Here is a 57,671-nt window from a genome sequence, read left to right as displayed (position 1 = left end):
AATTCCCTATTTAGCGATTATCGCTAAACTAGCGCACTAAATGCTTAAGAGTTATCGCATTGGCGGTAAGTCACATTAACAAGGAGATTTTCTCATGGCACATAAAAAAGCTGCCGGTTCGACTCGTAACGGTCGTGATTCAAACCCAAAAATGCTCGGCGTAAAAATCTTTGGTGGCCAAGCTATCACAGCTGGTAACATCATCGTACGTCAACGTGGTACAGAGTTCCACGCAGGCGAAGGCGTTGGCATGGGTCGTGACCATACTTTATTTGCCCTAAATGACGGCGTTGTAAAGTTTGCGACCAAAGGTAAGTTCAACCGTCGTTATGTATCGGTTGAAAGCGCATAATTCATGGCCTGTAACGGCTTAGCAATGATGCGACGTCATTTTATTTATCTTTCATTTGTATAAAATGACGACAAAAAAGCTTCTACTGTCTGAGGGCAGTAGGGGCTTTTTTTATGCCAGTCATTTCTCACGAACGTTATTGAGCGTTTTGAGCTAATTGCTTTGAGCTAAGTGTTTTGTTGGGCGCTTTGTATCAGCCATTATCTGCCAGCTTACGAGTTTAAAAGACTGCTATGGTCTATTAGACAACCGGTTTGGAAGGAATCTAAAAAACTTGCCCAATCGCGCGCCATGGGGCAGTGCGTTTGGTCTATGATGTACAGTCGCCGCGCGTCAATCAGTTACAAGCGTGTATGGCAGCCGTAGTAAAGATTGCAAACGATGACTAGGCGTGTAATAAAAAAACTGGCACACTGTCTGCACTGTTTACTCACGTCGATTTTTTGGCGCGAGATAAGCATTTATTGAAAAAAACAATTTTAATGAAACATTTTATTTTTATGTGATTTGCATGTTGAGAGAGGAATGAGTATGACGTTATCTAGCAAACCAACCACTTTAACACAAAAACTAATGAGCAGTGCGTTGACAGGCGTGTTGATGACATCACTCGGCGTGGCTGCCCCTACGATGGCGATCAGCCAATCAGCAACCGCCGCCCCTGCGGACAATTTAATGGCCGCTAAGCGCTTAAATAAGCTTTTGGCAAACACCAAAAGTATGACCGCAAACTTTAGCCAAACCACCAAAGGCGCCAATAGCGGCACCTTCACAGGTACGATGAGCGTGCAGCGTCCCAATAATTTTCGCTGGGAAACCAAATCCCCATCGCAGCAGCTTATCGTGGCCAACGGCAACTCGATGTGGGTCTATGATAAAGACTTAGAGCAAGCGACCAAACAAAATGTCGATAGCCAAGTAGGCAACACGCCAGCGTTATTGCTGTCGGGTGATCCCAGTAAAATTGATAAAAACTTCAAAATCACCCAACCTTATGATAATAAAAACTACTACGTGCTTTATCCAAAAGCTGATAGTGCGAGCTTTAAGAGCCTATCGATGAGCTTTAGCGGCGGCAAGCCTGTGATGATGGTGCTCAATGACAGTTTGGGTCAGACTACTTCTATCAAGTTTAGCAATATCAAGCTAAACCCGAGTATTGGTAGTAGCCAGTTTAAATTCACCCCGCCAAAGGGTGTGGACGTCATCAATCAGTAAGTTTAGCCCTCACAACAAACGACTATGTATAAAAAAAGGACAAACCTTGCGCGGTTTGTCTTTTTTTATGGCAGCAAGACTCTAAGACATCGCTTGGATAGCTTCCATATCTGGCATAGGCGGCAGTTCATCCAAATGCGTCAGCCCAAATGCGTCCAAAAACTGCGGCGTGGTATGCAGCAGTGCAGGGCGCCCTAAGGTGTCTTTATAGCCTTCCTCGACGATCCAGCCTTTATCAAACAGTTGGCGCAAGATGTTACTCGATAGCGTCACGCCGCGGACATGCTCGATATCGCTACGGGTCACAGGCTGCTTATAGGCGATGACGCTTAGAGTCTCAAGCAGGGCTTGGCTTAGGCGCTCTTGACGCTGCGGAAACACACGCTGAATGAGCGCGCTATAGTCGTCAGAGATTTGTAGTCGATAACCACTGGCGGTCTTGTGCAGACTGAGCACGCCGCTGGCTAAGCGTAATTGTAACCGCTCTAGCGCTTGGGTCAGCTCTTCGACCGTTAACGACAGCTGTTTTTTTAAGACCGTCTCAGTAAGAGGTGTCTCTGATGCGTGCAACAGCACTTCGATATGCTTACTCATCGTCTCTAAATAATCGTCCGTCTGTGTTGGCGATTGGTGCTGGTTGTCTGTCATTGCATATATTCTCTACTAAAAACTATTAAGCCAGCCACTGTAGCGTTAGTTGTCCTATGTGGTCGTTTTCTGCAGCCCCTTTATCAGCATCAGTACCAGCATCGTTAGGACGGCTTTCTAAATCGGTATTTACAACGCCAACCAGCTGCCGTTTTATCAGCTCCAATACGGCAACGAAGCTGACCACCACGCCGATCTTACCTTGATTATTGTCCAGCAGCTCATAAAATGAGCGCGCGCCATCCGTGCTTAGCTGACGGCTGATGCTGGCGATGCGATCAGACAGCGGCACGGTATCGACTTTGATGGTGTGCATCTGATAATCAGGCTGCAACTGCATCTTAAACAAACTATCGATCAACAGATTTGGTGAATAGCTAGGTAATTCGGCGCTCATCACCTCGGTGCTGGGCATGCTGACCATCGCCAAAAACACATCGCGCTCAAGACGCACCAGATTGTCCAAGCGTTGACTGACCGCCTTGATCTGTGCGTATTCTTCAAGGCGCTCGATCAGCTCGGCCTTTGGGTCACGCTCATCACTTGGCACCTCAGGCGTGGGCAGCAGCAGTTCAGATTTGATCGCAATCAATGTGGATGCCATCAGTAAGTAGTCGCCCGCTAGCTCAAAATGCTCGGTATCTAGCTCACTGATATAAGCCAGATACTGCTCTGTGATAGGCAAGATGGGCATTTGCGTGAGATCGACGTTGTTTTTTTTGACCAGATACAATAAAAAATCAAGTGGCCCGGCAAATTGCTCAAGCCAAATGGCAAAGGCCCCAGGCGGCACATACAGATCATCGGGCAGATGTTGTACGGGCGTTTGATAGATACGTAGCGGTATTTGGCTGATAGCGGTGCTGTCTTTTTTGTCAGGCGTGCTAGCAGACAAAGCCGCTTTATCTAAAGCGGCTGATTGTTTGGTCGTTGAGGTTTGCATGTTTAGCACCTGTCCTGATGGCGACGTACTTTGCCACGTAAGGAGCTATTTAAGTTTGGCAAGTGGACGTATTCCAATAGCACGGCGGGCCTTGTCTAACTGTTTGCGGCTATGGCGACGCGCTTTGTTCGCCCCCATTTGCAGGATTTCTTCAAGCTCTTTGGGGTTGGCCATCAGCTCCTCATAACGCGCGCGAAATGGCGCAATCTCGCTATTTATTTTATCAAACAATACTTGCTTGGCATCACCCCAGCCGATACCAGCGGCATACTGTGCGCGCATATCCGCGATTTCTTCAGCAGTGGCAAAGGCTTTGTAAATCTCAAAAAGTGCTGAGTCATCAGGGTCTTTTGGCTCATCCGGCAATTGCGAGTTGGTGACGATTTTCATGATGGCTTTGTGCATTTGCTTTTCAGCGCTGACTTGCGGATTGGGCTCACCGAATAGAGGAATGGTGTTGCTATAGCTTTTGCTCATCTTACGACCATCAAGCCCTGTCAGCAGAGGGATGTCTTCATCAACGACCGCTGAGGGGAGGGTAAAGAGCGGTTTATAGCGATGGTTAAAGGTGCCAGCGATGTCACGCGCCATCTCGATGTGCTGTACTTGGTCACGGCCTACGGGGACGTGGGTGGCGTTGAACATTAAGATATCCGCCGCCATGAGCACAGGATAGCCAAACAGCCCCATGTTGATGCCTTGGTCTGGATCGACATCTGCCTTTTCCATATTAATATCGACCGCCGCTTTATAGGCATGGGCACGGTTCATCAGACCTTTGGCGCATGAGCAGTTCAAAATCCAAGCCAGCTCTGGTATCTCAGGCACATCCGACTGACGATAGAAAGTCACGCGCTCAGGGTCAAGACCACAAGCAATCCACGTCGCAGCAATGATTTTGGTTGACTCATGGATGACGGCAGGATCGTAGCAGCCGATGATGCCGTGGTAGTCAGCCAAAAAGAAAAACGCTTCATCGTCGCTATTTTGGATCGACTCAATCGCTGGACGAATGGCACCGACATAGTTACCTAAGTGCGGGATACCTGTTGGTTTGATGCCAGTGAGGATGCGTTTGTGTTCTTTATTAGGGGCGTCAGTTTGATTAGTCATGAAAAATCCGTGGTTGGTTTACTTTTTAATTTATTAGAGTGCTATTAGGGCGTGTCCTCAATTCAATCGATAGCCATCTAAATGGGCTAAAAACGGCTAAGTCTGGCCAAACGGTGTCAAATAGCTGACGAGTATCTTGATATTATCTGCGCTATTTTCCTTGCTTGGCGGCAATTTATCTCATTTTTATCGCCATTTTTAAAATGAGGACAGGCCCTAGTGTTTTTACTTAAGTAAAAGAGTGGTATTGACGTCAACGACTCAATTTGATGGCGCAAATTATAACAAATTTACCTACTGATTTGTTTGGGTATCAATGTCTACTTATAAATATCTGTACGACCATCAGGGCCGTTTTTGAAGCGGCGATGGAACCACATCCACTGAGTCGGATCAATACGAATCAGTCCTTCTAATATCTCATTGACACGTGTTGCATCAGCCACCTCGTCATTACTAGGATAGTTCTCCAGTGCTGGGGTAATGGTCAGGTGATAATGAGGACGTTTGCCTCGCGGTAGGTTATCAGGCGTTTGCCGATAGGTATGCAGTGCCATGAGGGCAGGTGGATGCTGTTTGTCACCCAGTTTTGCCATACGTCTGGCGGCGGTAATGGTGGCCGCTGGTACACCAAAAAACGGTGCCATCACCCCTTGTTTGAGGCCATAATCCTGATCGGGTGAGTACCAAATCACGTGTCCGGCTTTGATTGAGGAGACTAGGCTTCGCATATCGCGGCTAGAGATTTGCTTACCAAAGATAGTGGTGCGGCCGTTGTAGATAAACCAATCGAGCAATGGATTGTTTTGAGGTCGGTACATACAATCGACAGGGAAAAACTGCGCGCTTAGCAAGCCGCCCAAATCTAGCATGGTGTAATGAGCACCCAATAAAATCACAGGGCGGTTGTCGTTTTGCGCATTAACCAAATGCTGTAGCCCTGAGATTGAGACAGTACGAGTAAAGACATTGGAGCGAAACCAAGCACATAAAGTCTCAAACACACCGATGCCCTGATTGACAAACACTTGCTTTGCCATTAGCTCGCGCTCCGCTTCTGGCTTTTCTGGAAAAGCCAGCCTAAGGTTTATCAGCGTATCACGCCGACGCGAGCCTGCTACGGTATAAACCAAAATACCCAGCTTACGGCCCAACCAAAACTGCCAACGCAGCGGCAGATATATCATCGGTAATATAAAAAAGAATAATAGCCAAATGCCCCAGTATTTGGGCAACAAAAACTGCCATTCAAAAGGCTTTTTTTCTGCTTGTGCGGTGCGTTTGTGATTTTGTGTGATGGTCGGCGTACCGGCAGGGATGGCCGGTGATTTGCTGTTGTTTTTGGCCGTATGATTAGGCGACGCAGGGCGTGAGCCTGATACATCAGTCTTTGGGTGCTTGCTGGGATCGTATTGTTCTGGCGCTTTCATAATAAGGATGAGGTAATAAAAGTTACTATCATGATGGGGTAGTGCTGAATACTTTGCAAGGTGGTTTTTGCGTGTAGCAGGTTTTTGTAGAATAGTCTTAGAAAAACAGCCATAAAAAAACCTTATAAGCTGTGACCAGCTTATAAGGTTTTGCAAATCTACTCTTTGGCTTAATGCGAATAGGACTGTTTTGAGATAAAGCGGCCAATCGCAAAAAGATAAGAGATAGCTTTGATTAACGTTTTGAGAATTGTGGACGTTTACGTGCTTTACGTAGACCCAATTTCTTACGTTCGACTTGACGTGAGTCACGAGTAACAAAACCAGCTGATTTTAGAGCAGGCTTTAATGTTTCGTCAGCTTCGATCAATGCACGCGTGATGCCGTGACGGATTGCGCCCGCTTGACCACTGATACCACCGCCTGCAACGGTTACGTATAGATCGTATTCGTTAGCAGAGTCTAGTAACTCTAGTGGCTGACGAACGACCATGCGTGAAGTTTCACGGCTGAAGTATTCATCAAGTGGTTTACCGTTAACAACGATAGCACCAGTACCTTTCGCTAAAAAGACACGAGCAGTAGACGTCTTGCGGCGACCAGTTCCGTAATTGCGTTCCATAAGTGACTCCTTAGATGTCTAGTTCTTTAGGTTGCTGTGCAGTATGTGGATGTTCTTCCCCGGCATATAGCTTTAGCTTCTTAATCATCGCATAGCCAAGAGGACCTTTTGGAAGCATACCCTTAACAGCTTTGTATAGAACATCTTCAGGCTTATGTGCAATCAGCTTGGTGAAGTTGGTTTCTTTGATACCACCTGGGTAACCACTGTGACGATAGTACTTTTTATCTTGTGCTTTTTTACCCGTTACCGCGATTTTTTCTGCGTTGATGACAATGATAAAGTCACCAGTATCTACGTGCGGAGTATAAGAAGTTTTATGCTTGCCACGTAAGCGAGTAGCAATTTGAGTGGCTAAGCGACCAAGGGTTTTGCCGTCAGCATCTACGACATACCAGTCATGGGTCACTTCAGCTGGTTTTGCACTAAGTGTTTTCATGATAAAACCTTAAAATTAGAATTCGTTGAGAGTTTAGCTGGGAACGGGGCTCTCAAAAAACAGACTGCACATTATAAGCAGTAGCGCCTACGCTTGCAAGCTGCATTGGGGTTTATTTTTGCCTTTATGCATCAAACTGCAGCGTTTGGCCAGTTTTTAAGCGGTTTTAGACATTTTGTAGGTGTTGCGTGATTTTGCTAAAAGCGGGGAGGCAAAGAAAAGCGATTTGCTTATCACTCACTTTTTGCAAGCACGCTGCAATTATGACGGTGCCAGCCGATAAAGTCCAGCGACAACTTGGCCAACTTTGGTTTGTTTTAGACAATCAAAGCTGATGCTTGTTGGTTCTGTCTGCGCCGCGCAGGTCGTTGATTGGCTAAGGTGGTCGGCCAATTGCTGCAATTGATCCTCTAGTGCTTTGTCTGCCTCAAGATATAGCAGCGTGTCGCTTGTGATCAACGACTGCTCGATGAGCGTCGTCAAGATAGGCTGCCATAAGTCCTGCGCATACGGCGGATCGATAAAGACGATATCAAAGTGACGTTGCAATGTTTGAGTGTGCGTCAGGACGTGTTCGGCGGTACCTTGGATAATCTGATAACGATGAGTCTCTAAGCGTAGCTGCGTGGCGCTTTGCTCAAGTAAGCGGCATTGGGCAGGATTTGGCTCGATAAAAGTAGTGTGCGCGGCGCCGCGGGACAGTGCTTCAAACCCCAACACCCCACTGCCTGCACAGCTGTCGAGCACATAAGCGCCGTGTATATCAGCCAGTAACCAGTTGAATAATGTCTCGCGCAGGCGGTCGGGCGTCGGACGCAAGCCTTCGGCGTCGACGAATCGGACGATACGGCGCTTGTGTTCTCCACCGATGATGCGGACATCTCCGGCAGAGCTGCTCTTTGCCAGATGGCTGGTTTTGGGTGTGCGGTTTTTAGCGGCGCGTCTGCTTGAGGGTTTTTTTGTCATGGCTTGGGTTACCGTGTCTGGTCATGGTCTTTATTTTGCTTATTATTCCTATGCATCCTATTGTGCCGCTGCATTGGCAGTTTGCTCAGCTTGTGCTTTTTCTTCTTTATCACGCAGCGCATCACGCATGGCTTTGTCAAATGCTTTTTGACGTTTAATGGCTTTTAGTTCGTCTGCTGTCGGTGGCAAGATAGGGTCATCGTGCCGCTGCAGTACCCAATAATCAAAGAGCGCGCGGCCAATTGGGGCGGCAACGGTACTACCGCCGCCACCGTTTTCGACCAACACCGCCAGCGCGATTTGCGGGTCATCGACAGGGGCAAAGCCACTAAACCACGCGTGGTCCCAGTGGCGCTTATCGAGTGCAGACTTATCATAGCGTTTGCCTTGGGCGATGGACTTGACTTGTGCGGTACCCGTCTTGCCTGCGATGCGATATTTGGAGGTATAAATACGGCGTCCGGTACCGTTTTTTATCACGCTCTCCATCGCGTCATGCATGCGTAGCCAGTCTGAGGGCTTGCCATTGTAGTCGATTTTGCCATCCGGTTTGCTGATGATCTTTACATCCGCTGCGCCGTCGCTACTTTTGAGTAGATGCGGGGTGATATGTTGCCCTTTACTGGCCGTCATGGCGGTGGCGTTGGCTACCTGTAGCGGCGTCGCCAAAAAATACCCTTGACCGATACTGACTGAGATGGTTTCACCCGGTAGCCAGTCTTTATCATAAGTTTCTTTTTTCCACTTCGGTGATGGCATGATACCTGAACGCTCATGCGGCAAGTCAATACCCGTCTGCTCTCCAAAACCAAAGCGCACCATCCAGTCATGCAGGCGCTGAATGCCCATCTCATAGGCGAGTTTATAGTAATAAGTGTCCACCGACATCACCACCGATTTTTTGAGGTCGACTGAGCCATGACCACCGCGTTTCCAGTCACGAAAACGGTGACTGTCGCCTGGCAAGCTAAAATACCCTGGGTCATAGATAGAGGTCTCCCACTCCCGTAGGCCATAATGCAGCGCGCCCAAGCCTTCAAAGGGCTTGATGGTAGAGGCAGGGGGATACATGCCCTGCAGCGCACGGTTGTACAGCGGCTGATCTGGGTCATCACGCAGGTCGCCATAATCTTTAAAGGAGATACCAGAGATAAAGGGGTTGGGGTCGTAGCTTGGGTTACTTACAAACGCCAGTACGTCGCCTGTTTTGGGGTCAATAGCCACAATGGCACCGCGGCGGCCATCTAGTTGCTGCTGGGCGACTTTTTGTAGGCCATAATCTAAGCTCAAAGTGATGTCGTTGCCCGCGATCGGTGGTTTGGTGTCTAGTTGGCGGATGATATTGCCGTGTGCATCGGTCTCAACCGATTGATAGCCTGGCTGCCCTAAGAGGATATCTTCATAATAATCTTCGATACCGATTTTACCGATGAGGTCAGTGCCTGCATAACGATCCTTGTCGATACGCTTGGTTTCTTTGTCATTGATACGGCCAACATAGCCAATGACATGGGCAAATAGCTCATCATAAGGGTAGGAGCGGGTCAGCTTACTTCGAATCGTCACGCCCCGAAAAAACGGTTTACGCTCGCTAAACTGCGCCACCTGCGCTTCGGTTAGGTCAATCTTGATGGTGACTGGATCGTTTTTGGCTTTGTTCAGACGCGCCAAAATATCAGTGACGTCCGTCTCTGTCAGATCAAAAATAGGCGCCAGCAAGTTTAAGGTGCGCTCAGGGTTTTCGACCTCATCAGGGCTGAGCATCGCGGTAAAGACAGGTTGATTGTCGGCCAAGATAATGCCGTTGCGATCATAGATATAGCCGCGGCTCGGCGGCGCTGAGATCAGCTTGATACGGTTATTGTCCGCTTGCGTCGTATATTTATCATGTGCATAGACCTGCAGATAGCCATAACGCAGTATCAGACCACCCAAGCCTAGAAGTATAATAGCGCCAAAGATGATAATGCGATTGGTAAAAATACGATTGACCTGTTCGGTATTGGGAGTCAGCGGTTTATTCATAAAAATCAAAGCCCAAACGGTCAGCGAGTCAATAAAGCTGAGTCAGCAAAACATGGATAAAAAAAACAAGCAAACAAATAGACAGGTTTGCCAAAGCGCGGTAAGAATAAAGGATAATGCAAAGGGTTTCAATCACATAGATGGTCTTTGCTCAAAAAGATATCTTAGCAACTGACTGGCTGATATCTTATGTGGTTGGTGGACAAATTATAACAGAAGCCATGCACGGGCGCAGTACTCGTCAGCGGGTTTGTCACGATTATCTGCTATCAGGCGCTATCTGGCCGACCGCCATCATCAAGTCTATATAAAGTGAATATCAGTAGACACGACCTAAAGGGCGCGAATGTTATGTTGGATGGGCTTATCAGCGCTGGCAGTGGCTCACCGTTATTTGTCAGATGAGTCACAACTTGCGCGCTGCGACGTGTGCTAATAAATAGCAAGTATGCTAAAATCAGGCGATTTGTTTTATAGTCGTTATGATGGCCGCGCGTCTTTTTGCCGCGCTCGAAGTTTGCTAACGCTCATTTACTAGCACCGACAATCAACCTGTCAGGAACCAGATAAATCATGGACGTAACTTCATTGTGGCAGACAATCGCTGAGCATCCAGAGTTTTTTGCCATGCTAACCATTCCGCCGGTGACCGCTTTTGTCACTTGGGCACACGTGTGGATGGCGCTCAAAATGCTGTTTTATCCGATTAAATTTTGGGGTATTCGTATCCCAAACTTTCCGTTTTTTGGTTTGCCAGGTATTGGCTGGCAGGGTATCGTGCCGCGTAAAGCCGGTAAGATATCGGGTGTTATCGTCGATCAGACATTATCAAAGCTTGGGTCGCTTGATGAATTTTTTCAGGCGATGGAGCCTGAGCAGATGGCGGTCTTTATCACGGAGACGGTCGATAAAAACCTTGAGATGTTGATTGATGAGATTATGCTCGATCATTCGCCAGCCTTATGGGGTAATTTGCCATATGCTGTCAAGCGCCGCGTCTACGCCCAAGCGCACAAAGAGCTCCCAAGCATCATGCAGTCCTTGGTGACGGATTTGACGTACCATGTCGAAGATCTTGTCGATATGCGTCAGATGATTGTCAATAAAATGGAGAGTGATCGCCGCTTGATGGTCAATATGTTTTTGAAAGTTGGCCAAAAAGAGATAGATTTTATCTGGCATATCAGTGCTTTGATTGGGCTGGTCTTTGGTATTATCCAGATGTTTATCTTTTTGGTGGTGCCGCAGCATTGGACCGTGCCGTTTTTTGCGGCGATTTGGGGCTTTTTGACCAATTGGATTGCGATTTGGATGGTGTTTAATCCCGTTGAGCCGCGTTTTATACCTTATGTGAAGTTTTTTACAGTTCGGCGCCGCTTTCCGTTTATTCAGCCGCAAATGCCGCACATTGCCCAGTACCGTTTGCAGGGCGGTTTTATGAAGCGGCAAGAAGAGGTCTCTGAGGTGTTTGCTGAGATTGTGGTGCGAGACTTGGTGACGTTAGAAAACATCATGAATGAGATGATGTATGGCGCGCGCGCGCCGCAGACGCGTGACTTGATGAAGTCGCATTTGTATCAGGTGTTAGAGTCGCCTGTGATCAGTACCACATTGCGTGTCGGGCTGGGCCGCCGTGAGTATGGTCAGCTAAAAAACACCATTATTGATAAGTCAATCGTGGCCACGATGGTGCCGCTGCGTGATCCTGAGCTCAATGAGAGCCGTGCCAGTAAAATATTTGGGATGTTTCGCGATCGGATTCGGGCACTGACGCCAAATGAGTTTCAAAACCTGCTGCGTCCTGCCTTCAAAGAGGACGAGATGACGCTGATCATCCTTGGTGGTTTGACAGGGTTTTTGGCAGGCTGGCTGCATTTGGTCTTGGTGTTTTTTCCTTCAGTACAGTGATCTGTCATGGGCGCATCGCTGAGTATCAGTATAAATAGCAGATACGTTTTTTGTATCAATGATTCCCATTGATACATCAAGACAATAGTAGCGAGTTTTACAGCTTCTATAGCCATTAAAACCGCCATTTTTAACCGTAAACTATGACCGCATAAAGGACTATTTCGCGTTTGCCAGTGGCCAAAAGGCTATTGGCGAATCCTTAATTGTATCCAAGGTAAACAAGGTTAGACCGTATGTTAATCACAGAATTGGGTTATTTTGCCTTGCTGGCCGCCTTTATATTGGCGATTTTGCAGGTGGTATTACCAACCGTTGGCGTCATGCGCGATCACGTTGCTTGGCAGCGTCTCGCGCCCAGTCTCGCGTGGGCACAGTTTGCTGCCATGATTTTTTCATTTGTTGCATTGATGGCAGGCTTTTATTTCAATGACTTTAGTCTCGTCTATGTCACGCAGCACTCTAATACTTTGTTGCCTTGGTACTATAAACTCTCGGCGACATGGGGCGGACACGAAGGCTCACTCTTGTTGTGGATGACCATCATGGCCACGTGGTGCGCGCTGGTCTCCTATTTTAGCCGTGGCTTACCGTTGTCGATGCGCGCGCGGGTACTCGTGATATTGGCCGGTGTGCAGGTCATGATGCTGGCGATGCTGATTTTTACTTCGTCGCCATTTGATCGTACCTTGCCCAATCTGCCCGTAGATGGGGTAGATCTCAACCCACTTTTGCAGGATTTTGGGCTGATCATTCACCCACCGATGCTGTATATGGGCTATGTGGGCTTAGCGGTGCCATTTGCTTTTTGTATGGCGGCATTGTGGGAAGGGCGTTTGGATGCAGTATGGACACGTTGGTCGCGTCCATGGGCGCTAGCGGCTTGGGGGTTTTTGACCGTTGGTATCGCTCTTGGCTCTTGGTGGGCGTATTATGAGCTTGGCTGGGGCGGCTGGTGGTTTTGGGATCCTGTAGAAAACGCCTCACTCATGCCGTGGCTGGCTGGTACGGCTTTGCTGCATTCGCTGGCGGTGACCGAAAAACGTGGGGTCTTTAAGGCTTGGACGATCATGCTGGCTATTTTTGCCTTTGCGCTGAGCTTGCTTGGTACTTTTTTGGTGCGCTCAGGGGTGATTACCTCCGTGCACTCATTTGCTGCCGACCCCACGCGCGGGCTGGTGGTTTTGATGATTCTTGGTATCGTTGTGGGCGGCGGCCTGTTGATGTTTGCAGTGCGCGGTTGGCGCTTGACGGTTGAGAGTCAGTATCAGCTGATCTCACGAGAGTCGTTTTTGGTGATTAACAACGTTATTATTTTAATTGCTACCTTGGTGGTATTGCTGGGTACGCTATATCCGATTATCGCTGACTCCTTTAACTTCGGTCAGGTCTCTGTTGGCCCTCCGTACTTCAACGCGCTGTTTGTGCCACTGACGTGGCTGCTGCTCATCGCGATGGGTATGGGCTCAAACATTCGCTGGAAAAAAGACAGCCGTCCACTCTTGGGCGCTGGCATGGTGATTGCCGCAAGTAGTCTGGTACTGGCTGCGATTATCACCTACTTTACTAGCCCCTCTGCCATGCTCAATATTGGCGTGACATTGGCGATTAGTTTTTGGGTGTTGTTTTGGATGGTCGTTGATTTCAAGGATAAAACCAAAAACGCCCCGAGTCGCCTGCAGGGGCTGCGCCAGCTGCGTCTGAGCTATTGGGGGCAACAAACCGCGCATATTGGTGTCATCATTGCTGTCATTGGTGTGGCCTTTACCAGCACGCTCAGCATCGAGCGTGATGTGGCACTAGGGCCAAACGAGAGCGTCCATGTCCAAGGCTATGACTTTACGGTTAAGGACTTTCGCGAAGTCAAAGGCAGTAACTTTGATGCTACTCAAGCTGAAGTATTGGTCAGCAAAGATGGGCGCGATGTCACAACTTTGTATCCTGAAAAACGTAATTATATCATCAGTATGATGCCAATGACCGAAGCTGCCGTTGATGCTAGCCTCATGCGTGACGTCTATGTGGCGCTTGGTGAGCCTATCGCCGCTGACAGTAACGAATGGGCAATTCGTATCTATGTGAAGCCACTGATTCGCTGGATATGGCTAGGCGCAATCATCATGGCGTTAGGTGCGCTGCTCAGTATGCTTGATAAGCGTTATCGTTTTAATAAGGACAAGACACCTGCGCAAGTCGCTGCCAAAAAATCAGGCTTTGCCACGGTTGCCGACTTGGACACACCAGCACCAAAGAGAGGGGCGTAAACACATGAGCTCATCCAATCATTCCTCTGAAAATAGCACCCAAAAAACCTCTGTACAGGGGTCTAAAACTATGAACAAAAAGCAGCTAAAAGTATGGTTCTTGATTCCGCTGATTGTGTTTATCGGCTTACTCGTTATGCTGTATATGCGTCTGGGTAAGCCCACAGATATCGTGACCAATACGGCGCTTGAGCGTCCGGTGCCGCCTTTTGAGTTGCCATTATTGTCAGACACCAGCCGTATCATGACCAACGACAATTTGCCCGATCAGCCGTTTTTGCTCAACGTTTGGGGCTCTTGGTGTCCCACTTGTATCATCGAGCATCCTTTTTTGATGCAGCTAGAGGAGCGCGGTGTCAACTTGGTGGGTGTCAACTACAAAGACGATATCGGTGATGCGCTCAGCTATCTCAACCGCGGCGGCGATCCGTTTTCGATGTCTATTCAAGATTTATCTGGTCAGTTTGCTTTGGATTTGGGGTTGACCGGTGCGCCTGAGACCTTTGTGGTCGATGGGAAGGGTGTTATTCGCCAGCATATTATTGGGGAAGTAAACGAGAGTAATTGGCAAAGCCGTATCACCCCTTGTCTTATGGTGCTCAATGACGCCAATGATAAAAACATCAGCCCAGATCCAGCTCAGGTTGCGGAGGCATGTAAATGATGGCCAATCACTTATCTACCCTGATACTGAAGCTAGCCGGCGTTGTCCTAGCGTGCTTGCTCAGTAGCGTAAGTTACGCGGCGATAGAGGTATATGATTTTGACTCTACACAACAAGAAGCCCAATATCGAGGACTAATCGAAGAGCTGCGTTGCCCGAAATGTCAAAACCAAAACTTGGCCGGCTCTGATGCGCCGATCGCTCAAGATTTAAAGCAAAAAACCTACGATATGGTAAAAGACGGTCGTAGTGATGGTGAGATTCGCGCTTATATGCAAGAGCGCTACGGAGACTTTATCAGCTACAAGCCGCCTGTACGTCCATCGACATGGATTTTATGGTTTTTTCCGCCATTGCTACTGATCGTATTATTGATAGGGTGGTTTTGGCAAAGCCGTCGCCGCCAGCTGGTAGCGAGCGGTCAGAGTAGAGTGACGGTAGATAATACCGCCTCGGAGCTGACTGCCGCCGAAAAAGCCGAACTTGATCGTCTGCTATCGCGTGCCAATAGCACCGATAATGACGCTCATGACACCACAAGCCCCGAGGACAAAAAATGACCATATTTTCTACTGCTGGCTTATTTATTGCTCTAAGCTTACTGATTGCCTTACTCCTTGCTGTTATTGCCATCATGCCATGGCTGCGCGCCACGCGTACATCAGGCACTTCTGTGGACAACCAGCTACTAGATATCAACGTGGCGGTGTTTCGCGAGCGTCTGGCAGAGCTAAAAACAGACAAAGACAGTGGCACCATCGATGATGCTCACTACCAAAATCAAAAGCTCGAGCTTGAACGGCAACTATTGGATGCTCAGCGTGAAGTCACGCCGATGGTCACCCCTGGTATCAAAAGCCGCTTGATCCTCATGGTTTGGGTGCCTGTATTGGCTGCGCTGGCGTATCTGATGGTGGGTGACCGAACGCCTGTGTTTGAGCTGTGGACGGCCGAAGACAAGGTTGGAAAAGTCGCTGATGACTTGTTGACTGGCAAAATCGATCAGCCACCTGTATGGGCAATCGAAAACGGCCAGCAGCTTATCAGCGCGATGCAGACCAATGTCTATCGTCATGCTGATGACCCCAATCGCTGGATGCGTTTATCTGAGCTGTTTTTGTCATTAGAAGCGACAGACTCGGCGCTAGAGGCATTATCACGCGCTTATCGCTTATCGCCTGATAACGAGGAGATTGCGACGACCTATGCACAGATCAGCTTCTTTGCCAATAAAGGCCAACTAGACGCCACCAGTCGCCGCGTCTTGCAGGACGTGCTGGCCAAAAACCCAAGCCATGAAGGCGCGCAAATGCTGATGGCCATGGGTGAGGCGCGTAGTAATAACTTTGAGGAGGCGCAAGGCTGGATTAAACGTCTGCGGAGCAGTATCGCGGCCAAACCTGGCGACCATACAAAAGCCTTAGCCAGCCTAGATGAGCTCAGCGCCAATGTCAGCGCGCAGCAGCAGCAAGCCTCAGAAGGGGTAGAGGTAAGCATTAGAATCAGCGCCAGCCTGTTGCCACTTGTCAAGGCAGACGATGTACTTTTTGTGGCGATACGTGATGTCAATGGTGGGCCGCCATTTGCCGCCAAGCGCTTACCGATCAGCGTGATCAAACAAGGCGAGGCCACTATCAGTCTAAGCGATCTCGATGCGATGATGCCTGAGCGCACCTTACAATCGGCGCGTGCAGACAAGGTACAGCTGGCAGTGATCGCTCGTATCAGTCATAGCGGTACCGCGACGGCTGAGTCAGGCGACTTGTCTGGCAACCCTGTGGTCATTAGTGCCGATCAAAATCAGGTCAATGTTGAAATCAATCAACAAATTCCCTAGTATTTATAACGGTTGTTAGTAGCGACTACTACCTGCTCAGTAAGCGCGCTGTCGTCGTCACAGCAGCGCGCAACTGCATTATATGAACAGAGAAGTCATTACGACTTTTTACTGCAGATAGTGAAAATACTTGAGCTTTGTCAAGCCACAAGGTAAGGTAGCTTAGCAACCAACCAATCCCTAAGTATTTATTAGTCCCAAAATCCTACCTATTAAGGAGAGTTGTGTAATGATGCGTATTATTTTGCTAGGTCCACCAGGCGCCGGTAAAGGTACCCAAGCCCAGTTTATTTCTAAAGAGTATGATATTCCGCAGATCTCAACTGGCGATATGTTACGAGCAGCAATAAAAGAAGGCAGTGAGCTTGGCAAACAAGCCAAAGACATCATGAATGCTGGTGGTTTGGTATCTGACGACCTTATCATTAACCTAGTGAAAGAACGTATCGCCAAGCCTGACTGTGCCAATGGTTGTATCTTAGATGGTTTTCCACGTACGATTCCACAAGCGCAAGCGCTGGCTGATGCGGATGTTGAAATCGACCATGTCATCGAAATCAGTGTACCTGATGACGAAATCGTCAAGCGTTTGTCTGGGCGTCGCCAGCACCCAGGCTCAGGCCGTGTTTACCACGTTGATCACAATCCGCCAAAGGTCGAAGGTATCGATGATGTAACGGGTGAAGCGCTGATTCAGCGTGAGGACGATCAAGAATCAACCATTCGTGATCGCCTAGCGACGTATCATCAGCAAACCTCAGCGCTGGTAGATTTTTATCAAAACAAAGCGGCTGAAGGTGGTGATGCGCCGAACTACGATAAGTTTGAGGGCACGCAAGCGATTGATGATGTCAAACAACAAATCTTAACGGCGCTAAAGGGTTAATCTTGTTATAAGATAACCGATGCCGTGATTGAAAGCCCTGTTTCTTAGCAGGGTTTTTTTATGGCTGATACGCACTCATATAGCCTTGCCCGCACAACCCTGCCCACACACAACCATACTCATAAAAAAACCGCTTACCTATGACAAGTAAGCGGCTTTTAATACGCATTTTGCACAACAGCTTTCTGCTTTAGCAGCTTACTGCTTATGCATTACCTTGCGCATCAACTTGTGCTTGCTGCTGGCTTTGTGCGTAGGCTTGGTCAAAGTTCACAGGAGCGAGCAGTAACTGCGGGAAGCTACCACGTGTGACGATGTCGCTGATGACTTCGCGTGCATAGGGGAATAGCACATTTGGGCAATAAGCGCCTAGAATTTGACCGATTTGGTCTTCTGGAATGTCTTTTAATAAGAAAATACCCGCTTGATGCACCTCAGCGATAAATGCAGCTTCGCCTGCGTTTTTTGCAGTCACGCTGACGGTCAAGACGATTTGATAATGATCGTCGTCTAGCTTTTCTGCGTTGCTAGAGAGATTGATGTCAAGCTCTGGGTTCCACTCTTTGGTAAATACGCTCGCGCCTGGCACCTCAAGTGACATGTCTTTTACATAAATGCGCTCTAGTGCCAATTGTGGTTGTGCTTGTTCTTCAGCCATGATAATTCCTCTAAAATTAAATCAAATGATTGGGCAAGTTATGATTAAAAATACTATAACAAAAGCTTCGTCATAAAAGCCTTATGATAATAGTAGCCAAGATTGAATCAAAAAGACCAATCTCGCCGTTTTATCACAGGCATTGCATAACACCGTGTTTTATTTTGCCGCTGCTTATCATTACACAGCTGATGACAAACCGCAAAACAAGGTTGCAAAAAACTTGTAAATTAACTAGCCAATAGCTCGTCAAGCTTGCCTTGTTGGTTCAGTTGATTGAGCTCATCAAAACCGCCGACAAAGGTATCACCCACAAAAATCTGTGGCACGGTGCGATAGTTATTGGTCTTTTGCATCAATGCGCGGCGCTCTTCGCTCGTCATATCGTGCATACCGATTTCTTCATAATCGACGCCTTTGGTTTTTAGTAGTTGTTTGGCGTTAGAGCAGTACGGGCAGATAGGCGTGGTATAAACTTTGACAGATACAGTCATGATAAATCCTTATTGGTCAGTATGGTCGTCAGTAATGACTTTATTATAAAAAACTACGCATAAAAAATATGAATAAAAAGTGGAATGCTTAACAGACCCTAGTGATTATAAAAAATACGATAAAAAATCATGTGATAAAAATGATGATTATCAGTTACTCACAAGTAAACGTGCGAGGTATTGGGTCGGGCTTATTAGTACAGTGGGGATGTGTCAGGCAAATTCAAGCGGGATGGGCCAAAAAGGCGCTGCAGCGATATAACTATAATCGATTCTAAATAAAAAAGTCATGTGTTTATTAACCAGCAAGGCCGCTAAAATTTTACTTGCGTGCTGCGCTCCCAGAGGCTGCGCAACCTACGTTTAAAAATAGCATCCCAGTAGCGCTATATTCTTTTTAGAGTGCATCGACTATATACCACATAAAAAAAGACACCTAAATGCGGTGTCTTTTTGATGGTTACTGATACTAAATAATGCAGTACCAGCTATTTGTGCAATGACGGCTTGGCCTTGCCTTTGGTTTTTGACTTAGCATCTTTTAGGCCAACGAGTGGCATACCAGCTGCCTGCCAGCCGCCAATGCCACCTTCTAAGCGATAAACGTCATCTTTGCCAATCATTTGAATGGCTGCGCCTGCCTGTACGCCCATGTCGCAGATAATGACCACTGGCTGCTGGATGGCGCGGATTTCTTCTAGGCGATCTTTTAGCTCAGTAAAAGGTATGTTGCGGCTGCCTTGAATATAGCCGGTCAAAAATTTCTTTTTGGCGCGAATATCGATCAGCTGCGCGTTTTGCGAGTTCACCATCATACCAAGCGTGTTGGGCGATATTTTTCTACCACTACGTTTGTTTTCGATGGTAAAAAACAGTACAGCAAGTACGGCTAATATACCAAACAAAAACGGGTGGTTGCCCACAAATTCTAGCGCACGATCCAAACCATACCTCCAAAAAATAAGTGTTCTATTAAGCCGAGAAGATAGCTCAATGATTTTGAACAAGGCGCTATTATACCGATTAGGTCATCTATAGTAAATGTATGATGAGCAACCTACGTTTTAATAATGCTGATTTGATACATAGCGTTGTTAATAGGGCTTGGTATCAGCCTCTTCGCTCAAGGTCACCAGGTTTTCGACTCGGCGCTGTAGCACATCACCATCAGCTACCGCTTGCCATAGCGCACAGCCTTTGCTGTTATGAGTATGTTTGCAATCACGAAACTGACAGTCACCGGCAAGCGGCGCAAGCTCAATAAAGCCTGAAATAATATCATCAGGATCTAAATGCCAGATACCATATTCGCGAATGCCAGGCGTATCGACGATGCCGCCTTGGGTAAGATCGTCTGGATTAAACGGCAATAAGCGACTGGTGGTGGTGGTATGCTGGCCAAGTTTCGAGTTTTCGGAGATGACGTTGACCATTTGCCCTGACTCAGGCAACAGCGCATTGATAAGACTGCTTTTACCGACGCCAGATTGTCCAGCAAAAATCACCAGCTTTTTATCTATATGACGCTTGAGCTCATCAAGACCTGTTTGGGCGTCGCTAGCGGCGATGTTTTCAGGACAGTCAACCGACGTCAGTACGCTCTCGTAACCAAGAGCCGCGTATTGAGTCAAAAGCTCTCTGGTATCGACGCCGTCTTCTTGCGCGAGTAGGTCGGCTTTGTTCAATACCAATAGCGGCTTGACGCCCGCGTGATGACAGACCACCAAATAGCGATCGATCAGGGACGCCGCCGCCGCTGGTAGTGGCGCAAACACGATCGCCAAGATATCGATATTGGCAGCGACAGGTTTGATCTTATGATACCGATCTGGGCGTGAGACAAGAGAGGTACGCGGTTTGACCGACTCGATACGGCCAAAGCCGGTATTGGGGTCAGCTGTCCAGCGTACGTGGTCGCCTGCCGCCAGCATAGGCAGGTTAGTACGCACATGACAGCGCCATATATCGCCCAACTCCAGTGCTTGCCAAAATGGCTCAGGATCATCAGGCGCAATCTCTGGCTGCACCGGTAGCACCGCAGGCAAGCTGGTGATTTGTACCTCTAGCTGCTTGCCATAATGCGCCATGACCACGCCATCCATCAAACTGTCATCGAGGCTGTCTTGACTGTCGAGCTGCTGTTTGTCAATGCGACGAATCTGTTGTTTAGTCAGTTTGCGTTGCCGTATTAATGCCATGGTTTTGACCTATTATAAAAATATTGCTAAGTGTAGCGTGAAAATTTGCTAACATACAGCCTAAACCGTCCGTGGCAGATAGTGGTTTTGTAATATCAGGGCTGATTTGGCACTGTTAAATCCCAAGCCCTCATCTTGTCACCGTAGATAAAACGGCACTTTTTATATAACAACTTGCTCCAAACATTATTGACCATAGGATATTTTATGACTACCGGCGACCATCCCAATAAAATTAAGATCAAAAATCAAGGCAAAAAAGGGTTGGTATGGATTGACTTAGAGATGACCGGACTTGACACCTTAAACGATGAGATTATCGAGATTGCCACTGTCGTCACTGACGAAGATTTAAACGTCCTTGCAGAAGGGCCGGTGTTTGCGATTAAAGTATCCGATCAGATATTAAACAAAATGGATGACTGGAACACCAAGCAACATGGTCAGTCGGGTCTGATCGATCGGGTGCGCCGTAGTAAGGTGACGCTGGCAGAGGCTGAAGCGGAAACCATTAAGTTTTTGAATAAATGGGTCGATAGCGGTAAGTCGCCGATGTGCGGTAACTCGATCTGTCAAGATCGTCGCTTTTTGGCGCGGCAAATGCCAGAGCTGGAGCGGTTCTTTCATTATCGCAACCTTGACGTGTCATCGATTAAAGAGCTGTGCTTTCGCTGGCGCCCTGATATCTTAAAAAACTTTGAAAAGGGCGGCAGCCATCTCGCGTTAGATGATATCCGCGATTCTATTCGTGAGCTTAAGCATTATCGTCAGCACTTTTTTAAACTCATGCCTTAATAAGATTGATAAGTTAAGCTCGATAAGTAATGATCTTGCACTTAATAAGTGAATAGCCAATTATAAAGGGTCTGCTAAATAGTTAGCAGACCCTTTATCCTATTACATCATTTTATGACATCGTTTGGTTTGTAAAAAATAAGCTAGACCAGTGAGCTAAATTCAACCAATTCAAAGTTAGCTTTATTGCTATCTGAGTGTGCATTAGCGATCATCACACCAATCACTGCGCTGACGGTTGGTTTACGGGTATCTTTATTTAGCAGCCGCCAATCACCCAGCACGTAGCGTTTTTTATCTGTCGTTGCTTGATGGGTATCTGGGCGATGGGTATGACCATGTAGTAGCGCATCGCTATTAGCCACGGCTTGTATTACCGCCTCATCGTTGACATCCATAATATGAGCGGCCTTATTGGCGTTGTTGTGTTGGCTTTTTTGGCGCATTTTTTCCGCGATGGCCAAGCGTTTTTTTAAGGATTTATTGAGCAGATACCACTGGGTCAGACGGTTGCGCATGATTTTACGAAAAAACTGATATTTTTTATCATCGGTACAGAGCGCGTCGCCATGCTCGAGACGGTAGTGTTGCTGCCCGATGGTTAACATATGCGGCTCATCAATCAGCTCCCCGCCAAACAGGTTGCAAAACGGCTGACCTAGCAGAAAATCACGATTGCCATGCATCACCAATATCTCACAGCCATTGATGCGCAGTTGTTTTAATTTAGCGATAAGCGGGGTGAGCCAGTGGGTTTGGCGCGCGTCATCTGATAACGCCAAATAAGCGTCATCACCGATCCAGACTTCAAACCAATCGCCTAAGATAAACAAGCGTTTGAGGACGGGCAGGGCCAGACAGTCATCAAGTAGCGCCAAAAAAGCCTGCACTAAGGCAGGCTCCTCTGGCGATAAATGCAAATCGCTGATGAATACTTGCCGCACCTCATGTGGGCGGGTCGTTATCAGATGATTAAACGTTTGCATTTATCATAATCCTTGTCGTCTATTGTCAGACTATCAGTAACACTTACTTATCACGACCTACTGAGAAACGATGGTCGCAGAGTTGATAACGACAGGCTCTTTTGGCACATCAGCATGCATGCCGAAGCGACCGGTTGGTACGCCGCGCATTTTGTCGATGACATCCATACCGCTGGTGACTTTACCAAATACTGTATAACCCCAGCCTTGCATGTTTTTGCCAGAGTGGTTGAGGAAGTCATTGTCTTTGACATTGATAAAGAATTGGCTGGTCGCTGAATGCGGATCTTGCGTACGCGCCATGGCGATAGTGCCTTTGTCATTCTTTAGGCCATTGTCCGCTTCGTTTTCGATAGGAGCATTGGTTGATTTTTCATTCATCTCAGCGTCCATACCGCCGCCTTGAATCATAAAGCCATCGATGATGCGATGAAAAATCGTGCCGTCATAATGGCCAGATTTTACGTAGTTTAAGAAGTTTTCTACGGTTTTTGGTGCTTTTTCTTCGTTGAGTTCGATGACGATCGCACCCATATTGGTGTCTAGTTCTACTACTGGCGGCATGTCTACCATGTGATATTCCTTTTTTGATTGCAGCGCCTTAAATGACGCTGTCAAGTGGTGGTTAAAAGTGGGTGGTTAAAAAGTTATGGCTAGTCTAACGGCTTTTTTGTCGTCTGTCATGTATCAGGCTGTTAATGGCTTTGCAAAAGCTGATAGAATAACGCAACGTTATCTTTTATCAGTCTTTTTTAATTTATCATTTTTGAGCGTGGTAACACGCGCTGAATACTTGCGCTAGGAGCAATGAGTAATGAGTGAGCACTCAAGCAATAATGCACAAAAAAACGACTTTATTCGTAATATCATTCGTGATGATATTAAGGCGCAAAAATACCCCCAAATCGTAACGAGATTTCCCCCTGAACCAAACGGCTATTTGCACTTAGGTCATGTCAAATCAATCTGTCTAAACTTTGGTATTGCTGAGGAGTTTGGCGGGGTCTGTAATTTGCGTTTTGATGACACCAACCCAACGGCAGAAAAACAAGACTTCATCGACAATATCGAAAACGATGTCAAATGGCTTGGGTTTGAGTGGGCAGGCGAGGCGCATCATGCCTCAGGTTATTTTGATCAGCTCTATGCGTGGGCGGTGCAGCTTATTGAGCAGGGCGACGCTTATGTGGATTTGCAGTCGCCTGAACAAATCCGCGACAACCGTGGCTCATTTAATGAGGCAGGTACGCCATCACCGCAGCGTGATGCTAGTGTCGCAGAAAACTTAGCGCGCTTTAATGAGATGAAAGACGGCAAGTTTGCCGAAGGCGAAGCGGTGCTACGTGCCAAGATTGATATGGCCAGCCCAAACATGAACATGCGTGACCCTGTCATCTACCGCGTTATGCACCAAGCGCATCATCAAACCGGCGATAAATGGTGCATCTATCCGATGTATGACTTTGCCCATCCGCTCTCTGATGCGCTCGAAGGTATTACTCATTCGTTGTGTACACTGGAGTTTGAAGACCATCGTCCGTTTTATGATTGGACGGTAGAAAAAATCGGCTTTGAGGTGCCGCCGCATCAGTATGAGTTTAGTCGCTTAAATGTCGACCACACCATGACCAGTAAGCGCAAGCTCAAACAGTTGGTCGATGAAGGGGTGGTGAGCGGCTGGGATGACCCGCGTATGCCGACCATCGCAGGTATGCGCCGCCGTGGTTATACGCCAGAGGGTTTGCGCGATTTCTGTGAGCGCGTTGGCGTGACCAAAGTCGACAGCGTTGTTGATTTTCGTCTATTAGAATTTAGCATTCGTCAATCACTCGAGACGACGACCGCGCGCGGCATGGCGGTGCTTAAGCCGTTAAAAGTGACGATTACTAACTTTAGCGATGCGGTTAGCAGCTGGGAGTCACAAAAGGCTGATAGCGTCAATGCGCGCTGGGATGAAGACGCTCAGACTCTATGGCTCAAGCAGCCAAAACATCCCAACATCGATATGGGTGAGCGTGAGATTCCATTTACCGAAACCCTTTATATCGACCAAGGCGACTATGAGATTGAGCCGCCAGCCGGTTATAAGCGCCTGTCACCAGCAAAGCCAGAAATCCGCCTGCGTAACACCTATGTGCTGGCCGTGACTGAGCACATTACGGACGATGCTGGTAATGTGACTGAGCTAAAAGCGACGATTGATCCTGCGACATTGGGCAACAACCCTGAAGGCCGCAAAGTCAAAGGCGTGATTCATTGGGTATCAGCCAGCCTTGGCGTGCCTGCGACCGTGCGTATGTATGAGCAGTTATTTAGTGTCGAGGACCCAGGTAGTGCCAGTGATGTGCATCAAGTACTCAATCCCAATTCATTGACTGAGCTTGCAGCAGTGGTTGAGCCGTCACTTGCCAACGCAGATGCTGGCACGCGCTTTCAGTTTGAGCGTGAAGGTTACTTCATCGCCGATAGCGAAGAGCACACCAGTGACAAGCCGGTATTTAACCAAATCGTCAGCTTACGCGACAGTTATAAGCCAGCTTAATGCATAGCCTTTGAGCTTGCCCTTAGGGCTTAACGTCAAATTATTATGTCAAATCATTGTCCTTTTATACTGACCCATCTCTAGTGCGCTAGGGGTGGGTTTTTATGAATTTTGCTTGTGGGATACAGGCATGGTAGTTTAATGCGCTATGCTACCTATATACTGGTTTATTTAGTGATAAATGGAATAAGCGCATTACAATCCTTCACAAGACATTCATAACCAGTTTGGTACTATAAAGTGAGTTTTTATTGATGCACTAGACGGGATAAGCAAATGATCAAACCGTCTCGCACATTGCAATAATCGGTTTATAATAATAGGGCGCATAAGACAGTAAGATCGGCGCTCATCATTCATATAAATAAGGAATTTAGTATGGCACATTTACGTTTAGGCGACACCGCACCAAACTTTGATGCAACCACCACAGAGGGTGATATCAATTTTTATGATTGGGCGGGTGATAGCTGGGTGGTATTATTTTCGCATCCTGCCGACTATACGCCAGTTTGTACTACTGAGCTTGGCCGCACCGCTGCATTGGGCGGTGAGTTCCAAAAACGCAATGTCAAGCCGATTGCTTTGTCAGTGGACGGCTTAGAAGATCACAAAGGCTGGGTCAGCGACATCGAAGAGACACAAGGCGCTGCGGTGAAATTCCCTATCATTGCAGACTCTGATCGCACGGTTGCGGATTTGTATGACATGATTCACCCAAATGCTGATAACACCGCGACAGTTCGCAGCGTGTTTATCATTGATCCAAACAAAAAAGTACGTCTGACCCTGACCTATCCAGCCAGCTGTGGTCGTAACTTTGATGAGATCGTTCGGGTCATCGATGCGCTACAGTTGTCTGATGAATATAATGTTGCCACACCAGTCGATTGGAAAGATGGCGACGATGTGATCATCCCGCCAAGTGTCAAAAACGAAGACATCCCTGCCAACTATCCAAAAGGCCATACAGAAATTAAGCCCTATCTACGTACCACACCTGCCCCTAATAAATAAGTGGCAGTGAATGGCAAGTCGCATGATACAAAGTCTCACGACGTAAAGTTGTGAGGCTTTTTTTATATCTCAATCATCGTATTTATCTAGCTTTAGGCCTCTGCCGTGACAAAAGACAAGAAAGCTTTGCTATGGTGCGCTGAGTAAGCTATAACTATAATAAAGCGTCAGAATGTGAGCCAGATTTGAGTGGGTCGTAGCCACTCAATACGAATGCTCAGCAAGGCTCGTTACTCATTACAATAATGGCTGGCAGCGCTAAATCGTTATCTATCTATTTTACAAGGAGTTTATTATGAAAAAACTATACGTCACTCGTACTGCCCCAAACCCGCGTAAAGCTTTGATACTTTTGGCATCAAAAGGGATTGATGTCGATGACATGGATGACGTCGATGTGATAGATATCGACTTTGCAGCCAACGAGCAGATGTCGGCGGAATTTACCAAGATCAATCCGATGCAGACGGTACCGGTCTTGACCTTAGACGATGGGACGGTGCTCAACGACTCACAAGCGGTCTGTGAGTATCTAGACCGCGTCTATGGCGAGCGCTCTGTGATGGGAAATGATGTGGTACAGCGCGCGCAAGTTTGCGCCATGCGCCGGATCGCTGAGCTTGAAGTGTTGTACAACCTAATGCTGGCATTTCAGCACAGTCATCCTTCCAAGGCTCAGCGCGTCGAGCAGGTTCCTGAGTTTGTCCAGCCATCTATCGCCCGTGCCACCAAAGCCATGGGCTATTTTGAGAACGCTTTAGTAGGTCGCGACTATCTCGTGGGTGAGCAGTTAAGCTTTGCTGATATTGTGCTGTACTTGGGGTTAGATTTTGGCAAAATACTTAAAGTCGACCCAAGCAAGCAAGGTGAAAACCTAGCGCGCTTTTATCAAAAAATGAATGAGCAGTTTAGTATCAAAAATATGGCAAAAGCCAAGCCCGTAGATGGCAGTAAGTGATGAGAGATTGATAAGTAGTCGGCTGCTTACTTCTTAAGTGTATCCTTAACTAGGGCGTGTCCTCAATTCAATCGATAGTAATCTAAATGGGTTAAAAATGGCTAAATCTGGTCAAATGAGGACACGCCCTAGCTGCTCAATTAACCTTTCAACTGCTGACAGCTTGTATTCAATTAAAACAGCCTATCTCATGATTGGCTGTTTTTTTATGCAGTGTTAATAAGGCGTTATAATCAAGCCAAGATAGAAGCTGCAAGATAGTAACTCACGACTACTAGCACTAAAACATGGATTTGGGAACTGTTTTTAAAAGATGTAATAAAAATAAACATTTTATTACATAGTACAGTAGACACAGCGTTATAGTGAGCAATCTATCCTGAGCTTTTAGACGTTGCATAAGAAGCTTTGTAATAGAGCTTAAATGATATTTGACAGTTTTTTGGCCACATCTGTTTTATACAAAAAAAGAAACCAAGCTTACTAAGAGGTACGTTGTATGGTAAGTAAAACCGCCAAACCCGCTTCGAAATGGCTACTATTACCAAGCATGCTAGTAGCAAGCCTAGCGTTGGGCGCTTGTCAAAAATCCACTGCGCCTGCTGATGGCGACACGGTGGATCGTCATGAAGCGGCGGTAACCAGTGAAACAGATGGCGATACGCCAATAGACGAGATGAATGTAGAGAATACGGATACAGACGATGGCCGTGATGATAAGCTGACGGTAGAGCAAAAAATGATCGAAAACCTATCGCGCTATCGTTGGACGCTATCGGATATTCAGAATGCTGGCAGTGGGCCCTCAGTGTCTATGCTGGCTGATATCAAAGACCAAGTATCATTACTGTTTAATCAAAATCAAGGGCAAGACACTTTGAGCTATAGCGTTGGCTGCAATGCTATGAGCGCAGTTTATCAGCTGCAGGGTAATACGTTGACCACCGAAGAGAGCATGAGTACACAAATGCTTTGCCAAGATCTCAATGAGGCTGAAAATCGTCTGAACACATTGATGCAGGGTACGAGTGAGTTGAGCGTGACGACAGATGAGCGGCCCTTACTCACGCAAGTGACCAGCGATCAGGTGACGTTGACTTGGAAAGGGCGGCTGACCTCACAGGCGAAATATAATAGCAAAGGAAAAACCGTCTTTTGGGCCGTCAACGCCAAAAAAGCCCCTTGCACCGCTGAGGGGACGCAGCAGTGTTTGCAAGTCAAACCCATCACTTATGATGATCAAGGTATCAAGACCAGTGAAGGTAAATGGGCTGCGTTCACGGGCGAAATCGAAGGCTATCAGCATGACGGCAAGCATGATGAAGTGCTGCGTCTCCAGCGCTATCTGTTGGATACCGAAGACGCAGTATCAACAGGTGAAGAGTACGCTTATGTACTCGATGCTGTGATAGAAAGTAGTGTGGTAGAGTGAGGCTTTTACAGTAAGTTGGTTGGTCGTTTTGGCTATTTAAAACGAGGGCGAGATAGCCAAAATGATTTAAAAAAACACGCGTTCAAATGACGCGTGTTTTTTTATGTCTGATAACTTGTAGACAAATAGCTTGATGACCTAACGTAAATTGCCCAAGTCTTCTTCTGTTAGCCGCCAGCGGCCTTTTTTCTTAGAGCTGCCGCGCCCGCGCATGGCGCTGTTTAATATCAGTTTGTTCATCGAATGGCTGGAGTGAGCATGACAAATCGCACAAGCAAGGCCGTCGGCGGCATCTTGCTGTGGCACGACGTCTAACGATAGTATACGGCATACCATCTCCTGCACTTGCTCTTTGGCCGCTGCGCCATAGCCGCAAACCGCCTGCTTGATCTGACGAGCAGTGTACTCCGACACCTCTAAGTCTAGTGCTACCATCGCTGCGATGGCGGCACCGCGGGCTTGACCGAGCTTCAGCGCTGAGTCTGGGTTTTCGGCCATAAATACTTGTTCGATTGCCGTATGAATTGGCTCGTCAGTATATTTTAGATGGTGCTGAGTAATACGCGTCAACCCATTAAAAATACGCTTTAAGCGCTCAGGCATCTCCTTAGTCTCTGTGCGAATGGTGCCTGCATCGATATAGGTCAGTCTGTCGCCGGTTTGTTGCACGATGCCATAACCGGTCATACGCGAGCCTGGGTCAATCCCAATAATAATTGCCATAGTATTCCGTCTTACTTACATTTTGTTTTATATCTTAAAAATCCGCTATAAGTTTGATAGTATAGCAATCAATCCCCATATACATCATATGTTAGCCATCTTAATTTGTATGGCGCTTTATTTATTGGTTTTTATTTTATAGGACGACACTTTATGGGTCAGATCGTTGGTATCGCCATTGTTTGGTTTATTATTGAGATGCTGCTGTGGTATTTGCTTGCCCAGTTTATGAGTGGCTGGTGGGTATTTATGTGGTTTATCATCGCCGCTGTCATCGGTGTGTCACTGATGCGCAAAGGCATGGCGGCGCTCAACCCGATGGCGCAGCAGATGAAAGCAGGTGGCATGATGAATCCAGCGATGCGCCCGCAAGAGTCTACCATGCTAAAGAGTGTGGCAATGGCGGCAGCCGGTATTTTATTACTGATACCAGGGGTGCTCAGTGATTTACTAGCGTTATTGGTTGTGTTACCCCCTGTACAAAAAAAGCTGAAAGATGCGGCCAACAACTATGTCATGAACAACCAGCAAAAAATGATGGAAATGATGGCAAAACAAATGGGTGGACAGATGGGCGGTCAAAACCCATTTGGTGGCATGGGCGGCCAAAACCCGTTTGGCGGTGCAGGTGGTATGGGTGGTCAAAACCCCTTTGGTCAGCAGTCGCAAAATCCGTTTGGCGATGTCTTTAAACAGCATACTACCGTAGATGGTACGGCCAAAAGCGTGCCTAAAGATGTGAAAAAAATCACCAAGTCTGCCAATGATGAATCATAGTAAGTAGTAAAGCAGATAGCAAAAAGCCCCTTTCGTGCTGAGCGAAAGGGGCTTTTTGCTAGTCTTGATGGCTTATTTATCCTTTGTATTTTACAAGCGATAAAATAAAGAGAAGACCGAATAGAACAACCGAAGTGCCGCCGTAAGATGGTGACCCATGAACCGTGAAGTTCAGGGCGGATGCGTCACTACCTCTGCAGGTTTCCTGATACACCGCAAGCGGTGCAGGCATACACAATGAGGCAATAGGTACCACATCCTAGTAAAGCATTATCGGCTCAGGGAATAAACATCTACTAGCCAACACTTCAGAATAGTTTCATCTTAACCAATGAAAAGTGTGATTGCAAGTAGCAATTACAGATTGCTACGTAGTGAAAATTTGTCAGTTTTTCAGCAATTTTCAGATATGTGCTAATATAGAGGGCTTTCAACACCCTAAGACAGCATTATAGGCGTTCATTCACTTGAGGAGCGGTAATATATGACCACGAACCAGCAACCATCAGAGTCTATCGATGACAATCAGGCACCACTTAATGACAAAAACGGCGGACAAAATAAAAAAACACCGCATGTTTTGATGATATTGGACGGCTTTGGTCATCGTGAAGAAGATAAGGATAATGCCATTGCTGCGGCCAATATGCCAAACTTGGATAAAATCTATCAGCAATATCCACATGGCCTGATCTCTGCCTCTGGAGAAGATGTGGGCTTACCAGATGGTCAGTTTGGCAACTCAGAAGTGGGACATATGAACCTCGGCGCTGGCCGCGTCCTGTATCAGGACTCAACGCGTATCTCAAACGAGTTGGCTAACCGTGAGTTTTATAAAAATCAAGCGCTGGTCGATGCAGTAAAATCGGCAAACGACTTGGGTGGTAATGTGCATATCATGGGCTTGCTTTCTGATGGTGGGGTGCACTCGCATCAAGACCATATCGAAGCGATGTGTCACTCAGCGCTGGTACATGGTGCCAAAAACGTCTTTGTGCATTGTTTTTTAGATGGCCGCGATACGCCGCCTAAGTCTGCTGATAAATATATCGATCGCTTGCGTGATCATGTCGGTAAGCTCAACGCCCACTACGAAGGTGGCCGCGTACAGATTGCCAGTATCATCGGGCGTTATTATGCCATGGACCGTGACAATCGCTGGGAGCGCGTCCAAAAAGCCTATGAGCTGATCACTGAAGGCAAAGCTGATCGCTTGGCAACGCGTGCTGATGGTGCTGTACAAGCCGCTTACAAAGCGCGCGAGACGGATGAGTTTGTCAGTCCGACGACCGTGATTGGTCGTGATGAAGTGCCTTATACAGTTGAAGACAATGACGCGCTGATCTTTATGAACTTCCGCGCTGATCGTGCTCGCGAGCTTACCCAAGCGTTTGTGCTGCCAGATCATGAGTTTTCAGGATTTGCCCGTCAAAAGCAGCCAAAGCTGGCTGCCTTTGTCATGCTGACCAAATACTCTGATGTGCTGGCTGACAACCCGCACACCAGCATCGCTTATCATCCCACCTCATTGACCAACACTCTTGGCGAGTATTTGCAAAACATTGGCAAAACGCAGCTACGTATCGCCGAAACGGAAAAGTACGCTCATGTGACGTTTTTCTTTAGTGGTGGCCGCGAAGAGGAGTATGAAGGCGAGACCCGTATCCTAGTACCATCACCTGATGTGGCCACTTATGATCTGAAGCCTGAAATGAGCGCCCCTGAAGTGACGGATAAGCTGGTCGAGGCGATTGAGTCTGGCAAGTATGATGTGCTAGTGGTCAACTATGCCAATGGTGATATGGTCGGACACACGGGTATCTTTGATGCCGCGGTGCAAGCGGTAGAGGCGCTCGATGTCTGTATTGGCCGTCTTGAGACTGCTGTGCGCGCGGCTGGCGGCGATATGCTCATCACCGCTGATCATGGCAACTGTGAGCAAATGCAGGACTATGAAAGTGGGCAAGTGCATACTCAGCATACCACCGAGTTGGTACCGCTGATTTATATCGGCGAGCAAAAATTCACGGTGCGCAGTGGGGGTAAGCTCAGCGATATCGCTCCAACTATTTTGACCCTGATGAGTGTGGATACACCAGCTGAAATGACAGGTAAGAGCCTACTGGTTCCAGCGTCGTAAGTCTGCTTTATGATCATACGCCACCCTCATGAGTAGCGGCGTGTTGCTCATTGCGGTGAATGACGATACTGTGGCTATGCTGTGAGTTGTGCTGTAGCGGTAATATGGCTATGGTACGATAAGGACAGACAGACGTTGTACCGCCATATTATAAGGAGAGATCATGATTGTCTCTCCTTTTTTTTGCTATATTTTTAGGTATTTTTTTATTGTCACGACCGCAGTCTACTAATGACAGTTAACGATTCACATACTGAGGACTTGCAATACACTACTAGTCTTAGCTCTGCTCTTGATGCTATCTTATAAAGTCGCTATCACAGATATTTTTATAATAAAAATTACGATATTTTATGATTAACACGAGTATTTTATGCGTCCTATTTATGCCATACGCTCTTTTCTCATCAAAAAAATCAATCGCGATATCAGATGTGTACCTAGCACGCCTGCTGTATATAAGCCTGTCTTTATGGCAGCGCTGCTAGGGCTGGTCGGTGTCAATTTCTCTCAAGCGGCCGCGGCTCCCAGTCATCATTCGGCGCAGAAGCTGCAACTGATTGGCTTAAATACGGATGAGATAGACCCTGCAGAAGACAATCTATCAGATATCGCCGACATGCTAGAGGCAGCCGACGACATCGATGATTCGATAGATAGCGTTGCCGATGAAAGCGTGCTCAATGACGAGGCCGAGGTAATCGATACCGCGATACCGCCGGAGGTCGCGCATGTGTCATTGAATGCCATTTCTCCTGAGACGCTCAAGACCTTTGTCGCTGTGGTCGATTTGGTGCGCCGTGAGTATGTCGATGCGGTCAACGACGAGACGCTGTTTAATAATGCCATGAGCGGTATGTTGACCAAGCTCGATAGTCATGCTGAGTTTTTGGATGCTGAGGCTTATGAAAACCTGCGTGCCTTTACCGAAGGCGACGTAGGCGATGTCGGTATCAAGGTCAGCTATCAGCCACAAGAAGGCTACTGGGTCATCACAGAGGTCATCGATGATTCACCTGCTGACAAAAAAGGCATCGCAGTCGGCGATTATTTGCATCAGGTGGGTGAGTTTAAGCTTGATGAAAATCGCCAAACCAACGACGTTGAGCAACTGCTGACGGGTATCGCTGGCACGCAAGTAGATGTGGTGACTTCTAAAGCGGGTCGCCGTAAACACACTACTACTTTGCAGCGAAATAACAGCCATCCGCAAACCATTGAGATAGAGCTGGTCGATGGTATTGCGGTGGTTAGGCTACCAGCCTTTCAAAACGATAGTCGTGACAGGCTGCTTGAGGGCTTGATCAATCTAGACGCGCCGGTTTCAGGCATTTTGTTGGATCTACGTGACAATCCAGGCGGCGTGCTTACCTCGGCGGTGAATGTCGCCAGTCTGTTCATGAATGATACTGATGTGGTGCAGGTACAAGCGCGCCAAAACGACGAGCCGCGCGTGCTGTCAACGACAGGTGAGGCCATCCTTAAGCCTCTACCTATGGTGGTGCTACAAAATCGCTACTCGGCTTCGGCGGCCGAGGTGCTTGCCAGTAGCCTGCAGGCGCAGCAGCGCGCCACTATCATTGGGGAGGTCAGCTATGGTAAAGGATCGGTACAGTCGGTGATTCCGCTAAACGATGAGCAAGCGGTCAAACTGACGGTCGCCAACTATATGACCGCCACGGGTCAAAAGATAGATGAGATCGGAGTGACACCTGATGTGATGCTCTCTGGAAATGAGAGCACATGGCGACAGCAGGCTCTTGAGCTGATCAAAGAGCGCGCCTTAACGTCAGGCGTTCGTTTTGTCCGAAAGCCCAACCGCGCACAGTGAGCCCAATCTAAGTCATATAATGGTCGCCCATGCCATAGATCGTCGCTGGTCCTTATTCAAGCTGGTCTTCATCGATTTCTAGTTTTTTCATGCGGTAACGTAAAGAGCGAAAAGTCGTGCCCAGAAGTTCAGCGGCTTGGGTTTTATTCCAGCCTGTTTGCTTTAGTGCGGTGATGATCAGCTGTTTTTCTTGCGCTTGTAAATAATGCTCTAAGCCTTGGGCGGGTAAGCCTGCCTCGTTAATATTTGTTGTCTCGTTTGGCGCTTGTGCGGCCTGATGAGTCGCTGCCAGCCCTTTGGAAGTCTTTATGGTTTCGGCGCTGTCGCCCTGCGCCGTTTCTGGGTGATTGGCCGCCGCACCTTTGATGACAGAAGGGTAGTGCTGAGTATGGGTGCGATAAGGATGCAAGTTGCTGGCCGAAGTCGGGGCTTGGATAGGTTGACCCTTCTCATCGTATGCTGCTGAGCTGTCTATAGGCGCCATTTGTTCCGATGGGCTGTTTGGTAAAAGCGTGTCTGCTGTAGCAGGATGAGTGCGGGCGGCAGGTGTTTCAGCTGTTGGTGCTGCGCCTTGCGTAGCTGTGTTTACCGCATGTGGCTCTGTATCCGCCGGCGTCAACGCTGGCAGGCCCAGATGGTTTATATCGATATTTGGCGTTTCTGCTAGGGTTACTGCACGCTCCAGCAGGTTACGCAGCTCGCGCACGTTGCCTGCAAAGTCGTGATGTTGCAAACGCTCACAGGCGGCTGCCGTCAGTGACGGCGGCGCCTCCAATTGCCACTCTTCAGCGATCAAGGCCAAAAAGTGTGTCGCTAGTACAGGTATGTCATCACGGCGCGCGTTGAGCGTCGGGAGTTTTAATTCAATGACGTTGATGCGGTAGTAGAGATCTTGGCGAAACGTGCCAGCCTGCACGAGCTGGGATAAATCTTTATGAGTTGCAGACAATATGCGAATATCGACAGGTATCTCTTTGGTATCACCGATGGCTCTTACCGTTTTTTCTTGAATGGCGCGCAGAAGTTTGACTTGCATCGCTAGCGGCAAGTCAGCCACTTCATCTAAAAATAAAGTCCCGCCATTGGCTTGCTGAAACAGGCCTTGTTTGTCAGCGACCGCGCCCGTGAAGCTGCCTTTTTTATGGCCAAAAAATTCTGACTCCATCAGCTCGGAGGGTATGGCGCCGCAATTCACAGGTACAAAGCTACCATCACGGCGTGGACTGAGATCATGAATCAGTCTGGCGACCACTTCCTTACCTGTACCCGACGCCCCTGATAAAAACACCGGTGCTTGCGAGCGCGCCATTTTTAAAATGGTGTTTTTCAGTGGTAGCATCACCGCTGAGTCGCCGATCAGCCTACTATCGAGGAGTTTTTGCGCAGGGGTACACTCAGGAGCGGCCTCGGGGTCGTCACCTTGGTGAGTGACTTTGAGGGCGTTTTCGACCAGTTGGCGCAGGCGCGGCAGCTCAAGTGGTTTATTGACAAAATCAAAAGCGCCAAGCTTGAGGGCTTCGATGGCCAGATCCATACTACCGTGCGCGGTAATAACGGCAATGGGTGTGTTGGTGCTGCCACTGATTTCTTTGACCAGCTCCAGCCCTGAGCCGTCAGGGAGCTTGAGATCCGTTAAGCAAAAGTCATACTCGCGCTCTTGCCAGTATCCTCTTGCTTGTGACAATGTATAAGCCACATCACTTTTGATGCCCATCTTGGTTAAAGTGATTTGCATTAATCGGCACAGATCTACTTCATCATCAACGACTAGCGCGGTTTTTGTCATACATCATCTCATCGTATTCGGTAGCGAAAAATTATCAAAGCATCTATCACAATTGCAGTTAAGTGCTTACAAATGCTCAGCTTATCAGTGCGATATTGGTACACAAATAGTAAGGTCGTACCAATGCGTTTTATACATGGGAGCAGGCATTGATGGCAGGTGCGATGAGGCGAAAGCAGGTTTTTGTGTGTTCAGGCACATATAGCAGGCGAGCTTGATTGGCTTCGCAAAAGGCTTGTGATAGATACAACCCAAGTCCTGTCCCTGCTTGATCTGTGGTAAAAAACGGATTGAACAAGTGCGGTAAATCATGCTCGCGGACCCCAGTACCACCATCTAAAATATCGATTATAACATCGTTATCTGCACAATAAATCTCGATTTCCACAAAGGCATGAGGGTGGGCGTAGCTACTATGACGCAAACCATTGTTGATTAAGTTGATCAATACTTGCTCTAGTTGGTGGGTGTCAAAGGAGATGGTCGGCTGGGTCTTAACACGCAAAAACACGTCATGCCCCTGAAAATGGTTTTCTAAAAATGCAGGCATCCATTCGGCAAGTACGATGGGCTGCTGGTTTGCTTGCTGCTGACGCGACAGCTGTAAGATGTCTTCTATAATGCGATTGACGCGTTTGGTCTGCGAAAATATCATTTTATACAGCTCATGATTGGCTGCGATGTGCTCATCACTATAATCAGGGGCAGGGCTTGTCATGTTATTTGCTGGTGGGTGACAGATTTCTACGACGTCCTCCATGAGCAACTGGCTGGCTTGTGAGATGGTGGCCAGTGGGTTTCTAATTTCATGAGCAATACTGGCCGTCAGCTGTCCTAAAGACGCCAGTTTTAGCTGCTGAGCGTTGGCTTGCTCACGGCGCAAATCTTCGAGCATGACCAGTTTGCTGCCGTCTTTTAGAGGGATAATCTGTACACGTAGCTTGCCAAACACCGATACATTGGCCATGGCAGGTAAGTCATAAGTAAAGGTACGCGACTGTCCTGCTGCGACAGTCAAGCAGGCTTGAAGCAGCTGCGGATGCTGCTCGTCAAGTTGCTCTTCAAAATCTGCTAATTGGGTAGCAGATGCGCGATCGAGCCTGCGCCTATCATTTGGCGTACGACTTTCGCTGGTAGTAGGTAAGGTGAGTGATGGACGATGAGGGATACTGAGCAGCTGATACGCGGCAAGATTTGCCAGCACGATGTGCGCCTGATCGATGACAATAACGCCATTGACCATTTGAGTGATGACTTCTTGGTTGATGACATTTAGGCGCTCGACTTCCTTGGCATGACGGGCGGCCACTTTTTCTAACTGCACTAGGCGCTGAGAGATAGACCAGCTCAAGCCACCCACCGCCAAAAAACTGGCGGACATCAGCAGCGCATCGCCTAAGTTGGTCAAGCTCATACTATTGGCAATGGCATAAAAAAACTGCTGATAAATAACAAAAATAATCGCCAGTAAGGTGATGATCAATGCTTGAGAGCTGTGAAGTAGCATAAAGCTTGCCGCTACCACTACCATATATAGCATGGTCAGCTGCAAGTCAGGCGCACCTGCGGTATAAAGCAGCAAGCTTAAGATGATGACATCCAAAGCCAAGCCAAAGGCCAGCTGCTGGCGCATGTGTTTGTTGACCACATAAAACAAACCGAGCAATATCATGCTAAGCAGTACATAAAAGCTCAGGGTGGTTTGTTGCAAAAAACTGGGCAAAGACGCGCCGCTATCAGCACGTGCGGTGATATAGACCATGAGCATAGAAAACAAGCTCACAGCAAAGCGATAACTGCTATAAATCAGTCCTAATTTACGCAGCTGTGGCAATGGCAGGGTGTCATTGGGGGGCGCTGAGCGGGTGATGGTCGAGAAAAAACGAATAGCAGGTTTCATAAATTCACCGTCATGGGACAATCAGTACTTGCTGGCTTACAGTGCTGTCTGGCTTAGCTGGTTGACTTACTAAGCAGGCAAGTAGGCGAAGATTATGGCTGAATCAGACCATGACGAATCGCTAAATGTGTCAGTTTGACATCGCTATCGACCCCGACTTTTTCATAGATACGGTAGCGATACGTATTGATGGTTTTGACACTGACAAACAGCTGATCCGCGATTTGCTGCGGGCTTTGGCAGTTGACGACCATCATCGCTACTTGTTTTTCGCGATCACTGAGCAAATCAAAGGGCGAGCTGGCATTGTCTGATAGCAAGACGTCTGCTAACTGCTCTGCGACATCTTGGCTAAAATAGCGGCCCCCTTGATAGACTTTTTTTACCGCCCGTATCATCTCGTCTAAGGGTGTGCCTTTGGTAATATAACCGTTGACCCCAGCTTTGATCAGCATAGAAGGATAAGGCTGCGCCGACATACTGCTGACTGCCAAAATCTTGATACCCATGTCTAATTGGACCAAACGTTTGGTGGCTTCAAGCCCGCCAATATTGGGCATATTGACATCGAGTAATACCACATCAGGGTGCAGCTGTTTGGCCATTTTGATCGCCATGTCGCCGCTATCGGCCTCACCGACTACCTCAATATCCGCACTGTCTGACAACATACGGCTGATACCCATACGTACCAAATCATGATCATCGACTACCAATACTTTAATCATCACTATACTCTTTACTATTTGTCAGAAGAAGGGATGTTGCCTAGCATAAATCACAGACAAAAAACTGTCTAAGGTATTTTTTAGTTTTTGACGATGTAAAATACTGCTAATATATTATGTGGATATTGTTGTTTAATATATCAAATTTTGAATAGTTGCCATGCTTTGGGTTAAGATATATTGCTGAAATGTGAACCAATGTTTCTATAATATAAAGTGGTTGTAGCAAAATTTGAATTGGGACAAAATAAACCATTAAATCAGCTTGATACATTAAACTTAAAAGCAAACCATGATACACTAAAAATACAAAAACTCTATACGAGTACTTACAAACCTATTCATAAACACTATGAACGTTTTTGGCGTCAGATCGTATGTATCTGGGGTGATAGCGACAGCAGGAGGCACAATGAAGCAATTACCATTAACCAAACAGCAACTGATCGCTGCCATGATTTCACTGAGTTTGGGTGGTGTGGCACAAGCTGCACTTACGATTAATGGTAGCGCTGATACAGAATCTAGCGCGCGTATCAGCTGGGGCGGTGCCGATAGCTTGTCTGAAGCCCGTAAGATTATGTACAAATCGACAGGCTCTGCTATCAAGAAAGTCGATACCGGTTATGGCACCACCAATATCACCAATACCAACAGCTTTGGCAGCAGCAATAATAGCTATACCAGTAGCAATCGCTACAACACCACCTATCGCGGCGCCTTTGGCAGTAGTGATATGATTCCGATCAGTACAGACTCGCGTAGTGTAGCTGTAATCGATGCTGAAACAGGCGAGTCTATCTACGAAAAAGACGCGGATATTGCCCGTCCAATGGCCAGTATCACCAAGATCATGACCGCGATGGTGGTACTAGATGCCGGTCTGGATATGCGTGAAGAGATTATCTTAGACGCAGAAGACTTCGTCGGCCCCAAACGCGCAAGCTCTCGTCTAAAAGTAGGAGATCGTCTCAACCGTGCCGAAATGCTACTCATGGCCTTGATGAAGTCAGAAAACCCAGCCGCAAAGAGTCTGGCGCGTAACTATCCAGGTGGATATAGTGCCTTTATGCGAGCGATGAACCGTAAAGCGCAAGACTTGGGTATGACGACTGCCTTTTTTGGTGATCCAACGGGTCTTGACAAGCGCAATGTGGCCTCATCAAAGGATTTGGTCAAGATGGTACGCGCTGCGGGTAATTACGATGTGATTCGCCGCTTCTCCACCACCAAAAGCTATGATTTCTTTGTATCAAATTACTCTCGCGGCAACCGTACATATAAAGCCAACAATACCAGCAGCTTAGTACGTGAGGGTGGCTATCCTATTGGTATCTCAAAGACCGGCTTTATCAATGAAGCGGGGCGCTGTGTGGTCATGGAAACGCGGGTCAATAACCGCCCAGCCATTATTGTTATTTTGGGCGCAAACAGCTCAGCCACGCGCTGGGGCGATGCCAAAAATATCTTAAACAGCTTGGCCACGCGTCGTACTGTATAAGTGCGGAGTACCATGTAAGTGCAGATTACTGTATAAGTGCGGATGGCACTGATGTCAGTATACAAACACATATACGCACGTATATAGAGTAAAAATAGACAGGTAAAATAATTCAAAGGGCTGTTATATCATATAACGGCCTTTTTTATATCAAAAAGGATACTCGTGGTATGAATCACTTGCAATCGGCTGTCGTACCTCAGCTTTATTTACTGACGAACGACGATGAGTTTGAGCGACTCTATCAAAAGCTAGAGGCCGCGCTGGCAACAGGGCTGGTCGGTCTGCTGCAAGTACGCCGTAAAAAAACAGCGGCATTGCCAGATGGTGCGGCAACACTGTTGGCAGAAGCCAAGCAAATTGTCGAGCTGGCACGAAGATATCAGGTACCAGTCGTGGTCAATGATGATAGTGCGCTGGCGGCCAAGCTCGGTGTCGGGGTACACCTAGGTCAGCAAGATGGCAAGATGGTCGATGCCAAGCGCCAAATAAGTCCGGATCAGATTATCGGTCGTACATGTCATGGACAAGTGGCGCTGGTCAAAGAAGCCAAGCAGCAAGGCGCAGACTATGCGGCCATGGGTGCTGTTTTTGCTTCTACGACCAAGCCCAAAGCTGATATCATCTCGTACCAGCAGCTAAAAGAAGGCTGCCAGCAAGGCATCGATATCTGCGTGATAGGCGGGTTAAGTGCTGAGAATGTCGGCGCGCTGGCAGGTTTGCCCATCAAATATGTGGCTGTCGTTGGAGATATTATGGATTTGCCTGTTGCGCAGATAGCACCTCGTTGTCAGCAGTGGCAGCAAGCGTTTGCAAAGTGGCATGCCGCTGCCGGTGACATAAAGGCCTGATGACCAAGTATCGTCAACTCAATATAAAATCGTCCTAAAGTAGGTTAACTATATAAATAAGCCACAAGACGAAATAAGTCACAAGGATAAGTCAAAAGCCATTCGCTATTTGGCGTGTTGCATACATAACGTAGCATAGGGCAGGGCTTCTAGGCGCTGCTCTTCGATTGGCTCGCCGCATACTTCGCACTCTCCATAACTACCGTTTTCGATACGGCTTAGCGCGTTTTCTACATAAATTAGACTTTGACGCGCCTCAGCCATGAGGTTTTTTCGCATGTCGTTTTGACGGTAGGAGATGGCTTGGTCTTCCCAGTGCTCATTGAGGTCGTCCTGTGGGTTTTGGATATGTTCTTCGATTTTGTCGATGCGAGTTTCGTACTCTTCTTTGAGTTTTAATAGGTTTTGTTTTGCTGTTTTTAGATCGATACTCATGGTTTTCTCCTAGTAGGTTGTTGTTATTATTCACTCAACAGTTAGGCTAGCGCCTGTGTTTGGCAGAGCCCGCGTTTATTCTGGTCTAGCCTAAGGTCATCATAGTGTAGATTTATCATAAACAGCGCAATCCATGAGTGCCACCACGAAATGTTACTGGTTTTATAAAATGCTGATTTTTATCATCAGTTTGTCGAGCCGGTTTTGTGTGATTGTCTGCTGAGTAATATTTAATCCACGCTTTGATAGGAGAGCGTGGCAGAAAACTGCTAGAATACACCGCCACAAATTCTTACTAGAGTGTTTTTGATCGACTTGAGCGCTACCACTCAGGCGGCATAGTGCGGCATCGTATCGATGGTGTCAGTTTTATTTAGGATTGACCATAAATATGTGGTATTAGGACTTATCGAGCAGTCCACTGTAGATTAACAATAGATGATGTAGAGGAGCAGTTAATGAATTTTTTGCGTATGAGTGAGCTGAGCTTAACGGACAAGGTTGTATTGATTCGAGAAGACTTAAATGTGCCAATCAAAGATGGCAAAGTCAGCAGTGATGCGCGCCTACAAGCAAGCTTACCTACCATTAAGATGGCGCTAGAAAAAGGTGCGGCTGTGATTGTCTGCTCACATCTTGGGCGGCCAACCGAAGGCAGCCCTGAAGCCATTTATTCATTGGCACCGGTCGCTGATTATCTTAGCGACAAACTGGCTGCGCCTGTGCGGTTAGACACTGACTATCTGACTCAAGGCGTGTCTATCAAAGCAGGTGAAGTGGTGCTACTAGAAAACGTCCGTTTTAACAAAGGCGAGAAGAAAAACGAAGCTGCTTTGGCAAAAAAATACGCAGATTTGTGCGATGTGTTTGTGATGGATGCCTTTGGTACCGCGCATCGCGCGCAGGCATCGACAGAGGGCGTCACTCAAGCCATGCACCAAGCAGGCAAAAAGGTCTGCGCAGGGCCGTTGTTGGCAGCAGAGCTTGATGCGCTAAGTTTGGCGTTAGAGACACCAGCTCAGCCGATGCTGGCTATCGTGGGTGGCTCAAAGGTATCGACCAAGCTTGAAGTGTTGCATAGCTTAGCTGAGGTATGTAGCCAAATCATCGTTGGTGGCGGTATTGCCAATACATTTTTGGCGGCGCAAGGTCATAGCGTTGGTGCATCATTGTATGAAGCGGATTTGATCGATAGCGCTCGCGATATTATGAGCAAAACTGAGATTTTATTGCCTGAGTTTGTGGTGGTGGCCGATAAAGACGATATCGACTTTGCCGACTTTACTGGCTCATTACAACAAGCCACTGCGACCATTAAGTCGGTCGATGCCATCGGCGACAACGACATGATATTGGACATCGCGCCAAAAAGCGCTGAGCGCTTGGCTGAGGCTATTATCAATGCTAAGACCATTTTATGGAATGGTCCAGTTGGAGTGTTTGAAGTGGATGCTTTTGGGCAGGGTACGCAAATATTGGCCGCAGCGGTCAAAGATAGTGCTGGGTTTTCTATCGCAGGCGGCGGTGATACGCTAGCTGCCATTGATAAATATCAAGTGGCGGATGGCGTCAGTTATATGTCTACAGGTGGCGGCGCTTTCTTAGAATTTGTCGAAGGTAAGGTGCTGCCTGCAGTTGCTGCTCTGCAAATAGACGCGTAAACCTTTAACGTTACTTAGTACGTTGGTAACACTAGATGTACAGCCATGATGAATCATCTAAGGTAGGCTGTGGAAATAAGAGGACGGCCATCAATATAGTACTCTGTATGATAGACTTCGGCATTGATGGCCGCCGATTATTATTAAGTCGTATTTATTTGTTTATACACTGAAAATTATTATTGCATGTCTTATTTGCACTCTATAAAATAGCGCAACCATGTATTTTGACATGCTTTATTTACGAGAGGTTTATTATGTTAAAACGTCATTTGTTACTTGCTAGCGTACTTGCTGGTACTTTTGCTATCACTGCGTGTAGCCAACAAACAGAAGAAAACACTGAAGCTGCTGTTGAGTCTGCCGGTGATGATGTTGCGGCCAACACTGAAGCCGCCGCTGTAGAGACAGAAGCTGCTGCTGCAGAAGCAGAAGTTGCTGCCCAAAATGCTGGCACTGAAGTCGCCGAAAGTGCTGAAACTGCTGGCGCGGCTGCGACAGACGCTCTAGAAAATACAGGTGATGCAATCGCTGATGGTACCAACAAAGCAGTAGCAAACACTGCCGAAGCGGTAGCTGATGGCGCAAATGCAGTGGCTGACGGCGCAAATGATGTCGCAGTTGATGCTGAGCAGCAGTACTAATAGGTTCAATAATCAGTACCTTGACAAAACTAGTCGCTTAGTAAATAAGCATCGTTTGGCCGATTTAAACCTTTTTTATCACTGTTTGACTACTGATAGATTGATATACAGCTCGCTAAATAAGCAGTTTTTATGACTACCCTATAATGATTGTCTCATAAAACAGCTGCTTTATAAGCCCTCAAAATACTAAAAAAGCCTTGGCGATTGCCAAGGCTTTTTGTATGGTGATGGCGAAACACTACAAGCATTTCTTTATAGTCAATCTGTCACAAAATAAATAGTCAGGCAACCGCTACGAAGACAAGGCAATTTTTGCTATAATCGGCGCACGATAATGAGCGTCTATTATTGCCAGTTGCCAATGGTTTTGCCAGACGGGCAGTTTTGACATCATTGGGTGTACAGCTTTGGGCGAGTCATATAGGCAGCGCTATGTTGCTGCTATCATTTCAAAAGCTATTTTACATACTATCCAAAATTTTAATCAGAGAGCGTTTTATGGCCTTAATATCCTTACGTCAACTTCTAGATCACGCCGCCGAGCATAATTACGGGGTGCCTGCTTTTAATGTCAATAACTTAGAGCAGATGCGTGCAATCATGATGGCGGCCGACGCCTGCGACTCACCGGTCATCGTCCAAGCCAGTGCTGGCGCTCGCAAATATGCAGGCTCAGCGTTTTTGCGTCATCTGATTATCGCTGCTATAGAAGAATGGCCACACATTCCTGTAGTAATGCACCAAGACCATGGCATGTCGCCTGCCATTTGCCAACGCTCTATTCAGCTTGGTTTTTCATCGGTGATGATGGACGGCTCACTGGGTGAGGACGGCAAAACCCCAATGGATTACGATTATAACGCTAGCGTCACACGCGAAGTGGTCAAGATGGCGCATGCGTGCGGCGTTTCTGTCGAAGGTGAGATTGGCTGTTTGGGTAGCCTTGAGACTGGCATGGCGGGCGAAGAAGATGGCTCAGGAGCAGAGGGCGTATTGGACCATGAGCAGCTATTGACCAGTGCGGACGAAGCTGAGCAGTTTGTCAAAGATACCAATGTCGATGCACTCGCCATTGCGATTGGTACCAGTCACGGTGCTTATAAGTTTACACGTCCACCGACAGGCGATATCCTATCTATCGAGCGCGTCAAAGAGATTCATGCCCGTATCCCAAACACGCATTTGGTCATGCATGGCTCGTCTTCTGTGCCGCAAGAGTGGCTCAAAGTCATCAACGAAAATGGCGGTAATATCGGTGAGACATACGGCGTGCCCGTTGAGCAAATCGTCGAGGCCATCAAACACGGTGTGCGTAAAGTAAACATCGATACTGATTTGCGGTTGGCTTCCACAGGCGCTATCCGCCAGTTTTTGGTAGAAAACCCAAGTGAGTTTGATCCACGTAAATATTTCAAAGCCTCTATGGTCGCGATGTCTGACATCTGTACCAACCGCTTTGAGGCCTTTGGTTCTGCTGGTCAAGCGCACAAGATTCGCCCAATCAGTCTTGAAGGTATGGTTGATTTTTATAACTAAGCCTGACAAGTAGGGCTGAGCTTATCAAAGAAGGCGTTTGTCATATCGATATGCAAACGCCTTTTTGCTCTAAATGGCTGGGTGTAAGCGCAAGAGACTTATGTGTACGTTTTTACATAGGCGTTTTTAAACCAAAATATTGAGTAGTAAGCGTAGAGTATGGCGCGGTTTATTTTTTATAATGATAGGTAATGGATGATGATTGGACTGATTACAGGGCAGGTCGCGTACCTGATGGCACCAACGGCATGTATTTTGACCGCATCTGGCGTGGGGTATGATATCGAGCTACCATTGCCGTCATTTTGTCAGTTACAGCTCGATCAGCAGGCTCGCATCTGGACGCATTTGCATGTGCGCGAAGACGCGCAGCTGCTTTATGGGTTTATCGATCGCAAAGAGCGTGAAGTGTTTCGTCAGCTTATCAAAATCAATGGCGTGGGGGCAAAAATGGCGTTAGCGATGCTGTCTGCTATGTCGGCCGCTGAGCTTAAGATGCATGTCGAGCAAGAGTCAGAGAGTGCATTGACACGTATCCCAGGGATTGGCAAAAAAACCGCGCAGCGTTTATTAATCGAGCTTAAAGATAAGCTAAAAAATATCGAAGTCGACAATGATTTGTTAGAGCTACCAACGCAGGTAACCACAACCTCTCACGAAGGCAGCATCATCGCTGAGGTCGAGGGCGCACTTATCAGCCTAGGCTACAAAGAAAAAGAAGCGCAGCAAGCGATTAAAGCGGCTAAGCGTAGTGGAGATACGTTTGCTGATACGCAAAGTTTACTAAAAGCGACTTTGCAGCAGTTGTCAGGCTTTTAAGGCAGTTTTTATTATTAATTAGGGTATGCCGAATGCGCTTTACAGCGAACTGACATAGGCGACCTGAGATAAGCGACATCGATTGTCGCTTATTTTTGTTTACGTCTGTGCTTTCGTGCGCCGGTGCTTTATGATGTTTTGTATGATTTCACTTTTTTAATATAATGATAAAACTATGATGCAAGATCGTTTAATTAATCCGCTAGAGGGCGCCAGTGATGCGCCTGATACCAATATTCGCCCAGCACTACTGGCAGAGTATATTGGCCAGCCTGTCGTGCGTGAGCAGATGGAAGTATTTATCGGGGCGGCGCGCGGCCGTGATGAAGCGTTGGATCATACGCTTATCTTTGGGCCACCAGGGCTAGGTAAGACGACTCTGGCCAATATCATCGCGCGTGAGATGGGTGGTAACCTGCGTTCAACCTCGGGGCCTGTACTTGAGCGACCTGGTGATTTGGCTGCTATGTTGACCAACTTAGAGGAAGGTGATGTGCTGTTTATCGATGAGATTCATCGGTTAAGCTCTGTCATCGAAGAGATACTCTATCCTGCGATGGAAGATTTTCAGCTGGATATTATGATTGGTGAAGGGCCAGCGGCGCGGTCTATCAAGCTGGACCTGCCGCCATTTACGTTGGTGGCAGCGACCACGCGTGCAGGGCTTTTGACTTCACCACTGCGAGATCGTTTTGGTATCGTTCAGCGGTTAGAGTTTTATAATATCGCAGATCTGACTACCATTGTGACACGCGCGGCGCGCTTGATGCGCGTGCCGATGAGTGAAGACGGTGCGGTCGAGATTGCGCGCCGTGCACGCGGCACCCCAAGGATTGCCAACCGTTTGTTGCGCCGTGTACGTGATTATGCCGAGGTCAAAGGCGATGGCCGTATCAATGGCGTGATAGCAGGCAGTGCGCTGGATATGCTGGCGGTCGATAGGCGCGGTCTTGACCATTTAGACAGGCGCTATATCGAGATATTGCAAGAGCGCTTTGATGGAGGGCCAGCAGGGGTTGAGGCGGTAGCGGCGGCGATGGCAGAGGATCGCGGCACGCTTGAAGATGTTATCGAGCCGTATTTAATTCAGCAAGGTTACGTATTACGTACGGCTCGTGGTCGCGTATTGACGCAGATGGCCATTGACCAAATGTTATAGGCTATGTCATGTGAGATGATATAAAACTGGCTAAAACACCTTTATACAAAAAGCGCCGCCTTTTGGTTGATTAAAAGGCGGCGCTTCTTCGTTTAAATCAGAGACGTCGCTATCAAGCCGCTCAATGAAAAATTGTCATATCGGATGGCCTATAGGTCGGCGTAAGCTGTTAATCTGCGACCATGGTTTTTGGCCATATTTTTCCAGGGTTTAGGATGTTGTTGGGGTCGAGCGCTGATTTGATGGCTTGCATCAATACTAAGGCATTACCATGCTCTTGTTGCATGTATTTTTGCTTGCCTTGACCAATACCATGCTCACCTGTACACGTACCATCCATCTCGATGGCGCGCATGGCAAGGCGGCTAATGATGCCATCGGCAGTAGCGATTTCCTCAGGGTTATCGGTATCGACCAATAATAAAACATGAAAGTTGCCATCACCCACATGTCCGACGATAGGGCCAATCATTCCTGATGCCTCGATGTCTTTTGCCGTGGCGCTGACGCACTCTGCCAAGCGCGAAATAGGCACACAGGCATCGGTCGATAAAGCGCTGGCTTCAGGCCGTAGGGCAGAGCTGGCATGATAGGCATTGTGCCGCGCTTGCCACAGACGCTTACGTTCGGCCTCGTCCGTGTCCCACGCAAAATCGCTACCGCCAAACTCTTCGATGATGTCCGTAAAGATGGTTGCTTGCTCAGCCACGCCCGCGTCCGTGCCATGAAACTCTACAAACAAAGTTGGCGTCTCAGTCAGGTCTAGATTGGCATATTGATTACAGGCTTTGATTTGCATGGCATCGAGTAGCTCAATACGGGCAACTGGCAAGCACATCTGGATGGTAAGCATCACCGCCTGACAAGCGTCCTCAATCGTTGGGAAGTGACAGATGCCACTAGCAATACATTCGCTAATACCAAACAGCTTGAGCGTGACTTCGGTGACAATGCCTAGCGTGCCTTCTGAGCCGATCATAAGCCGTGTTAGATCGTATCCAGCGGCCGACTTTTTGGCGCGTGTGCCTGTACGTATGATCTCCCCGTTGGCAGTCACGACTTCTAGAGCGAGCACCACATCTTTCATGGTGCCGTAGCGCACAGCGTTGGTGCCAGAGGCGCGAGTGGCCACCATGCCACCGATACTGGCATTAGCGCCTGGGTCTATCGGAAAAAATAGCCCCGTATCGCGAAGGTAATGATTGAGCTGCTCGCGTGTGACGCCAGGCTGTACGGTCACGGTCAGATCTTCATTATTGACTTGTAAGATTGCATCCATCGCATGCATATCGATACATAGCCCGCCAAAAGGCGCGTTTAGCTGTCCTTCTAAGGATGAGCCTATACCAAAAGCAATCACTGGCATCTGATACTGGTTGCAAATCTCGACAGCCGCGGCGACCTCATGTTTATCCTGCACGGTCAACACCGCATCAGGTGGCTGGTTGGCAAGCCATGTCATGGTATGACCATGCTGCTCGCGTACCGCTTTATTGACACTCAGCTGTTTGCCAAAGCGTATCTGTAGCGCAGCTATGGCCGCACTGTGATCGGGCGTAATGCTATCGTGTGGCTCGGATGCGGGTAAGGCGGATAGGGCAGACATGGATGACTCCTACATATATGATTTGTTAGACAGCATGTGTTTTTATTTTTTTGGACGTAGACTAGGGCGTGTCCTCAAGTCAATCGATAGCTATCCAAATGGGTTAAAAATGGCTAAATCTGGCCAAACGTGTTCAAATAGCTGACGAATATCTCGATATTATCCGCGCTATTTTCCTTGTTTGGCGGCAATTTATCTCATTTTTATCGCCATTTTTAAAATGAGGAAACGCCCTAAAACAACATACGCCAATGGCATAACGAGCGCTAAAAGAGCAATTAGGCCAGTACTCGCCAAACAACCACGACGATGGCCAATAGATAAAAGACAGGCGCAAACCAGCCGACTTGCGTGGCAATCGCAATAAAGATAACAAAGCCTGAGAGTGCCAGCCAGTCGCGGCGACGGTCATTGAGCATATCCGCTCGGATTTGCTGTATTTCTCTGAGCTGACTGTCTTGTCGCGACCCTTGAGTGGCAAGGCTCTGTAAGCCTTGATCGAGTAGTTTTGGGATATCCGTGGTCGATAATAACAGCTCTGGCAACTGTTGGCGCAGCTGTTGTAAGTTGCGTACAGGGTCGAGCTGCTCTTTGATCCAGCCGCTAAGGATGGGCTTGGCAAGCGACCAAATATCAAGCTCAGGATATAGGTCGCGCCCCAGTCCCTCGACATGTACCAAGGTTTTGAGCAGTAGCATTAACTGTGGCGGAATACTCATATGATGACGACGAGCAATATCCAAAATCTGCATCAATACTCCAGCAAAATCGATGTCGTTAATGGATTTTTGTAGCATCGGACCGACGGTGCGTTTCATGTCACGCATGAGTGCATGCTTGTCGGCGTTAGGTGGTATCCAGCCTGCACGGCTGACAATATCTACCACGGCCGTGAAGTTGTTATTCATCACCGCCAGCAGCATCCGCGCCACCACCAGCTGATCGTCTCTTGATAGCGTACCCATGATGGCACAATCAAGGCCGATATAGCGCGGCTCATGGCCAAGCTTTGCCGTATCATCGTATAAATCCTTGACAGGTGGCGTCTCAACGAAGACATTACCCGGATGCATATCAGCATGAAAAAAGTTATCGCGAAATACTTGGGTAAAAAATATCGTTAAGCCTTTTTTTGCCAGTGTTGCACGGTCATAACCCAGCTTATCAAATACCTCAACCTGCGAGATAGGAACGCCTTGGATGCGCTCCATGACCATGACGTTTTTGGCGGCATCATAAACTTCAGGCACATACATGAGTGCCGAGCCTAAGAAGTTATTGCGCATCTGCGTGGTATTGTCCGCCTCCAAGGTCAGGTCCAGCTCATTGAGCATCACTTGGCGGTAGTCTTCGACGATATCGATGATATGTACCGCGCGTGCCGCTTCGATACGCGCCGATGCCCAGCCGGCCAGCTCGCGCAGTAGCTCAAAGTCAGAGACGATAGTGGCGCGAATATCAGGCCGCACCACCTTTACCACCACTTCACGACCATCATGCAAGGCCGCGGTGTGTACTTGGGCGATAGATGCCGCCGCTAGTGGCTTGACATCAAAGCGGGCAAACAATGTGTTGATTGGTTGACCGAGGCCGTGTTTTGAGTGCTGAATCTGAGCAATGGCAACGTCAGCGTCGAAGGGTTTGACTTTGTCTTGTAACTGCACCAACTGCTCGATGATCTCGGGTGGCACCAAATCACGGCGCGTAGAGAGTAACTGGCCAAGTTTTAAAAACAGCGTGCCCATGTCTTCTAGGGCGTACTTGATGGCGTTGGGCTGATGTTTTTTGCCCCACGCGGCAGGGTGCAGACGAATCAAGCGCGCGATAGGCTGTAGCTGCGGCATCTCTTCTAAAGACAGGTGCGTATCGATACGATAAGTGGCGGCGATACGCCAAAGCTCAAATAAACGGGCGCGGTGAGATAGTAGCATGAGAAATAAGCACTCTAAAAAAATCAAAAATAGGGTAGCGCGGTGCTTAGGGTTTGTTAAATATTCAACACGCCCCAGACCAGTTACTGATGAAACGAGTTGTTAAGAAAACGTGACTGCTCTTCTTTGATGGCTGCAAGTCTCGCTTCTTCGCGTGCCACATCAGCACGTAGCTTGAGGAGCTGCTGCCTGAGGTCATTGACCTCTGCCACCTCAGCGGGGTCAGGTGCGGCATTGCCTGCCACATCATTGGCCCAATCGCTGACGTCATCAAATGCGCGTTTGGCACTATGTCGCCAGCTGCTTTTTAGCTGAGAGATGAGCAGGTGTAATTGGCTGGCCATGGGCTTGCCGATGAAAGGCTCCAGATGTCCTGCCACGTCAGGGTCAAACCCTGCGACCAGCTGTTTTAGCTGCATGAGTACCTTATAGTCGCCTGCGATAGGCAGGTTGCCGTCGGTGCCGCGCATCAGGTTGAGCAGTTGGGCAGGATTGTCGACTGTGATGGTGCAATCTGGTCGGCTGTGACCGATACGCGCGCGCTGCCTACTGGCTTTTTGCCGCTCATCCATAGTGCCGCTTGGCTCAAACACACTGTCCGTGGTCACAGGCTCAAAGCGCAAACGCTCATTGCTAAACAGCACGTCTAGATGAATCTCAGGCACGGCCATCTCTAGCCGCAATACTTTACCAGCAAGCGGGGCCAATCCTGCTTTGGTAATGTCATCGCTAGCGATAGCAAGGTTAATCAGCTTTTCGGCACCAGCCAAAAGTAAAACAGTCAGCATAAGGCTCTCGCGTGTTTGGTGAAGCGCCTAACAACAGCGCTAAGTTTATAATAATCAACGACTACAGAGTGTGGCGGCTCAATAGTCACCATCGTTATCCCATCATGCAGTACAAAAGACGCAGCATTAAGCACTACTTACGAAACGCTAAATACTAAGTGCTAAATACTAAATACTAAGCAATATTACGCCTTAAAACCGCGATGCACCGCGACGATACCGGCGGTGAGATTGTGATAATCACAGTTTTCAAAGCCAGCTTGTTGCATCATTTGCTTTAGCGTTTGCTGATCAGGATGCATACGAATCGACTCTGCCAAATACTGGTAACTTTCAGAATCATTGGCGATCAGCTTGCCCATCATCGGTAGCGCTGTAAATGAATACAGATCATAGGCTTTAGACAGTGGCTCAAAGACGGGCTTTGAGAACTCCAAAATCAACAAGCGACCACCTGGCTTTAGTACGCGGTACATGGCTCGCAGCGCTGCGTCTTTGTCTGTGACATTGCGTAGACCAAAGCTGATGGTCACCAAATCAAAGCTTTCATCATCAAACGGTGCCAGTGTTTCAGCGTTGGCCAATACAAAGTCTACGTTGTTGCAGCCTGCATTGATCAGGCGCTCACGGCCGACCTCTAGCATGGCCGCGTTGATGTCTGATAGTACCACATGGCCGTTGCGACCCACTTCGCGGCTAAACACTTTGGCCAAGTCGCCGGTGCCGCCAGCGATATCGAGTACCTGCTGACCGGCACGCACGCCTGATAAGCTAATCGCGTAACGCTTCCATAGACGATGGATACCAAATGACATAAGGTCGTTCATGATGTCATATTTTTTGGCAACAGAAGTAAAGACATCAGCCACACGTGCTTGTTTTTCTGCTTTATTGACTGTCTTATAGCCAAAGTGTGTCTGCTCATTGCCATCGGTTTCAGGCGTGTGCGGGTTGTTGATGTCATCGCGCTGATTAAATAGCGTCTGCTTGGCAGTTTGTGCTTGCGCAGCGCTAGGGTCGGCACTGTCATTGATCGTATTAGGCATAGTAGTTTGTTGACCTTGTGGGGTTCCGGTGGGTAAGTCTTGAACTTGGGTAAAGTCATGGTGCTGGCTGCGCTGAGCGTCTGTCTGCCGCGCTTGTGCTTGCGCTGTGATGTCTTGATTATGACGGATGCTTTCTTTGACGAGACTGTCTTGCAGCTCGGCCTGCTTGGATGGCTCGTGGGTGTTAGCGGCGCGGTTGGTGTTGTCTGTCATCATTGTGTCCTATTCGTTATTGTTATGACTTTCTTGGTAGGGCGTGTTGGTATTAGCCAATCTACACTATCAGTCTATGATACACCAAACCGCATTGGCTTACCGTCATTATCCGCGGCATGCACTTGCTCGATAATCAAAAGCTCCTGCTGGCAAAATGGCTCGATAAAATGACTGACGCTTTTGAGTGGTTTCATGGCCTGAAAGCCTGTGTCAATGAAATCATACAGTGGCTGAAAATTATAGCGATAGGCGGTGCCTTTGGCTAAGGCAAAGGCTTTTTTGAGCATAAATGAGTTCAAATGCTTGTCTGTGCGATAACAGACGTCTTTGAGGTTGGCGATTTGGACGCGGCGTGCTTCTGCTTCATCGACAGCACGATAGGCGGCCAGCATATTGTCTTCGGTTACTGGCAACTCTTGGGTCAGTAACCACTGCGCCAAATGCAAATCCAGCTCAATCGCCAAAATCGCCGCTTGAATGCCCATACTGCCAGCCTCCAGTGCCGACTCTTTTGCCAAGCGCTCAAGCTTTTGCGCTTTGGGTAAAATGCGCTCCAACTGTTTGGCCAGTAGCTTAAACTCATCGCCGCCATATAGCTGGGTCAAAAAATACTCAGCCATCAGTTGGTTTTTGGGCTGAGAAAACAGCTCATGGTGCGTGTGTTTGATGCGCGTTTGCTGCCATGACTGTACGTCTTTTAGTTTATTGTTTAGGGCATCGTCTTGATGGTAGGGCAGCGCCCAAAAGCGGGTCAAGTGTTGTTGTAAGTTGGCTAAAGCGGCCATGGCAATCAATCCTATAAAATCAATAATATTATCAAAGTGGTGATAAATGGCGTGGTGTTACCTGTCTGTCAGTGACATATTTTAATGGTTTTGTGCGCAAAATAATTTTTAAAACGCTATAAAGATTTTAAAAACCGTATGAAAATACCGCCATTATAAAGACCAAGGTCAACAAGCAGTACGGTCAATTCGCTATAAAATCGATACGCTCATATCAACGTGCAACTTTTTATAAAGCGGCTTTATAGCCATGTATCTGATTTATTTAGACGCAGCTATATCTTACGTATCTCTAAATGACAGCCTGTAGCAAACGGACGTATCGTAAAAAGTGTTCACCTTAAAAGAAAACAAAACAGAATACAAATGCCAAACTGTTACCCAAATGGTTACATAGCAACGTTATTTAGTCTATTGGCTGAGTGCTAGTATAAAAATGGCTCAAAATTTTGCAAGATTGATGCAATGAATCAGCATTAGATGAGCTTATGAAAAGCCAACTAGGACGGAGGATGCGATGTCAAAAAACAACCATGCCGCAGAGCAGAGTGCACCAGATGGACGCACGCCAGCTGATAAACAAGTCATCAGCCAGCGTCTCAAACCCAATCCGCTCAGCCAGTTTTCTATGGACAAAGATGCCCTGCGACTGGCATTGGTCACGGCGCAATACGCCCTGCGAGCAACGCGGCAACAAAGCCCGCCTACCCATGACAAAGCCACAGGACTGCTGGTACTGGTCAACGGGATGGAGCAAGCTGGTAAAGGCACAGCAGTCAAGCAGTTAAGAGGCTGGGTAGATCCGCGGCTACTAAAAGTCGAGGCGACCGTTGGCGACTGCCCACTGGACTATCAGCCGATTTGGCAAACGCATACCAACGTGTTGCCACGTCACGGTGACGTGATGGTGTATTTTGGGAATTGGTATGCTGACCTGCTGTATGACGTCATGCGTATGACTTGCGTAAAAGACACTACCGAAACAGCCGCTGGGACAAAGAGTCAAAACAAACAAGACGATGCGCCGTCATCTTTGATGTCTCGTATGACGACCAAGTGGCAAGACTACCTACAGCAGCAGCTGGCGAAACTAACTGCCTTTGAGCAGGATTTGGCGGCCAACCAAACACGACTGCTTAAGTGCTGGTTTCATGTCGATGTCGATACGTTGCAAAAACGCCTGACGGACAAAACAGAAGACCCACAGTTTTTGTATCAAATGGACTGGCACGACAGACAAGTAGTCGATACCTTCAATGAGGTGGCCACCGCGCTGCTTAGACAACAACCAGACTGGGTCATCATCGATGGGGAGGACAAGTCTGCTGCCGCCGATCATTTTTGTCATGAGGTGCTGCACGCCATGCAAGAAGCGCTGGCAAGTAGCAAGACGAAGGATGACACTAAGGATGACACTAAGGCAAAGTCTCATCCCAGCCCCTTCGTGCCAGTCGCCATTCCCAATCAGCTACAAGATATCCCTAGCACAAAAATAGACAAGTCTGACTATAAAGAGGCGCTGGCGGCCAAGCAAGCGCGTTTGGCTGCGCTACTGCGTGCGCGCAACGGTCGGCATGTCGTCTTTGCTTTTGAAGGCATGGATGCCGCTGGCAAGGGCGGGGCGATCAAAAGGCTGGTGGCGCCGCTCGATCCGCGCGAGTATCAGATTTATAATATCGGGGCACCGATGCTTCATGAGCTGCAGCATCCTTATTTGTGGCGCTTTTGGCATAAACTGCCCAACGAGCACACTGACCGCATCAGCCGTATTGCTATCTTTGATCGGACTTGGTACGGGCGAGTGTTGGTTGAGCGTATCGAAGGTTTTGCTGACGCGTCGGCATGGCAGCGTGCCTATGACGAAATCAACCGTTTTGAGGCCGACCTAGCTGATGCAGGCACGCTGGTGATAAAGTACTGGCTGGCCATCGACAAAAAAGAGCAGCTACAGCGCTTTGAGGCACGCCAGCAGACACCGCACAAGCAGTATAAGCTGACGGAGGATGATTGGCGCAATCGCGATAAGTGGGAGAGGTATGTACAGGCGGCTGCTGATATGCTGGCACGGACAGACACAGACAAGGCACCATGGTGCATCATTGCCACCAACGAAAAGCGCCAAGCGCGCCTGCAAGTCTTGGATCATGCCATCGAACAACTATCGTCACTATAGGCGTATGGCGTAAATAAGCGTATAATGGTGCAGGTAAACATGGTATCAGCTGCCCTAACCATGAGCAGTTACAAAGCTATGGGCAGTTACAAATCTTGTAATATCATCATGCATTATGTGCTTATATTGAATATAATAGGCGCGTAACGTTTCTTGCTACACCCAACAAAACGTAGCAAATAGAGTCTTGTGACCTGTATTGGTGCCTTTGGTAATACACCGACCATCACAGCTCTGACAACGCTTATCATAATTAGCAGTTATCAAGTACTAACATTATCATCACAAAAGATCTAAGCCGCAAGATGCTGTAATCAGACGATTGAGCAATACCCCTTGCGGCTTTGTGACATGTTGCATTAAGGGTTTTACCTTCGGCACGCTTGTCTTTAATCGCATATAATTTCAATCAGCTTACGCAGGACGTATCAACGTATGGGTATTAGCAGCAGCTCTACAGGGCCCGCCAAATCAGTCGGCTCTATGAGAATAAATCTATTTTTTGCCATTTTACTGATTGCGATGACCGCCTACTTTTTATGGTGGGGTCTAGATTACACAATGCGTCAACAAACGACGCTATTTATTGTCGCCACCGCTTTTGGTGTCTTTATGGCATTTAATATCGGTGGTAATGATGTTGCCAACTCCTTTGGCACCTCGGTGGGCGCAGGGACGTTGACTATCCCGCAAGCACTCGGGGTTGCCGCGATATTTGAAGTATCCGGCGCAGTGCTGGCAGGCGGGGAAGTGACGGACACCATCCGCAAAGGCATCGTAGACTTAGATGGTCTGACCGTCACGCCCAACCAGTTCATTTACGTCATGCTCTCAGCTCTGGTTGCGGCCGCATTTTGGCTGTTGTTTGCCACGCGCAAAGGCCTGCCAGTATCGACCACGCACTCTATCATCGGCGGGGTGGTTGGTAGCTCTATCGTGTTGGGCTTTGATTTGGGTGGCAGCGCGACGGCACTCTCGACAGTCGATTGGGGCACGGTTGGCACCATTGCCATTTCATGGGTGTTATCGCCTCTATTGGGCGGTATCTTGGCCTATATATTGTACGGTCAAATCAAGAAAAACATCATCGAGTATAATGATAGAACCGAGGCTCATATTGGTGAATTAAAAGCCAGTAAAAAAGTCTTAAAACAAAACCATAAAGAGTATCTGGAGCGTCTGACCGAGTCGGAGCAGCTGGCTTATACCTCAGCGATGCTGCGCGACCAAGAAATCTACAAAGATGATGATTGTGTCGTCGAAGATTTAGAAACGGACTATTACAAAAAGCTTTATGAGATCGAAAATGAGCGTAGCAGTCTAGATACGCTAAAAGCACTCAAGCAATGGGTGCCGATGATTGCCGCGCTTGGCGGCGCGATTATGACGTCTTTGGTGGTGTTTAAAGGTCTTAAAAACGTCAATAATAGCCTGACGACGCTACAAGGTTTTTTGATCATGGGCATGATTGCCGCCTTGGTCTGGTTGGCCACCTTTATCTATACCAAAAGTATCCGCGGTAAGCATAAAGAGGATTTGACCAAAGCGACCTTTATTATGTTTAGCTGGATGCAAGTATTTACGGCGTCCGCTTTTGCCTTTAGTCATGGTTCAAACGACATTGCCAACGCCGTCGGCCCGTTTGCGGCCATTATGGATGTCATCCGTACCAATGAGATTGCCTCACAAGCGGCAGTGCCACCAGCGGTGATGTTGACGTTTGGGGTGGCGCTGATCGTCGGTCTTTGGTTTATTGGTAAAGAAGTCATTCAAACCGTCGGTACCAATTTGGCAAAAATGCATCCAGCTTCTGGCTTTTCGGCAGAGTTGGCCGCCGCTGCCGTCGTGATGGGTGCCTCGACCATGGGTCTGCCAGTATCGAGTACGCATACGTTGGTCGGTGCGGTATTGGGGATTGGTATTGTCAACAGAGACACCAATTGGGCGCTGATGAAGCCAATTGGTCTGGCGTGGGTTGTCACTTTACCAGCTGCCGCTACGATGTCTGCGATAAGCTATGTGGTTCTGATAAATATCTTTTAACCAACAAAAGCGGCAACCATCATGCAAAGATACGCTTGCAGATAGGTGGCCAGTGTTGTACACGAGCACACTCTCATAAAAAACGCTTATCAGCCTAATGCCGATAAGCGTTTTTTTTATCATCTAACGCCGTAAAACCACATCCTTCTAGGGCGTGGATATCAGGCGTCAGTCATTGTCGCCCAGTATGGCGA

At 47.8% G+C, this 57,671-nt stretch carries 50 protein-coding genes and 1 other RNA gene (1 of these 51 running past the window's edge); 26 read left to right on the top strand and 25 right to left on the bottom strand.

The window, feature by feature from the left end; all coding sequences use genetic code 11:
* From rplU to lolA, 3 genes are all read left to right on the top strand, one after another.
* A protein-coding gene (rplU, locus tag JFC05_RS08935) for a 50S ribosomal protein L21 (RefSeq protein ID WP_075100626.1) crosses the window boundary here: on the top strand, positions 1 to 2 show a 2-nt sliver of it. Its footprint begins 310 nt before the window's first position; just 2 of its 312 coding nucleotides fall inside the window; its start codon lies off the left edge, out of view; its stop codon straddles the left edge of the window (only 2 of its three bases are visible, at positions 1 to 2).
* Positions 3 to 94: 92 nt separating this feature from the next.
* Positions 95 to 352, top strand: a complete 258-nt coding sequence (rpmA, locus tag JFC05_RS08930) for a 50S ribosomal protein L27 (RefSeq protein ID WP_075100627.1) — start codon at positions 95 to 97, stop codon at positions 350 to 352.
* A gap of 531 nt (positions 353 to 883) precedes the next feature.
* Positions 884 to 1,570 carry an outer membrane lipoprotein periplasmic chaperone LolA gene (lolA, locus tag JFC05_RS08925; protein ID WP_198336624.1) on the top strand — a complete coding sequence of 229 codons (687 nt, stop codon included), beginning with the start codon at positions 884 to 886 and terminating at the stop codon, positions 1,568 to 1,570.
* An 81-nt stretch (positions 1,571 to 1,651) separates the two neighbouring features.
* Here the strand turns inward: lolA and scpB are convergent, their stop codons facing one another.
* From scpB to mrdA, 8 genes are all read right to left on the bottom strand, one after another.
* Complete coding sequence (gene scpB / locus JFC05_RS08920; protein WP_198336623.1) at positions 1,652 to 2,218, bottom strand: SMC-Scp complex subunit ScpB; 567 nt, start codon at positions 2,216 to 2,218, stop codon at positions 1,652 to 1,654.
* Between the two features lie 25 nt (positions 2,219 to 2,243).
* Entirely contained in the window at positions 2,244 to 3,161 is a 918-nt protein-coding gene (locus JFC05_RS08915) for a segregation and condensation protein A (RefSeq protein WP_198336622.1), read from the bottom strand.
* Positions 3,162 to 3,206: 45 nt separating this feature from the next.
* Positions 3,207 to 4,274, bottom strand: coding sequence for a tryptophan--tRNA ligase (locus tag JFC05_RS08910; RefSeq protein ID WP_198336621.1), 1,068 nt, complete (start codon positions 4,272 to 4,274; stop codon positions 3,207 to 3,209).
* A gap of 320 nt (positions 4,275 to 4,594) precedes the next feature.
* Positions 4,595 to 5,704, bottom strand: a complete 1,110-nt coding sequence (locus tag JFC05_RS08905) for a lysophospholipid acyltransferase family protein (RefSeq protein ID WP_198336620.1) — start codon at positions 5,702 to 5,704, stop codon at positions 4,595 to 4,597.
* A 235-nt stretch (positions 5,705 to 5,939) separates the two neighbouring features.
* Positions 5,940 to 6,326 carry a 30S ribosomal protein S9 gene (gene rpsI, locus JFC05_RS08900; RefSeq protein ID WP_075100631.1) on the bottom strand — a complete coding sequence of 129 codons (387 nt, stop codon included), beginning with the start codon at positions 6,324 to 6,326 and terminating at the stop codon, positions 5,940 to 5,942.
* 10 nt (positions 6,327 to 6,336) lie between these two features.
* Positions 6,337 to 6,765 carry a 50S ribosomal protein L13 gene (gene rplM, locus JFC05_RS08895; protein ID WP_198336619.1) on the bottom strand — a complete coding sequence of 143 codons (429 nt, stop codon included), beginning with the start codon at positions 6,763 to 6,765 and terminating at the stop codon, positions 6,337 to 6,339.
* A gap of 261 nt (positions 6,766 to 7,026) precedes the next feature.
* Positions 7,027 to 7,731 (bottom strand): 16S rRNA (guanine(966)-N(2))-methyltransferase RsmD, encoded by a 705-nt coding sequence (gene rsmD, locus JFC05_RS08890; RefSeq protein ID WP_198336618.1) that lies wholly within the window; start codon positions 7,729 to 7,731, stop codon positions 7,027 to 7,029.
* A gap of 57 nt (positions 7,732 to 7,788) precedes the next feature.
* Positions 7,789 to 9,756 carry a penicillin-binding protein 2 gene (gene mrdA, locus JFC05_RS08885; protein WP_198336617.1) on the bottom strand — a complete coding sequence of 656 codons (1,968 nt, stop codon included), beginning with the start codon at positions 9,754 to 9,756 and terminating at the stop codon, positions 7,789 to 7,791.
* 573 nt (positions 9,757 to 10,329) lie between these two features.
* On the opposite strand from mrdA, the gene JFC05_RS08880 reads away from it, so the two are divergent.
* From JFC05_RS08880 to adk, 6 genes are all read left to right on the top strand, one after another.
* The gene (locus JFC05_RS08880; protein WP_105243877.1) at positions 10,330 to 11,664 is read left to right on the top strand and encodes a DUF445 domain-containing protein; all 1,335 of its coding nucleotides are present in this window, start codon (positions 10,330 to 10,332) and stop codon (positions 11,662 to 11,664) included.
* A 236-nt stretch (positions 11,665 to 11,900) separates the two neighbouring features.
* Positions 11,901 to 13,928: a heme lyase CcmF/NrfE family subunit gene (locus tag JFC05_RS08875; RefSeq protein WP_198336616.1), complete on the top strand. Its 2,028-nt coding sequence runs from the start codon at positions 11,901 to 11,903 to the stop codon at positions 13,926 to 13,928.
* Positions 13,929 to 13,932: 4 nt separating this feature from the next.
* Positions 13,933 to 14,592, top strand: coding sequence for a DsbE family thiol:disulfide interchange protein (locus JFC05_RS08870; protein WP_075100637.1), 660 nt, complete (start codon positions 13,933 to 13,935; stop codon positions 14,590 to 14,592).
* Positions 14,589 to 15,152, top strand: a complete 564-nt coding sequence (locus JFC05_RS08865; RefSeq protein WP_198336615.1) for a cytochrome c-type biogenesis protein — start codon at positions 14,589 to 14,591, stop codon at positions 15,150 to 15,152. The genes JFC05_RS08870 and JFC05_RS08865 overlap by 4 nt, the downstream gene beginning before the upstream one ends.
* On the top strand, positions 15,149 to 16,429 hold the full coding sequence (ccmI, locus tag JFC05_RS08860) for a c-type cytochrome biogenesis protein CcmI (protein WP_198336614.1): 1,281 nt from the start codon (positions 15,149 to 15,151) through the stop codon (positions 16,427 to 16,429). The genes JFC05_RS08865 and ccmI overlap by 4 nt, the downstream gene beginning before the upstream one ends.
* A 232-nt stretch (positions 16,430 to 16,661) precedes the next feature.
* On the top strand, positions 16,662 to 17,315 hold the full coding sequence (gene adk, locus JFC05_RS08855) for an adenylate kinase (RefSeq protein ID WP_198336632.1): 654 nt from the start codon (positions 16,662 to 16,664) through the stop codon (positions 17,313 to 17,315).
* Positions 17,316 to 17,520: 205 nt separating this feature from the next.
* Here the strand turns inward: adk and secB are convergent, their stop codons facing one another.
* The 4 genes from secB to rsgA all read right to left on the bottom strand — a co-directional run bounded on the left by secB (position 17,521) and on the right by rsgA (position 20,665).
* Complete coding sequence (gene secB, locus JFC05_RS08850) at positions 17,521 to 17,973, bottom strand: protein-export chaperone SecB (RefSeq protein ID WP_075100642.1); 453 nt, start codon at positions 17,971 to 17,973, stop codon at positions 17,521 to 17,523.
* A 230-nt stretch (positions 17,974 to 18,203) separates the two neighbouring features.
* The gene (gene grxC, locus JFC05_RS08845) at positions 18,204 to 18,467 is read right to left on the bottom strand and encodes a glutaredoxin 3 (protein ID WP_198336613.1); all 264 of its coding nucleotides are present in this window, start codon (positions 18,465 to 18,467) and stop codon (positions 18,204 to 18,206) included.
* A gap of 488 nt (positions 18,468 to 18,955) precedes the next feature.
* Entirely contained in the window at positions 18,956 to 19,411 is a 456-nt protein-coding gene (locus tag JFC05_RS08840) for a rhodanese-like domain-containing protein (RefSeq protein ID WP_093068718.1), read from the bottom strand.
* 150 nt (positions 19,412 to 19,561) lie between these two features.
* On the bottom strand, positions 19,562 to 20,665 hold the full coding sequence (gene rsgA, locus JFC05_RS08835) for a ribosome small subunit-dependent GTPase A (RefSeq protein WP_198336612.1): 1,104 nt from the start codon (positions 20,663 to 20,665) through the stop codon (positions 19,562 to 19,564).
* Between the two features lie 207 nt (positions 20,666 to 20,872).
* On the opposite strand from rsgA, the gene orn reads away from it, so the two are divergent.
* Positions 20,873 to 21,460, top strand: coding sequence for an oligoribonuclease (gene orn, locus JFC05_RS08830; RefSeq protein WP_198336611.1), 588 nt, complete (start codon positions 20,873 to 20,875; stop codon positions 21,458 to 21,460).
* Between the two features lie 143 nt (positions 21,461 to 21,603).
* Here the strand turns inward: orn and JFC05_RS08825 are convergent, their stop codons facing one another.
* Positions 21,604 to 22,446 carry a UDP-2,3-diacylglucosamine diphosphatase gene (locus tag JFC05_RS08825; RefSeq protein WP_198336610.1) on the bottom strand — a complete coding sequence of 281 codons (843 nt, stop codon included), beginning with the start codon at positions 22,444 to 22,446 and terminating at the stop codon, positions 21,604 to 21,606.
* A 57-nt stretch (positions 22,447 to 22,503) separates the two neighbouring features.
* The gene (locus tag JFC05_RS08820; RefSeq protein WP_198336609.1) at positions 22,504 to 23,019 is read right to left on the bottom strand and encodes a peptidylprolyl isomerase; all 516 of its coding nucleotides are present in this window, start codon (positions 23,017 to 23,019) and stop codon (positions 22,504 to 22,506) included.
* Between the two features lie 241 nt (positions 23,020 to 23,260).
* Between JFC05_RS08820 and JFC05_RS08815 the strand changes: the two genes are divergently transcribed.
* The 4 genes from JFC05_RS08815 (at position 23,261) to JFC05_RS08800 (ending at position 28,395) form a co-directional block, all read left to right on the top strand.
* Complete coding sequence (locus tag JFC05_RS08815; protein ID WP_198336608.1) at positions 23,261 to 24,988, top strand: glutamine--tRNA ligase/YqeY domain fusion protein; 1,728 nt, start codon at positions 23,261 to 23,263, stop codon at positions 24,986 to 24,988.
* 378 nt (positions 24,989 to 25,366) lie between these two features.
* Complete coding sequence (locus tag JFC05_RS08810) at positions 25,367 to 26,005, top strand: peroxiredoxin (protein WP_093068729.1); 639 nt, start codon at positions 25,367 to 25,369, stop codon at positions 26,003 to 26,005.
* A 295-nt stretch (positions 26,006 to 26,300) separates the two neighbouring features.
* Positions 26,301 to 26,963 carry a glutathione S-transferase family protein gene (locus tag JFC05_RS08805; RefSeq protein ID WP_192995150.1) on the top strand — a complete coding sequence of 221 codons (663 nt, stop codon included), beginning with the start codon at positions 26,301 to 26,303 and terminating at the stop codon, positions 26,961 to 26,963.
* A gap of 499 nt (positions 26,964 to 27,462) precedes the next feature.
* A complete protein-coding gene (locus JFC05_RS08800) occupies positions 27,463 to 28,395 on the top strand; it encodes an META domain-containing protein (RefSeq protein WP_198336607.1) in 933 nt (310 codons plus the stop codon).
* A gap of 138 nt (positions 28,396 to 28,533) precedes the next feature.
* Here the strand turns inward: JFC05_RS08800 and ruvC are convergent, their stop codons facing one another.
* Positions 28,534 to 29,118, bottom strand: coding sequence for a crossover junction endodeoxyribonuclease RuvC (gene ruvC / locus JFC05_RS08795; protein ID WP_198336606.1), 585 nt, complete (start codon positions 29,116 to 29,118; stop codon positions 28,534 to 28,536).
* Positions 29,119 to 29,271: 153 nt separating this feature from the next.
* On the opposite strand from ruvC, the gene JFC05_RS08790 reads away from it, so the two are divergent.
* Entirely contained in the window at positions 29,272 to 29,895 is a 624-nt protein-coding gene (locus JFC05_RS08790; RefSeq protein WP_075100654.1) for an FxsA family protein, read from the top strand.
* A 122-nt stretch (positions 29,896 to 30,017) separates the two neighbouring features.
* Here the strand turns inward: JFC05_RS08790 and ssrS are convergent.
* Positions 30,018 to 30,213: non-coding RNA, 6S RNA (gene ssrS / locus JFC05_RS08785), on the bottom strand.
* A gap of 166 nt (positions 30,214 to 30,379) precedes the next feature.
* Between ssrS and gpmI the strand changes: the two genes are divergently transcribed.
* Positions 30,380 to 32,035, top strand: a complete 1,656-nt coding sequence (gene gpmI, locus JFC05_RS08780; RefSeq protein ID WP_198336605.1) for a 2,3-bisphosphoglycerate-independent phosphoglycerate mutase — start codon at positions 30,380 to 30,382, stop codon at positions 32,033 to 32,035.
* A 373-nt stretch (positions 32,036 to 32,408) separates the two neighbouring features.
* The gene (locus JFC05_RS08775) at positions 32,409 to 33,866 is read left to right on the top strand and encodes a S41 family peptidase (RefSeq protein ID WP_198336604.1); all 1,458 of its coding nucleotides are present in this window, start codon (positions 32,409 to 32,411) and stop codon (positions 33,864 to 33,866) included.
* Between the two features lie 52 nt (positions 33,867 to 33,918).
* Here the strand turns inward: JFC05_RS08775 and JFC05_RS08770 are convergent, their stop codons facing one another.
* The 3 genes from JFC05_RS08770 to JFC05_RS08760 all read right to left on the bottom strand — a co-directional run bounded on the left by JFC05_RS08770 (position 33,919) and on the right by JFC05_RS08760 (position 38,280).
* A complete protein-coding gene (locus tag JFC05_RS08770) occupies positions 33,919 to 35,652 on the bottom strand; it encodes a sigma-54-dependent transcriptional regulator (protein WP_198336603.1) in 1,734 nt (577 codons plus the stop codon).
* A 130-nt stretch (positions 35,653 to 35,782) separates the two neighbouring features.
* Positions 35,783 to 37,552: a sensor histidine kinase gene (locus JFC05_RS08765; RefSeq protein WP_198336602.1), complete on the bottom strand. Its 1,770-nt coding sequence runs from the start codon at positions 37,550 to 37,552 to the stop codon at positions 35,783 to 35,785.
* 92 nt (positions 37,553 to 37,644) lie between these two features.
* Entirely contained in the window at positions 37,645 to 38,280 is a 636-nt protein-coding gene (locus JFC05_RS08760; RefSeq protein ID WP_075100658.1) for a response regulator, read from the bottom strand.
* Positions 38,281 to 38,692: 412 nt separating this feature from the next.
* Between JFC05_RS08760 and JFC05_RS08755 the strand changes: the two genes are divergently transcribed.
* Both JFC05_RS08755 and JFC05_RS08750 read left to right on the top strand, forming a co-directional pair.
* Positions 38,693 to 39,781: a serine hydrolase gene (locus JFC05_RS08755; RefSeq protein ID WP_198336601.1), complete on the top strand. Its 1,089-nt coding sequence runs from the start codon at positions 38,693 to 38,695 to the stop codon at positions 39,779 to 39,781.
* Positions 39,782 to 39,951: 170 nt separating this feature from the next.
* On the top strand, positions 39,952 to 40,632 hold the full coding sequence (locus JFC05_RS08750) for a thiamine phosphate synthase (RefSeq protein WP_198336600.1): 681 nt from the start codon (positions 39,952 to 39,954) through the stop codon (positions 40,630 to 40,632).
* Between the two features lie 105 nt (positions 40,633 to 40,737).
* On the opposite strand, the gene JFC05_RS08745 is transcribed toward JFC05_RS08750, so the two are convergent.
* Positions 40,738 to 41,067, bottom strand: coding sequence for a TraR/DksA family transcriptional regulator (locus JFC05_RS08745; RefSeq protein ID WP_075100661.1), 330 nt, complete (start codon positions 41,065 to 41,067; stop codon positions 40,738 to 40,740).
* A gap of 458 nt (positions 41,068 to 41,525) precedes the next feature.
* Here JFC05_RS08745 and JFC05_RS08740 point away from each other — a divergent pair, with 458 nt between their 5' ends.
* From JFC05_RS08740 to ruvB, 5 genes are all read left to right on the top strand, one after another.
* The gene (locus JFC05_RS08740; RefSeq protein ID WP_198336599.1) at positions 41,526 to 42,728 is read left to right on the top strand and encodes a phosphoglycerate kinase; all 1,203 of its coding nucleotides are present in this window, start codon (positions 41,526 to 41,528) and stop codon (positions 42,726 to 42,728) included.
* A gap of 257 nt (positions 42,729 to 42,985) precedes the next feature.
* Entirely contained in the window at positions 42,986 to 43,372 is a 387-nt protein-coding gene (locus tag JFC05_RS08735) for a hypothetical protein (protein WP_075100663.1), read from the top strand.
* A gap of 501 nt (positions 43,373 to 43,873) precedes the next feature.
* Positions 43,874 to 44,911: a class II fructose-bisphosphate aldolase gene (gene fba, locus JFC05_RS08730; protein ID WP_198336598.1), complete on the top strand. Its 1,038-nt coding sequence runs from the start codon at positions 43,874 to 43,876 to the stop codon at positions 44,909 to 44,911.
* A gap of 198 nt (positions 44,912 to 45,109) precedes the next feature.
* Complete coding sequence (gene ruvA, locus JFC05_RS08725; protein WP_198336631.1) at positions 45,110 to 45,730, top strand: Holliday junction branch migration protein RuvA; 621 nt, start codon at positions 45,110 to 45,112, stop codon at positions 45,728 to 45,730.
* A 178-nt stretch (positions 45,731 to 45,908) separates the two neighbouring features.
* Entirely contained in the window at positions 45,909 to 46,889 is a 981-nt protein-coding gene (gene ruvB / locus JFC05_RS08720; RefSeq protein WP_198336630.1) for a Holliday junction branch migration DNA helicase RuvB, read from the top strand.
* A 169-nt stretch (positions 46,890 to 47,058) separates the two neighbouring features.
* Here ruvB and JFC05_RS08715 read toward each other — a convergent pair whose 3' ends face one another.
* The 5 genes from JFC05_RS08715 to JFC05_RS08695 all read right to left on the bottom strand — a co-directional run bounded on the left by JFC05_RS08715 (position 47,059) and on the right by JFC05_RS08695 (position 53,261).
* Positions 47,059 to 48,495: an FAD-binding oxidoreductase gene (locus JFC05_RS08715; RefSeq protein WP_198336597.1), complete on the bottom strand. Its 1,437-nt coding sequence runs from the start codon at positions 48,493 to 48,495 to the stop codon at positions 47,059 to 47,061.
* Positions 48,496 to 48,773: 278 nt separating this feature from the next.
* The gene (locus JFC05_RS08710) at positions 48,774 to 50,426 is read right to left on the bottom strand and encodes an ABC1 kinase family protein (RefSeq protein WP_198336596.1); all 1,653 of its coding nucleotides are present in this window, start codon (positions 50,424 to 50,426) and stop codon (positions 48,774 to 48,776) included.
* A gap of 83 nt (positions 50,427 to 50,509) precedes the next feature.
* Entirely contained in the window at positions 50,510 to 51,214 is a 705-nt protein-coding gene (locus tag JFC05_RS08705) for a ubiquinone biosynthesis accessory factor UbiJ (RefSeq protein WP_198336595.1), read from the bottom strand.
* 185 nt (positions 51,215 to 51,399) lie between these two features.
* Positions 51,400 to 52,473, bottom strand: coding sequence for a bifunctional demethylmenaquinone methyltransferase/2-methoxy-6-polyprenyl-1,4-benzoquinol methylase UbiE (ubiE, locus tag JFC05_RS08700; protein WP_198336629.1), 1,074 nt, complete (start codon positions 52,471 to 52,473; stop codon positions 51,400 to 51,402).
* A gap of 74 nt (positions 52,474 to 52,547) precedes the next feature.
* Positions 52,548 to 53,261 carry a DUF8198 family protein gene (locus JFC05_RS08695; protein WP_198336594.1) on the bottom strand — a complete coding sequence of 238 codons (714 nt, stop codon included), beginning with the start codon at positions 53,259 to 53,261 and terminating at the stop codon, positions 52,548 to 52,550.
* A 517-nt stretch (positions 53,262 to 53,778) separates the two neighbouring features.
* Here JFC05_RS08695 and JFC05_RS08690 point away from each other — a divergent pair.
* Together JFC05_RS08690 and JFC05_RS08685 are read left to right on the top strand one after the other, a co-directional pair.
* Positions 53,779 to 55,434: an ATPase gene (locus tag JFC05_RS08690; protein ID WP_198336593.1), complete on the top strand. Its 1,656-nt coding sequence runs from the start codon at positions 53,779 to 53,781 to the stop codon at positions 55,432 to 55,434.
* A 435-nt stretch (positions 55,435 to 55,869) separates the two neighbouring features.
* Entirely contained in the window at positions 55,870 to 57,477 is a 1,608-nt protein-coding gene (locus tag JFC05_RS08685) for an inorganic phosphate transporter (RefSeq protein WP_192995131.1), read from the top strand.
* The last annotated feature ends 194 nt before the right edge of the window (positions 57,478 to 57,671 follow it).

Source organism: Psychrobacter celer (genome assembly GCF_016107555.1).
GTDB classification, from domain to species: Bacteria; Pseudomonadota; Gammaproteobacteria; order Pseudomonadales; family Moraxellaceae; genus Psychrobacter; species Psychrobacter celer.
Note: the sequence above shows the minus strand (reverse complement) of the source record. Positions and strands in the feature narration are given on the sequence as shown.

What these genes read in the sequence shown, in the direction of transcription:
- rpmA (WP_075100627.1), top strand. Translation starts at nt 95, where the DNA reads ATGGCACATAAAAAAGCTGCCGGTTCGACTCGTAACGGTCGTGATTCA.
- lolA (WP_198336624.1), top strand. Translation starts at nt 884, where the DNA reads ATGACGTTATCTAGCAAACCAACCACTTTAACACAAAAACTAATGAGC.
- scpB (WP_198336623.1), bottom strand. Translation starts at nt 2,218, where the DNA reads ATGACAGACAACCAGCACCAATCGCCAACACAGACGGACGATTATTTA.
- JFC05_RS08915 (WP_198336622.1), bottom strand. Translation starts at nt 3,161, where the DNA reads ATGCAAACCTCAACGACCAAACAATCAGCCGCTTTAGATAAAGCGGCT.
- JFC05_RS08910 (WP_198336621.1), bottom strand. Translation starts at nt 4,274, where the DNA reads ATGACTAATCAAACTGACGCCCCTAATAAAGAACACAAACGCATCCTC.
- JFC05_RS08905 (WP_198336620.1), bottom strand. Translation starts at nt 5,704, where the DNA reads ATGAAAGCGCCAGAACAATACGATCCCAGCAAGCACCCAAAGACTGAT.
- rpsI (WP_075100631.1), bottom strand. Translation starts at nt 6,326, where the DNA reads ATGGAACGCAATTACGGAACTGGTCGCCGCAAGACGTCTACTGCTCGT.
- rplM (WP_198336619.1), bottom strand. Translation starts at nt 6,765, where the DNA reads ATGAAAACACTTAGTGCAAAACCAGCTGAAGTGACCCATGACTGGTAT.
- rsmD (WP_198336618.1), bottom strand. Translation starts at nt 7,731, where the DNA reads ATGACAAAAAAACCCTCAAGCAGACGCGCCGCTAAAAACCGCACACCC.
- mrdA (WP_198336617.1), bottom strand. Translation starts at nt 9,756, where the DNA reads ATGAATAAACCGCTGACTCCCAATACCGAACAGGTCAATCGTATTTTT.
- JFC05_RS08880 (WP_105243877.1), top strand. Translation starts at nt 10,330, where the DNA reads ATGGACGTAACTTCATTGTGGCAGACAATCGCTGAGCATCCAGAGTTT.
- JFC05_RS08875 (WP_198336616.1), top strand. Translation starts at nt 11,901, where the DNA reads ATGTTAATCACAGAATTGGGTTATTTTGCCTTGCTGGCCGCCTTTATA.
- JFC05_RS08870 (WP_075100637.1), top strand. Translation starts at nt 13,933, where the DNA reads ATGAGCTCATCCAATCATTCCTCTGAAAATAGCACCCAAAAAACCTCT.
- JFC05_RS08865 (WP_198336615.1), top strand. Translation starts at nt 14,589, where the DNA reads ATGATGGCCAATCACTTATCTACCCTGATACTGAAGCTAGCCGGCGTT.
- ccmI (WP_198336614.1), top strand. Translation starts at nt 15,149, where the DNA reads ATGACCATATTTTCTACTGCTGGCTTATTTATTGCTCTAAGCTTACTG.
- adk (WP_198336632.1), top strand. Translation starts at nt 16,662, where the DNA reads ATGCGTATTATTTTGCTAGGTCCACCAGGCGCCGGTAAAGGTACCCAA.
- secB (WP_075100642.1), bottom strand. Translation starts at nt 17,973, where the DNA reads ATGGCTGAAGAACAAGCACAACCACAATTGGCACTAGAGCGCATTTAT.
- grxC (WP_198336613.1), bottom strand. Translation starts at nt 18,467, where the DNA reads ATGACTGTATCTGTCAAAGTTTATACCACGCCTATCTGCCCGTACTGC.
- rsgA (WP_198336612.1), bottom strand. Translation starts at nt 20,665, where the DNA reads ATGGCATTAATACGGCAACGCAAACTGACTAAACAACAGATTCGTCGC.
- orn (WP_198336611.1), top strand. Translation starts at nt 20,873, where the DNA reads ATGACTACCGGCGACCATCCCAATAAAATTAAGATCAAAAATCAAGGC.
- JFC05_RS08825 (WP_198336610.1), bottom strand. Translation starts at nt 22,446, where the DNA reads ATGCAAACGTTTAATCATCTGATAACGACCCGCCCACATGAGGTGCGG.
- JFC05_RS08820 (WP_198336609.1), bottom strand. Translation starts at nt 23,019, where the DNA reads ATGGTAGACATGCCGCCAGTAGTAGAACTAGACACCAATATGGGTGCG.
- JFC05_RS08815 (WP_198336608.1), top strand. Translation starts at nt 23,261, where the DNA reads ATGAGTGAGCACTCAAGCAATAATGCACAAAAAAACGACTTTATTCGT.
- JFC05_RS08810 (WP_093068729.1), top strand. Translation starts at nt 25,367, where the DNA reads ATGGCACATTTACGTTTAGGCGACACCGCACCAAACTTTGATGCAACC.
- JFC05_RS08805 (WP_192995150.1), top strand. Translation starts at nt 26,301, where the DNA reads ATGAAAAAACTATACGTCACTCGTACTGCCCCAAACCCGCGTAAAGCT.
- JFC05_RS08800 (WP_198336607.1), top strand. Translation starts at nt 27,463, where the DNA reads ATGGTAAGTAAAACCGCCAAACCCGCTTCGAAATGGCTACTATTACCA.
- ruvC (WP_198336606.1), bottom strand. Translation starts at nt 29,118, where the DNA reads ATGGCAATTATTATTGGGATTGACCCAGGCTCGCGTATGACCGGTTAT.
- JFC05_RS08790 (WP_075100654.1), top strand. Translation starts at nt 29,272, where the DNA reads ATGGGTCAGATCGTTGGTATCGCCATTGTTTGGTTTATTATTGAGATG.
- gpmI (WP_198336605.1), top strand. Translation starts at nt 30,380, where the DNA reads ATGACCACGAACCAGCAACCATCAGAGTCTATCGATGACAATCAGGCA.
- JFC05_RS08775 (WP_198336604.1), top strand. Translation starts at nt 32,409, where the DNA reads ATGCGTCCTATTTATGCCATACGCTCTTTTCTCATCAAAAAAATCAAT.
- JFC05_RS08770 (WP_198336603.1), bottom strand. Translation starts at nt 35,652, where the DNA reads ATGACAAAAACCGCGCTAGTCGTTGATGATGAAGTAGATCTGTGCCGA.
- JFC05_RS08765 (WP_198336602.1), bottom strand. Translation starts at nt 37,552, where the DNA reads ATGAAACCTGCTATTCGTTTTTTCTCGACCATCACCCGCTCAGCGCCC.
- JFC05_RS08760 (WP_075100658.1), bottom strand. Translation starts at nt 38,280, where the DNA reads ATGATTAAAGTATTGGTAGTCGATGATCATGATTTGGTACGTATGGGT.
- JFC05_RS08755 (WP_198336601.1), top strand. Translation starts at nt 38,693, where the DNA reads ATGAAGCAATTACCATTAACCAAACAGCAACTGATCGCTGCCATGATT.
- JFC05_RS08750 (WP_198336600.1), top strand. Translation starts at nt 39,952, where the DNA reads ATGAATCACTTGCAATCGGCTGTCGTACCTCAGCTTTATTTACTGACG.
- JFC05_RS08745 (WP_075100661.1), bottom strand. Translation starts at nt 41,067, where the DNA reads ATGAGTATCGATCTAAAAACAGCAAAACAAAACCTATTAAAACTCAAA.
- JFC05_RS08740 (WP_198336599.1), top strand. Translation starts at nt 41,526, where the DNA reads ATGAATTTTTTGCGTATGAGTGAGCTGAGCTTAACGGACAAGGTTGTA.
- JFC05_RS08735 (WP_075100663.1), top strand. Translation starts at nt 42,986, where the DNA reads ATGTTAAAACGTCATTTGTTACTTGCTAGCGTACTTGCTGGTACTTTT.
- fba (WP_198336598.1), top strand. Translation starts at nt 43,874, where the DNA reads ATGGCCTTAATATCCTTACGTCAACTTCTAGATCACGCCGCCGAGCAT.
- ruvA (WP_198336631.1), top strand. Translation starts at nt 45,110, where the DNA reads ATGATTGGACTGATTACAGGGCAGGTCGCGTACCTGATGGCACCAACG.
- ruvB (WP_198336630.1), top strand. Translation starts at nt 45,909, where the DNA reads ATGCAAGATCGTTTAATTAATCCGCTAGAGGGCGCCAGTGATGCGCCT.
- JFC05_RS08715 (WP_198336597.1), bottom strand. Translation starts at nt 48,495, where the DNA reads ATGTCTGCCCTATCCGCCTTACCCGCATCCGAGCCACACGATAGCATT.
- JFC05_RS08710 (WP_198336596.1), bottom strand. Translation starts at nt 50,426, where the DNA reads ATGCTACTATCTCACCGCGCCCGTTTATTTGAGCTTTGGCGTATCGCC.
- JFC05_RS08705 (WP_198336595.1), bottom strand. Translation starts at nt 51,214, where the DNA reads ATGCTGACTGTTTTACTTTTGGCTGGTGCCGAAAAGCTGATTAACCTT.
- ubiE (WP_198336629.1), bottom strand. Translation starts at nt 52,473, where the DNA reads ATGACAGACAACACCAACCGCGCCGCTAACACCCACGAGCCATCCAAG.
- JFC05_RS08695 (WP_198336594.1), bottom strand. Translation starts at nt 53,261, where the DNA reads ATGGCCGCTTTAGCCAACTTACAACAACACTTGACCCGCTTTTGGGCG.
- JFC05_RS08690 (WP_198336593.1), top strand. Translation starts at nt 53,779, where the DNA reads ATGTCAAAAAACAACCATGCCGCAGAGCAGAGTGCACCAGATGGACGC.
- JFC05_RS08685 (WP_192995131.1), top strand. Translation starts at nt 55,870, where the DNA reads ATGGGTATTAGCAGCAGCTCTACAGGGCCCGCCAAATCAGTCGGCTCT.